Genomic DNA, 54,895 nt, shown 5'->3' with positions numbered 1-54,895 from the left:
CGAACGCAGCCGGCTGGCGCGGGAGATGCACGACACCGTCTCCCACAAGATCAGCCTGATCAGCCTGCAGGCCGGCGCGCTCCAGGTCGCCCCGCCGGAATCCGTGAACGTCCACGAAAGTGCCCAGCAGATCCAGCGGCTGGCCGCACGGACCGTCACCGAACTCCACGACCTGCTCCACGTCCTTCGGACCGGCGAGGTCGCAGGAGCCGAGTCACCGTCGGTGCCCGGTTTCGGGGGCCTCGGCGAGCTGGTGCAGGACAGCGGGCTGTCCGTCCGCCTCGACCTCCCCGGCGCCTGGCCGCACACGACGCGCGAGGTCGAAGGCGCCGTCTACCGCACGGTCCAGGAAGCCCTGACCAACATCCGCAAACACGCCCCCGGATCCCCCGTGGAGGTGGCCGTCACGGCCGACGACCACAGCCTGCGCGTAAGGGTCCGCAACGGACCTCCTGCTGAGGACGCGACCCCGCTTCGCATCCCTGGAAGCTGCCGGGGGCTCACCGGGCTGGCGGAACGCGCCCGCCTCCTCGGCGGCACGCTCACCGCCGGCCCCGCGCCCGACGGCAGCTACACCGTCACCGCGGTCTTCCCCCACGCACACAAGGCACCCGCGCGGTAGCCGGAAGGGAGCTGCGGGAGGCCGGTCGCGCAGGGGACGGCGTCCCTGGCGGCACGGCCAGGGACAGGCCCCGGCACCCCGCCGGTCGGCGGGGTGGGAACCGTCCCGCGGGGGGTACAGCGCGGGCCCGGCCGGTTCGATGCTGGTGCGGACCGACGGCGCCGCGGTCGGGAGCGACTCCCGAGCCGGCGCCCTGACGAACTCGTGTTGAGGAAATCCGTGTACAGAGCATCACTTCGCAGCGCGGCCGTGGCCGGCCTCATATCCGTTTCCCTGGTCGGCGGCATGTCCTCCGCCGCCCTGGCCGACTCGAGCCCGACGGGAGCGGAGCGCACCGGGCAGGCGGTCGAGAAAGCCACCGGCACAGCCGGGCTGCTGGCTGCCGCGGTCCCGGGGAACAGCCTTCCGGCCAGCTCGGCGGGCGAGGTCTTCGTGGCGACGGGGACCGGTGAACGCGTCTCGATCGGTCTGCCCGAGACGAAGGACAGCGCCGGTGTCAGCACCGGCAGGGGCACCACGGTCTACCCCGACGCCGCTCCCGGCGCCGACCTCGCCGTGCAGGCCACCGCCGACGGCGCACGGGCCCTGGTCGTCATCAAGGACAAGAGCGCGCCCAAGGAGTACGGCTTCGACCTCGGGCTGCCTTCCGGTGCCGAGGTGAAGCAGCTGGCCGACGGCTCCCTCCTCGTGGTCAAGGACCGCATGCCGCTGGGCCTCCTGGACGCCCCGTGGGCCAAGGACGCCAACGGCCACCCGGTCGCCACCTCCTACCGGGTGGAAGGCAACCGCATCGTCCAGACGGTCGCCTTCGACGACAGCACCGCCTTCCCCGTGGTCGCCGACCCCAACTGGAAGGCGATCGCATCCGCCTTCCAGAAGATCGGCGGGTTCGCCAAGGCCGTCGGCGGCAAGTACGCCGACTTCCAGCAGTGGTTCAACAGCAAGCCCGCATGGGTCCGCTACCCGATCAAGGCGGTCATGCCCGGCCTGTCCTTGTATGACATCTGGTGGCACTTCAACCACTGACCCGTCTCCGGCCCATCCGGCCGTCCCGGCGGACGATGACCGAACACCATGAAACAGGGATCGGAAGTACATGAGCGAAGAGGCCGTCGACAACGTGGCGACGGAGGGCACATGGGCCATTCCCATGCTGGTGCTGTTCCCCTCCGGACTCATCGTGATCATCACCGACCTGGACGTGCCATGGCTCATCGGAGCCTGGATCTGCATTGGCCTGGCAGGACTCCTGATCACCACCGGATGGATCCAGGCCGTCCGCAACGGCATCCGCCGGGCAACAGGCTGGGCGACCTGCGCTGCGGTCCACCTCGTCCTCGCCTGGCAGGTGGCCCGGCTCCTGGATTGACCACAACGGCGAAGAGGCAGCGCGGTTGCGCGGTGGTCGCAGGGGGTGTCGCTGCGACCACCGCTGGCGGGGCCTGCTCGCGCCATGAGCAGGCCCTCGGCACCGCTCGTCGCCATCAGCCGGCTGGGTGCCGGGCCAGGAGCCCGGCGCGCAGCCGGAGGTGCTCAAAACAGTCCGGGCGGCAGGTCGGATGGGCCGTGAGACGAAGTGCACACGGCCGGACATGTTCTGTGGTGGGTCTTGGCCGGCGCGGCAGCGTGTTTGCTGCTCGCCTTCGCTCGCGGCGATACGCCGCCTTCGTGACGCAACTCCCGTCGAGGAGCCGGCAGGGGCGATGGAGCGGAGCTGATCAGCGCGAACCAGGTCTTCCTCGCCGTGTTGGCGGGCGGAGCTTGGTCGCGGTCCACTCCGCGCCGTACCGGCACAGGGCCTCCGCCGACGGCGGCAACCACTCCGCGGGGTCACGGTCGGCCTTCGTCCTGTTCGACCGCGCCGTCACCGCCACCAGCGAGGCCGGCCGCCCCTGGTCGTTCGCGTACGCCTCCCGCCGCGCCGCAGTCCGGCCAGAGGCCCCAGTCGGTGGGGAGCGTCATTCGAACCGTGCGGTACTCCCGACTCATGAACGTTGACAAACCCAGGCGGTAATGTCAGCGGCCGTCGCGACGCCACTCGTAGCGCCACACCGCGTCGCGGTAATCCTCCTCGTCCGGGTAGCCTGGCTGTGGCGGGCCAAGGCGACGTGCCGCTTCCGTGCACCGCTCATCGTCGTGGAGGGCGAGCCCATATACGGCGAGGACCTGGACCTGACGGTCCGTGTCGTCCAGCAGCGCGGCCGTGGCTTCGGCAAGGACGGGATCGAGGTCTCTGCCCTGCCCGGCCGAGCGACAGGCTGCCCGCCGTACCGCCGCGTCCACATCCGTCATCAGCACCAGCAGTGCCTCACGAGCATCCTCGGACAGGTCCGTGGAGTCCTGACGCGCGCCCAGGCCGCCGGCCACGGCTCGCCGGACGCCGGCGTCGTGGTGGGCAATGTGCGCCAGGAGGGCCGCTTCGGCACGCGATCCGGCGTACGAACCAAGTCCATGCAGCACCTCTGTGAGGACGGCGTTGTCCGTCTCCTGACCCGACCAGTCGGTGAGGGCGTCCACGGCGAGGACGCAGAACTCTTCCTCGTGGCTGTCAGCGAAGAGCTCGATCAGCCGCATCAGCTCGGCACCGAACAACCGGCGGGACGGGTCCGCATCAGCGCGCAAGGTCTCGGCGAACGTCCAGGTCTCCTGATCACGTCGGTGAGACAGCAGGATCGCGGCCCGTCCCCACGCTGTGTGGTCCGGGTCGCGGTCCAACGCGCGTGTGATGAGTTCCTCGCACGAGGCACGGGTGCCAAGCTGTTCCTCCAGGTCTGTGAGGATCGCCCCGTGCCCGTCCCGCACGGTGATTCCGCCGAGCGTGAGCTCGCCGACGGTGCAGTACTCATCGTCCTGGACCCGTGTACGGACGACATCGTCTTGGGAGCCGGTGCGGCGCCGCAGTTCGGCTTCGGTCCCCGCCTCGTGCCACCTGCGCGCGATATCCCGCATCTCCATCAGCTCGGACGCCGGGTACCTGTCCCGGATGCTGTGATCCAGAAGGGCCCCGACCAGCGCGGGCGAACCCGAATCAACCGCCTCGCGCAGGGGCAGCAGTTCCTCCGGCGCGCACTGGCTGGCATCGGCCCCACCCATGAGCAGCAGATCGGCGATGTGCCCGTGGAACGCCTGGACAGCCACAGCGAACGCGGCGGTCCGCTCGTCGTAGTCCCCGTAGTCCCCGTCCTCCTCCAGAAGCTGCTTCACACGGAGCGTGTCCCCAGCCCGAGCAGCGGCGACCAGAGGAGGCTCCACCACATCGCCCACGCGCCCACCCACATCCATCACTTCACTCCCCCTCCGCGTTTCCGCAGCTCAGTCTAGGTCTGTCCACGATCTGCGGTGGGACTGTAAATCGTTCGACTCTTCCAAGATTTTCGTAGGCGTTGATCGTTGCGGGGGGCCGTCAGTTCAACAGGATGATCTGGCGAAGGAGGCGATGACCTGCGCGGCCATACATCGAGCGCTTGACGAGTTTGATCTTGATGTTGACTCCTTCCGTACGGCCGTTGTGGTGCGGCAGGGTCACGGCGGCGTCGACGGCAGCGCGGTCGCGTTCGAGGCCGTTCGCGAAGGAGCGCAGGAAGGGCAGGTCGGCTTCGCGGGTTCGGCTGATCCAGCTGGTCAGGGCCTCCGCGTTGTCCGCGGCCGGGATCAGCAGGTCGGCGAAGGTTCGGAGTTGGCCCGCCAGCGCGGTCATCTGCGGACAGGAGCCGGCGAGCTGGTCGCGCAAGGTGCGCTGATCAGCATCGAGGCGGTCCGGGCGGGTGGTCATCAGGCGGGTGACGCGGCGCGGAGAGAGGGTGGCGTGGTCGGCTTCGACGCGGCCTTGGTTGATGTAGCGGACCAGGAGGTTTGCGCTGCCGGTGCAGCCCATCTCCCTGATCTCGGCAAGCAGGTGGGTGGTGGGGACGGCCGGGTCCTCCGCACGGCGTTCTCGCAGGTGGTTGCGGTAGGGGTCGACCAGGCCGGGCCGGTAGGTGGGGGTGCGGACAAGGCGGTCGGGCAACACTTCGATCCGCTCGCCGGTGTCCGCATCGATGAGGACAGTGGCGTAACGGTGGCCCTTGAGCAGGGCGAACTCATCGATCCCCGCCACCCGCGGCACTGGCCGGTCCGGCAGAGTGATCCGCATCAGGCAGTTCAGCACCGTCGCTCCGGACAATGCGTGGTGCAGGACCCTGGGCAGCCGGGCGCCGGCCGAGCCGGCCAGAGCCACCGAGACCGCCTCGACCACCCGCCGCAGCGCCGGGGTACGTCGTTGCTATCGCTCCGTCAGACCGTCGACCTGCTCGACGAAGGTCAGCTTCAGGCAGTCTGGATTCTCGCAGTACAACCGCCGCACGGACAGGTCGATCACCAGCGGACGCCCTCCTACCGCCTCGTCCGCGACACGACGCACGTACCGCGAGTGCGTCCACCGCGACACCTGCCCGCATCCCGGACAAGTTCGGGGTATGTCGTCCCTGGTCACGGCGGTGACCCGAACCGCCTCCGGGCTGGTCCTCCACCCGCTCGATCCGTAACCCGGCCGGCTGCGGCAACAGTTCCTCGATAGCGACGACACACGCCACAAGCCTGGCAGCGACATCCCTGCCCCCAGGCCGGATCGCCAAGACGATCAACGCCTACGAAAATCTTGGAAGAGCCGAACGATTTACGGTCCCTCTGGAAGCGGCGGAGTGCTTGCTTCGGAACCATGGTTGTGCTCCGTACGACGAGGGGGCCCAGGTGCGGCTCGCAAAGGACGGACGAGTTGCCGTGCGACGTCGCGATGCGGTTGAGTCTGCAGGTCAAGTGTTCGAGAAACCAGTGGGGGTTGACGGTGTTCAGGACAGTACGGGGGCTCGCGGGTGGAGCAGCGCTGATAGTGGCGCTGACGGCGTGCGGAAGTGATGGTGACGACGGGGCGAGTGCTGTCGGCGGCGCCGGGGCCGCGGGTGGCAAGGGGAATGCTCCGGTGGTGACCGAGGACATGATCCGCACGGCCCTCATCAGCAAGACCGCAGCGCCGCAGGGATGGCGGGCGGTGGGCGGCGTCCAGACCTACGAGGGCGGCGACAGTCTGCGGGCGTGCGAGGAGCATACAAGCACGAGCTGCGGCGGCTTCGTCTCGGTCGGGTCGACTACGCTCTCCCTCGAAGAGAGCACGGCGCTTGGCGGTTCGACCATCCGGTTCTCCATCGTGTCGTTCAGGTCGGTGGACGATGCGAAGGCCGGGCTGAAGGGCATGTCAGCCGAAGCGCGGCGGAAGGCGGGGCCTGAGGCGAAGCCGCTGAAGATCTCTGCCGGTGCCGACGAGACCGACGCCTTCACGGGTCCGCACACCGAGGTCATGATGCGCGTCGGAAGCACCCTGATCCGGCTGGAGAGCGGGAACCTGAAGGAGAACCAACCCCAGCCCTACGGCGACTTCGCCAAGCTCCAGATTGACCGCCTCAACAAGACGACCGAGGGGAAGAACCCCGACGCCTGAGGCCGGCGCCCTTGTAGCGGCCGGGATGCAAGGGGCTGTCCCGGCCGCTCCACTGAGCGGTGATCCGATCACCGTCCCAACGCGGGCTTGGTGAACGTGCCACTACCCGGATCAAGCCGTTACGGGACGAAGCCGCAGCGGGGTGGGCGGTTGGGCGGTCCAACGCTTCTACTTCTGACCGACATTGCCGAGCCTCACATGCCGGAACCGCTGCCAACACTCGTCGACATTCGTTCTCGTATCCCGGTTCTGGCGCAACTCCTATGGTCCGTGACTGTGGGTAACCGATTAGATCTCGAAGAGAACTTCCTCTTGTGGCGGGATCGGAGGGTCAAGGACGTCGCGGAGGCGGGTGATCTCCTGACGCCACTGCGACCAGTTCGCAGCTTCGGCCCACAGCTCGGCGAGTTCAGACCGGTCGGAGACCACTTGGGCCAGGGCGTCGACTGCGAGCGCTCGAAGGTCTGCGGGCAACTCCGGTAGCGGCTCTGATGGGCCATAGTTCAAACACGCCGGCTCGCCGTAAGGATGCCGGGCAACGACCAGGGCAGCTGCGGCCACAGCCCGCTCGCCGTCGTAGACGCCGAGGAAGTCCACGTGGCTGGCGGCGCGTACGAGCACGCTGCGGATCATGGGTTCACGTTCTTCCCGCGCTGCCTCGTCCAGATCACCCCCGAAGTCGGCGGCGGTGTCGTTGTCGAAGGGGCCGGTATCCCAGGTGCCCATATCTCTCCTCGCATGGCCGTCTGGGCGATCGTCGCACTGGCCACCGACAACGAGGTCACGAGGCAAGCAGCACCCGCTTGCGCAGGAGCTTGAAGCCGGCGCGTCCGTACATCTGCCGCTTGATCATTTTGATGCGGTTGACGTGACCTTCCACGACACCCGAGCTCCAGGGCAGGGTCAGGCCGACGGTTACAGCCGCGAGGTCACGTTCGAGGCCACTGATGAAGGTGGGCATGCTGGGCAGGTCGTCGGCCCGGAGCGCCGCGATCCACTCGGGGAGGCGTTCTCCCTGGAGCTGGGTGAGCATCTGCCCGAAGGAACGGATGTGGCCGGCGAACACGTCCAGCTCGGGGCAGTGAGCCAGAACGGACTTCAGCTTCAGCCGATCCTTCTCCGCAAGGGCGTCCGGGTGGGTCAAGATCCATCCGGCGACTGTCCTGGGCGACGGCGGCCGACCCTCCGGCACAGGGTCCCGGAGTAGGATGCGCGAGCCCCTTGGGGTGCTCGCGCATCCTTACAGAGTTTTAACGTCCCGCTGGAACGAACTGGATCACATATTCTTCCAGCCCTTGAATGGGACATTCGGTGCCGACCATCTCGTCATATCTCGCCCGTGCGGTTTCGCCACCCTTTCGCCAGACGCTGAGAGCGTATTCGGCCTCTGGCTCCAGGGTGAACCGAAGTGTCGGCCCGTCGATATTCGCAAGGATCGCGCGACCGCTCAGACTCCGATATGCACCCTCGAAGATGGACGCGAACTCCTCGTCGGGGCAGAGCGACACGGTCCGGATGTCGGAGCAATTGTCAAAAGTTGTGGATTGACTGTTGCTGATGGCGGTGTCGGGCCAGATGCGCGAGCAGTAGTTCGGTGAGGCGTTCGGGTGCGCGTAGCGGTAGGTAGTGGTCGGCTCCGGATACCAGGTCGCCGCCGGCGTCGGGGATGTCGGCGACGAGCCTGTCGGCGATCACCGCGATCTCGGAATGGTCGCGGTCGCCGTGGATGACGAGCGTCGGCACGGCGATCTGGTCGAGGCAGGCGGCGGCGTTCCGGCCCAGATCCGCGAAGTGTTGTTCGCTGACGATGCGCCGCTGCGCGTTGTCCTCGATCATCAACTTGATCAGCTCTCCGCCCGGGGCGGTGACGCCGAGGGGCGCCCAGATCGACAGTTCCAGTTCGGCCAGCCGTGCGGCGTCCCGCTCGCGACGGGCTGCGGCGTAGGCCGACGATTCAGGGTCCTGCGGCCATGTGTGGCCGCTGACAGAGGCCCCGACCAGGACCAGAGCGCTGACTCGCGCGGGGTGGACGAGGGAGAAATCCAGTGCCGTCTCCCCACCCATGCTCAGCCCGACCAGCGCAGCCTGATCCAGTCCGAAGTAGTCCAGGACGGCGAGCAGATCTTCCACGTCGTCAAACGGATCCTCCGGCGGCGTGGAGCGGCCCAGGCCGCGGGCGTCGAAGCGAACCACGCTGTGGTGACGGGCCAACGCGGGGACGACGAGGTCCCACAGGCGGGCGTCCATGCCGGCGCCGTGCAGCAGTGCCACCGGGCTTCCCGTTCCGCGGTGTTCGGCCCACAGCCACCCGCCACCGGAGACCGGCACGCGATGGGTTTCTGGGTCCTGTGCGAGGTCGTGTTCATCGGTGCTCTGCCTCATGACGCGATCATCTCAGAGCGTTCGACGTGGATTCCGCGCTCGAAGCGGGCTCCGGCCCGCACGAGGGCAACCAGGTGGGGTGCGTTCACGGCGCGCCGGCGGGTCCGGGCCGACTCGATGAGTTCGAAGGCCATCGCGAGCGCGGCGGCGCGGGAGCCGGCACCGCGGGTGCCCTTGGTCCGCAAACGGACCGTGCTGAAGGTTGATTCGATGGGGTTCGTGGTGCGCAGGTGGATCCAGTGCTCGGCCGGGTAGTCGTAGAACCCCAGGAGTACGTCCTCATCATCGACGGCCTTCGCCACGGCCTTGTGGAACTCCGCGCCGTACTGTCTGGCGAACGCCCTGATCGCAGCGCCGGCGTGGTCTTCGTCCTCGGCGTTGTAGATGTCTGCGATCGCCGCCTTGACCGCGGGCTGCGCGGACTTCGGCAGGGCGTCGAGCACGTTGGCGGTCTTGTGAACCCAGCAGCGCTGTTCGCTGGTTTCGGGGAACACTTCGCGCAGCGCCTTCCAGAACCTGAGCGCGCCGTCGCCGACCGCGAGGACCGGAGCGCGCATCCCGCGCCGGGAGCGGTCGCGCATCAGGTTCGCCCACGACTCGCCGGACTCCCGGTAGCCCTCCTCCAGGGCAATCAGCTCCTTGCTTCCGTCGGCCCGGATCCCGACCATGACCGGCACGCACGCCTTGGCCTGGTCCAGGCGCACCCTCAGATGCACGCCGTCGGCCCACACGTAGACGAAGTCCGTCTTGGACAGGTCGCGCTTCTGCAACGTCTTGTGGTCTTCGGTCCAGGTCGCCGTCAGCCTGCTGATCGTGGCCGGAGACAGCCCGGCCACGGACCCGAGGAACTGCTCCAGAGCCGGGACGAAGTCGCCGGTGGACAGGCCGTGCAGGTAGAGCAGCGGCAGCACCTCGGATACCTACGGGGTCTTGCGAGTCCACGGCGGCAGGATCGCCGAGGAGAACCGCTGCCGTTCGCCGTTCATCTCATCGACGCGCTTGTCGTTGACCCGCGGGGCCTTGACCTCGACCGCGCCGGCGCTGGTCGCGATCCCCCGGGGCTGGTGGAAGCCGTTGCGCACCACCAGGCGGCGCCCGGCCTCGTCGCGGGCGTCAGCCGGCTCGGCCTGGTAGGAGTTGACCTCGGCCTCAAGCGCGGCGGCCGGCATCCGCCGCGCACCTTCCCGGACGATCTCGTCGATCAGGGAGCCTTTTTCGGTAGGACCGTCGACGTTGCCTACGGTAAGCACAGGACGTGCCCTCCCGACCGACGCGGCAACGTCGGTCTCATCGGTGACCAGGAAACGATCACTCGGGAGAGGACGCCCTCACCGAGCCGATCCACAGGTTCCGATCATTGCTCTTTCGGCTGCGCGCGGGGGCCGTCGGTCTTCTGGCGGCGGTTGGTGCGCTGCAGCCGAATCGTGCCGCAGCGCCGGATATCCGCACGCGCGGAACCGCAACGAGGGTGGCCTCATCCCCGACGGGACGCGGCCACCCACCACCACCCACACCCGCCCTGCACCTCGGCCCGGGCCCGCGCCCGGCTGGGCTTGGCCACCGCCGGTCGACCGGCGCGACCGATGCCACAACCGAAGGAGCGCAGCGGGCGTAGCAGCGAACGGGCGGCGCGGCCTGGTCGAAGGGCGGCCCGTGGGTGACGTCGGGTGTGGTTTCGGCGTTGTGCGGGCATGGACGAGGACGTGCTGGATCTGCTCGATGCCCTGCTCGACGGCGTGAACGAAACCCGTGTGAAGCTCATCAGCGCCGACGAAGCCCGTGCGCTCATGGTCTTGTTGGGCGTCCTGGACCACGAGGACCAGGACGAGGACATCCGTCGGGCCGCGAGCGAACTCCGCTTCCGCATCAGCTCCCGCCTCGCCACCCCCACCCACCCGGCACCCTACCCGTAAACCCCGCCCCCGCCCTGAAGCCGGTTCGAGAACGAACCGGGTCACCGGCCCGCCCGGCCCGCCCGGCCCGTCACCGGCACCGGCAAGCCTTCGCCGATGCCCGGGAGCCGTTACGGAGCGGGAGCGAACTCCACGGGGGTGTCCTGGCAGCCCGCCGCGATGTCCCACAGTCGGTCCCGCTCCAGCTCGTCGACGGCAAGGCCCCAGCGGAGCTTGGTCGCGGTCCACTCCACTCCTGCGCCTGCGACTCCAGCCGCTACGAGTACAGAACGTGCTGACCTCGCCGGGCGTCCGGTGTGTGGGGACCGGTCGGGGGGTAGAGGGCCGACGCGGGGTGGGGCGCCGCGTCGGGGGTGGGCGGATGTGGGTGTGGCTGTGCGTCGGCGTGTGGTGTCTGGCGACCGGATCGGTAGCGGGTCACTGGTGGGCCCGCCGCAAGGTTCGCTCGTTTCGTGCCACTCCCCCGGACCAGCCGCCCGTACTGGACGACCACGCGTACGCGTTCCTCCGTGGCCAGGCGCGCCGGACCGCTCAGACGGCGCTGACCGCTCTGTACCTGCAAGGCCGGATAACCGTCGACGGGCGCGGCATCAGCCTGACCGGCTCCGCGGGTCCGGACCCGGATCCGGACAGGCACCCGGTCCTGGCCGCCGCCCTGGCCTCCTGCCGCCCGGGCCGGCCGGTGTCCGCCCGCCGCGTCGAAATGCGCACCGAACGCAGTGCCCAGGTACGCCGGGTCGGCGACGTCCTCGCCCGGGACGGGCTGATCGTCCACCCCGCCCTGCTCGCCCGGGCGGAAGCCTGGTCCGGCATGCTCATCCTGGCCCTGAGCGCGGCGAGTTGGTTCGTGCTGGCCGGCCTGATCGCCTACCGCGGCTACGGCAGTGCCCCGGCAGGGTGGGCGGCCGCCGCCGTCCCGGCCGGGCTTCTCACCCTGCTGGTGGGAAGCAGGTCACAGGCGCCGGCCGGCGGGCCGACCCCGGCCGGTAGGGAGCTGATCGAGTCGCAGCGGCAGCCGGCCGGGGACGGACCGCACGACCGGATCCTGCGCGAGGTGGCGGCCGAAGGCACCCACGCCACCAAGATGCCCCCCGAACTCGCCCGCGCCCTGTACCGGCCCCCGCCCTCCTCGTACCAATCCGACGACCCGCCCGCGCTCGGCGGCATCGGCGGGATCGGCGGACTCTGAACGGGTACTCGGGCGCCCGCCGTCAACCCCGGCTACGCCGGTCGATCGACGGGGCCGATGAGAGCATCAGCCAACGGCATGGCTTGCCGGACTTGCCGAAGAACGCTGCGCGGCCACCGACAAGTCCGGCGCGGATGCCGGTCGGCACCGGCGCCGGGGCCCGGGTCGGTCGAACTGGCTCCAGCGGCCGTAGCGGGCCAGGAGGGTCCGGGAGTCGTCGATGTTCAACCCCAGCGAGGCGGCCACCTTGTCCGGCCCTGCCGGCCGTGTCGATCGTCTCAAGTCGGGGGATGTCGAAGGACATCGTGCCAGGCTCCGCGACCGGCTCCGCGCCAGCGGCCACTACCGCGTCGGCCGGCTCCCCGCGCTGGAGCCGGCGGGCGCGGGCACCGCGGGGATGCGCCCGCCGAAGCGGCTGTACGACGCCTGCACGCCACCGCCGGCCGAACCAGGACCCGGGCATCCGCGCCGCCTCCGCTGAGCCCGGTCCGGGCACCGCTGGTTCACATGAGCCGTCTCAGCAGGCCACGGGCAGCAACCGCGGCTTCCTCCGCGTCCAGCCCGGTCAGCATGGCGATATGCGCGGTCGCGGCCAACGCCGAATGCTCCGCAGCCTGATGCAGGTGTTCCCCGTACAAGCTGGGGCCGGCCTCCTCGAACCGGACGGCCAATGCCTGCAGGGCGGTATGGCGCCCCTGCTCGTCCTCGGGGTGCGCGGCGGCCAGGCACTCCTGCACAAGGCGCCGTGCGTGTACGTGTGCGGTATCCATGCCGCAGAAACGATCATGGCCACAGCAGGGTTACGACCCCGGCCGGTGCATGGCTCGCGGAACGGGCTCACTCGTGCGGGCTATCCGGTGTCGGCTGCGGTAGCCCGTAACGGGGGCTTGGGGGCGGTCGTTCTGTTGCTGGACGACCTCGAGGACGACCTTCGTCCCCCTTCGACAGGAGCAGCGCATGGCCACCGATCTGCAGGTCCGTAAGATCAACCGCTCTTTCCAGCACATCGATGTGGACAACAGCGGCTATGCCGCGCTCGAGGACATGCAGGGCCTGGGTGCCCGGCTGCTCACCGGTCTGGGTGTCTCGCCGGCCTCGGAACGGGGACGGGCCGTGCTGGACTCCTTCGACACGTTCTGGGACGGCCTGCTGGCCGTGGCCGACGAGAACAAGGACGGGCGGCTCTCGAGGGACGAGTTCGAGCACTCCATGATCGTGAACTTCGTGGACGGCGACCGGTTCGACGCCCTCTTCGAGCCGGCCGCGCGCGCGGTGGTCACGGCATTGGACCTGGACGGTGACGGCCAGGTCGACCAGCAGGAATTCAACGTGTTCCAGGAAGCCTTCGGCCGCTCGGAGGAACACAGTGCGACCGCGTTCGCCAAGCTCGACCGAGACGGGGACGGACAGCTCACCGTCGCCGAACTGCTGACCGCGACCCGGGAGTACTACACCTCCGCCGACCCCGACGCCGTCGGCAACTTCCTCTTCGGCGAGCCTTGCTGACCTCCCGAAGCCCCCAGGCCACGCTGGTCGCGCAGATCCCCGCACTACGCGGGAACTGCCGCCTGCACCCGGACACCGAGCGTGCCGGCCGGCTGGCGCGCGCCTGGGCACGGGAAGTGGGCCTGGCCGCCGATGACGCGGGCGAACACCGCCTGCGTGGCATCGGCGGCCACCGCCTGGCCGGCCGGATGTTCAGCGAGCTGAGCTTCGCGCGGTTGGCGCTGCTGACCCGCTGGTGCATCTGGATCGGCCTGCTCGACGACCACTGGGACGAGCGGACGCGCCCCCCACATGCCCGAGAGGTCAACGACACCTTCGACACCTTCCACCGCGTCACCGAGCACGGCAGGGATTCTGTCCGCGCCGCGCCCCTCGTGAGGGCCTTCGGCGAGCTGTGGCGGGACACAGCGCCACCGATGGGCCCAGCCTGGCGCGACCGGTTCCGCACGGGCCTGGAGAACACCCGCAAGGCCACCCTGTGGGAACTCGAAACCAGACGGGCCGGCCGTCCCGCATCCCTCGCCGAGTACCCGGCCCACCGCAGGGCCACCTTCGCCACGTTCATCTACGAGGTCGGCGAGGCTCTCCTGGGCACCGAACTTCCCCCTGCCCTGGCGACCGCGCCAGGCTGGACCGACGTCGCACACGCGGCCAACGACGCCGCCGCCTGGTGCAACGACCTCGTCTCACTGACCAGAGAACAGCAGGCAGGCAGCCTCACCAACCACGTCCTGGTCGCCGAGCACGAACTCGGACTCCCCCGCGCCGAGGCCATCGACTGGGTCATCCGCCGGACCTCCCAGCGGATGGACGACCTGCACCTGGCGGCCCGCGCCCTGTCCCCCCTGTACTCCCGGCTCGAACTGTCCCCCAGCACGGCCCGCGCCGCCAGCAAAGTCGCCTGCGCCTACCTCCTCGTCCCCCACGCCAACCTGGAATGGATGACCGAAGCCGACCGCTACCTCACAACACCACACGACACCGGAACCCCGCACGACGGACTACAACCGCGCTCCGGCGACACCTCCGGCCGACACGCCTGACAGGGGCCACATGCCCGCCAAGCATGCCCTTCACCCGGCGGCGTCGTGCCCCCTCCCCCGCGGCCCCTTCTTGTCCCTCTGTACCGGATCGTGGTGCAACGGGCCGCACGACAGAGGCAGCCGTGCTGATCCTCCTGCGTCTCCCCGCTTCGCTGACGTCGGTTCCTGCCCGGCGGAAACCGCCGGACCGGCCACACGAGTCGGTCTGGCCAACAGCCTCTGGACGAAGCGGCACACGCCGAGATACCGGGTGTGTCAGCGGCCTGCGGCATGATGCCGGGTGTGGCGGATCAACTTCCGAGTCCGTCTCTATCAGGGGGCTTCGTGGACAAGCTGGTCGCAGACGAGGTAGGGGTCACGGAGGATCCGCAGCTGCACTATGAGAGGTGGCAGTGGGGCGGACGGCTGCCCAGCGAGAGGCTGCGCGGTGTCCGCGGGAGCAACGTCTTGGGGCTGCTCACCTTCGACAGTGACCTGGTGCACACCCTCGACGTCGCGGGACCCGAGGTCCAGCGTTCAGTGGCACTGCTCTGCGCACGGCGGGCGTGCGAGGCGGCGGGCCTGACCGGTGTGGAGTGGGTCGCCCCGGCGCTCACCGCGTTGGCGCAGGGACATCCGCTGCCGCCGCCCTTCGACGACGACGACCGGATGTGGGAGACCCTGCGATCCAGCTCCCTCGTACCGGGTCCGACGGTGCTGGGGGCGACGCCCCCCGAGCGACCGCCGTACTTCCCCCCACCGCCGGCAGGGTGGGCATGGGTCCCGTCCGCCGAGCAGAGAGACGACGGGGCGACGCGCTACGAGCTCGACCGGCTACCGGGCAGCCGTGCGCCGATGACGTCCGCCTCCTTGCTCGTGTACCCCGGCACACCGGAAACCCGCGGACCGATCTCACAGCCGTACTTCGCTCTCCCCGCCGTACTCGCCGCCGCCGATCCCGATCCCCTCAAAGCGGCTCTGGACGCGGTATGGCATGCCTTGCACACGCACGGCGAGCACTACCCCGAACTACTGGAAGAAACCTGGGCAGTCTGCTCCGGACGGGCACGCGAGTAGGCGCGAAGCCCCTTCCCGGAGCGCGTTCGGCGACCTCGATCTCGTTGTCGAGGGCGCAGGCCACCGGCCTCTGATCGGAACCGCTCGATGGCCCGTACCGGCCCCGGCGCCGCCGCCGGCGGCCGGTACGGTCGGCGGCGGAGCCGATTCACGGCCGCCGACGTCGCGACACCGAACGTCAGCGCCGTCGTGCCGAAGCGGAGGGCCATGGTGAGGGCGGGCAGTACGTTCCCGGCGAGCGCGGCATCGTCACCGCGCTCGCCTCAGGTGTCAGAGCGTGCAGCCCGGGCCGGTGCGCGGCCGGGTGCAGAGGTTGAAGCCGGCGCCGCCGTCGTTGGTGTTGGTGCCGGTGCCGCCGTCCTGTACGTCGTTGCCGGCGCCGCCGAACTGCGTGTCGTTGCCGTCGCCGCCGTTGATGGCGTCGTTGCCGTTCTGGCCTTCGATGCGGTCGTTGCCGGCGGCTCCGGTGAGGGCGTCGGTGCCGTCGCCGCCGCAGATCAGGTCGTTGCCGCCACGGCCGTCGATGACGTCGTTACCGCCGAGGCCGAAGATCCTGTCGTCGCCGGGGGTGCCGATGAGGAGGTCGCCGCGCGGGGTGCCCTGGATGGTCGGGGTGGCGTTCGCGCAGGTGAGAGCGGGCGGTGCCTGGATGGTCAGGCTGAACTCGCGTGCGGCCGGGGGGACCTGGGGTTCGGGGTCGGTGGCGGTGACCGTGAACAGGTACGTCCCGGCCGCCGTGGGGTTGCCCGAGATCTGGCCCGTGGTGCTGTTGAGGGCCAGGCCGGGGGGCAGGGCGCCGTTGGTGAGGGCGAAGGTCGGGCTGCCGGTGCCGCCGCTGGTCTGGAGGGTGGTGGAGTAGGCGACGCCCTGGGTGCCGGACGGCAGCGGGCTGGTCGTGACCCAGGCCAGGTCCTCGACCTCGTAGGAGATCGTCACCCGAGCGGGGGTGGCGGCGGCCGACGAAGTTCCGCCCGCCGGAACCCGGTTCGAGCCGCCGCCTCCGGTGCCGGAGCCGTACTGGCCGGGGGCGAGCTGGTAGCAGCCGCCGCCACCGCCACCGCCGAACCAGCCGCCGCCACCACCGCCACCACCGAGGTTGACGCTGGCCCCTCCGGTGCCGCCGGCCCCCGGGGTGCCGGTGAGGCCCGGAAGGTCACCTGGCTCCAGCGGGACGCAGTTCGCGCCGGTGCCGGTGGTCCCGCCCGCGCCGCCGGCCGTCTGGGTGCCGCCGCCGCCGAAGCCCGCGCCACCGGGCTGGGTGGCGCCCGGACTGCCCGTGTCGCCGGCAGCGCCGCCCGGGGACGGGTTGGTCGTGACCGCGAAGCCGGGTGCGGAACCGCCTCCGCCGCCCGCGACGATCAGCCGTGGGTCCGTGGCGGGCACACCGGTCAGGACGCAGCCGGGCGCGCCGGAGACGCACGTCCGGACGTCGCTGGAACCGCCTCCCGCACCGCCGTTGCGCAGCGGGAACTGGCCGGTGCCTCCCGCGCCGCCGCCGGTGGCGACGTTGACGTAGAGGGTCGTGCCGGGGCTCACGGTGAGCGTGCCGGTCACCTGCGCCCCGCTTCCGGGGGTGCCGCCGTTGTTGGTCGCGGCGCCCGCCGCACCCACGGCGGTGATGTCCAGTTCGGTCACGCCGGCCGGCACCGTGAACGGCTGGTTCGCGCCCGCGTTGAAGACCCGCTGCACGGTCGCCGCCGCCGCGGGGGCGGCGACCGTGACGACCAGCCCCGTCGCGGGCATGGCCGTCGCCAGGAGCAGGAACGCCGCCTGCCGGGCAAGCGCGATGCGGGGCCTGCGAGCCCCCTTCGCTTCGCGATCCGGTGTCCGGTGCTGAACGGTGAGCGTCACGATCAAGGCTCCTTGGGGAGGATGGACCGCGGTCGGGCGGCCACGCCGGCGGCGTTCCGCCCCTGTCGGGACCGCCTCAGCATCCAGACACACCAGTCCGATCAATCCGCCCCGTGACGCGCGGCCCGAACACCGCTTTACTCCCATCGGCCGCATGGCCGACGGCGTGCGTCGACATCCGTCACTGCGCCGTCGTGCGGGACGGCGACCAGCCGGGCCGTGGGCGCGGCTCGCTCGACCGTGCGGGCCCGCACGGGGTCCGGCGAGCGCGGTTCTGATCCTCAGCTCCGCGAGTGCCGCTTTCCTCAGCTCCTCGATGTCGCCTCCGGCCGGGCGTGCGGGCATGATCGAGTCTCTGAGGATTCGATGGCGGGGGTGTGGTGTGAGGGATTGGCGGACCGATCCGGCGTTCTCCATGTGCCGGGCACTGGTGGACGGAGCGGATCCGGCCTCGTTCGCGGGAGGCGCGTTCGATGTGCGGGCGGTGGTGGCCGGCATCCAGTCCGGGGCCCACGCCGGGTTGATCCTCGACGCCGTTCCGTGGGGGAACTTCCCTCACGGGCACGATGCCCGGAAGGCCGTTCACCTGCTGCACACCGGGAAGGGCCCCGCGAGCGACGCGACGGGCGGGCTGAGGGGCCTCTGTGCCGACGACAACCGGGCCGCCGTCGCTCTCACCGTACCGTTCCTGATCCCCATCGCCACCGATGCCCACCACCCACACCGTGCCGCCGCCCTCGGCGTCCTCGCCGCCCCGGCCCGCGCCCGGCACTTCGGCGTCGCCTCCCGAGAGGAACTCCTGCTCCACCGCACCGACCCTCGGCGTCACGCCCCCGAGGACTACGACGACTACGGCGTCGAGGTGTCCGGCTACCCGGCAGGCTGGTCGGTGGCCGCAGCTCGCGCCGCGATCACCGCCGAAGCAGCGGCGCTCCTGCCCCTTCTCAACGACTCGGACCCCACCATCCGCATCGACGCCGCCTACGCTCTGGCCACCGCCGCCGACTCCGACCGCACCGTCCGAAGCGGGCTCGCTACCAGGTTCGTCACGGAGCACGACGCCATGGTCCGTGCCGCCCTGCTTCTCGCCATCGCGGAGAGCGGCCGGGCCCACTCGCATCCGCCGACCGTCCGGTGGCTCCGTGAGCGGTGGCAAGACCGGACAGAGGCCCCCGAAGTCCGCCTGGCCGCGGCGATCGGCTGGCTCTGCCTGACGGACGAACCCGCCCCCGAAGACCTCCGCCAAGCCGTCAACACCTTCACCACAGATGAACGCGCGCAGGCCATGGACGCCCTGCCGTGGATGAACGCCGCCGCCGGATCGGGCGAACCGGGACTCCGGCGCTGCGTTCGCCGCATGCTCCACCCCCAAGAGCCCGAACCGTCGGACGACCCGTGGGCCTCCTCGCTTTGAGCGCCCGACCTCGGCCCCCGTTGTGCCTCGGAGTCGTCCACCGGGGCGGGTACAGCGCTCGGTCGCAGCTCGCGGAAACCACCGGCAAGGCACACGGAACCTCGGACAGCGAGTAGGTACGCCAAAGAAGTTGGATCGGAGCCGCATGGAAACAGTGCTCCATCGCTGAGACCTCAGCGATTCGAGCGGGGGAAACCTGAAGCAGTGGAATGATCACGCGGTGGCTGGTGCGATCACGGCATCGGAGCCTTCCCAGAACGGCCTGGTCGTACGCAGGGCGTACGACCAGGCCACGCAGCGCGTCGACGACTCACTCACCGAGGCAGGCCTCGCTCTGTTGGACCCGGTCCAGGTGATGGGCGCGTGGGCGGGCCGCTACACCGAAGCCGCCCTGGCGGCCCAGGCCCGCTTCGTACGCCGGGAGGATCGCCCGGGCAGGAGCCTACCCAGAAGGATCCACCACGGGTCCACCGCGGCTCCACCACCCGGGACTCGGTCAGCGCGCCACGCCCGCAGCCGCTCTCGGACTCCGGCAACGATCGCTCCCGCGTGTGGGTTCTGGCACAGACCTTGGGGAGCGGTCCCGGAGAGTCACCGCGGTGTTCGGGGATACGGGTGTCCTCGCCCCTCCGGTCCAGGCGTCTGCCCGGCGAATCCGGTCGCCCGGTGGGCGCGGCCCGTCGTTCAGTCGTCGGAGTGTTCGCGGCGTAGGTACTCGGAGCGGGATCGGAGGAGATCGAAGGCCTCGTGGATCGAGCAGCCGAGGCGGTCTCGGAACAGCTTGACGCCCTCGTTGTCCCTGCCGCTGAGGATCTCCTCGTCGGCGAAGGAGAGCGGCCCGGCTGTCCATGGGGCGGAAGCGGGATCCCCACCGGGCCAGTCGATGTCGGTCAGGGTGCGGGCATCAGCCGCATGCCGCCCTCCCTGCAGGGGAGGGCGAAACGGCAATCAGTTGAGTTTTCGCCCTGCGGCGGCGAGCTCTCCACTCGGCCGACGGCACGGTCTCCGGTGCCGCACGAACGTGGGGATCAGCGGGCGCTTCCGTACGGCAGGAGTGCCATCTCGCGTGCGTTCTTGATCGCTGCGGCGAGTGTGCGCTGCTGCTGGGCGGTGACCCGGGTGACGCGGCGGCTGCGGATCTTGCCGCGGTCGGAGATGAACTTCCGCAGGAGGTCGGTGTCCTTGTAGTCGATGTAGGTGATCCCGGCGGTGTCGAGCGGGTTGGGGCGGGACTTCACGGGCTTGCGGGCTTCCTGGCGGCGTGCCATGGCGTCTGTCTCCTTGATGGTCGGGGGTGGGGGTCGTTCCGTCGTCAGACGGGGTCGAGGAGTGAGTCGAAGGCGGCGTGCAGGTGTTTCCAGGACTCGCGCCCGGCTGCGTATTCCTCGTCGGTGAGCAGGCAGGATTCGAGGAGGCTCTCCAGCCCGTCTCGGTCGAGGCCAGGTGAGGTGAAGACGAGGTGCTGGCAGCAGTCGCCGTGGTCGGGGTGCCAGTCCAGGGACGCGGCGGCCCTGCGCATCGGCGGGACCAGCTCCCAGGCCGCGTCGGGCAGTGAAGCCAGCCAGGGCCCGGCGTTCTCCACGCACAGCGCCCCGCCGGCGGCGTCCCATGCGAGGAGGGTGTCGGGGCGGTCGGCCAGCCAGAACCTGCCCCGGCTGCGTGCGGCGGCGCAGCACAGGTCCTCCAGCGCCTGGTACAGGCGCTCGGGGTGGAAGGGGCGCTGACGGTGCCAGACCAGCGTGGTGACACCGGCCTCGTCGGCCTCCTGCGGCAGCAGCGCGCACGCGGGGTGCTGCGCCGCCGCGGCGGCTTCGACATCGAAGTGGGCGAGGCACGCGAGGGCGGCTTCGGCGAGTTCGGCGGACTCCGCGGCCACGCGGAGGGCCGTGGGGTGGAGTTGGGCGAGGAGTGCGCGGTCCTCGTCGTCGGCCTCCTCGTTGTCGACGAGCGCGAGGACGGGCGCGTACTCCAGCTGACGGGCCCAGGTGTCGCCGACGGTCCGCTGATCGGTGGGCGCCGCCGCCAGTCCTGCTTCGGCGAGGTCGTCGCCGTTGGAGAGGTAGGGCAGGACGAGCGCGGGGTCCACGGCGGTGATCACATTGGTGAGGAGCATGCCGTCTCCGCCGTGCGCGGCGACGACCTCGGCCATGGCCTTCGGCTCGACCGAGTCCCACAGTTCGACGACGGCGAGACGGGTCAGTCCGCCGTCGGCGAGCCGCTGCAACTCCGGGACCAGGTCCTCGCGCAGGGCGCAGCAGGCACAGTCGTTGACCAGTGGTGCGCCGTCCTCCGACAGGAGGCCGGTGGAGTCGCGGATCAGGCGGCGCAGCGTGCCTTCGGCCGCGCCGGTCAGGTCGTGGTGGAGGGCGACGCTGCCGGGCACGGAGCGCAGGAGCCGGTCGACAACTTCCTTGCGGGCGTCGGCGTGGAGCCCGGCGACGATGACGACGGGCAGTCTGGCGTCCCGGTCCATCAGCGGGCCCCGTAACGGCGCTCGAAGCGTTCGACGCGGCCCGCGGTGTCCATGACGCGTGCGGTGCCGGTGTAGAAGGGGTGGCTCGCGGAGGAGATCTCGACGTCGACGACCGGGTAGGTCTGACCGTCCTCCCACTCGATCGTCTTCTGGCTGGTCATGGTGGAGCGGGTGAGGAACGCGGTGCCGCTCGCGCTGTCGCGGAAGACGACGGGGCCGTAGGCGGGGTGGATGCCGGGCTTCATGAAGGTGTCCTTCGGGGTCGGTGTGGCTGTGGGGTCAGCGTTCTTCGCGGAAGTCGACGTGCCGGCGGGCGACGGGGTCGTACTTGCGGAGGACCATGCGGTCGGGGTCGTTGCGCCGGTTCTTGCGGGTGACGTAGGTGAAGCCGGTCCCCGCGGTGGAGCGCAGTTTGATGACCGGGCGGATTTCGTTGCGTGCCATGAGGCTAGTATATGGGAATGATTTCCATCACCAATACGTGATGGCCACAGAGAGGCAGGTAACACACCCATGTCCGCCCACTGCCGGCTGACCGGCGCCAAGCCGGGCTTCGGCAACAACATCTCCCACTCCCACCGGCGCACCTCGCGCCGCTTCGACCCGAACATCCAGCACAAGCGCTACTGGCTGGCGAGTGAGGGCCGGCACGTACGCCTGCCCCTGAGCGCCAAGGCGATCAAGACGGTGGACACCATCGGCATCGAGGCCGCCGTGGCCCGGATCCGGGCCCGAGGAGGGAAGGTCTGATGGCGAAGAAGAGCAAGATCGCGCAGAACGAGAAGCGCAAGGCGACCGTCGAGCGGTACGCCGCCCGACGAGCCGAGCTGAAGGAGATCGTCCGCCGCCCCTCGTCCACCGACGAGGAACGCCGGGCTGCCGTGGCGGAGCTGCGCCGCCAACCGCGCGATGCGAGCGCCACGCGCGTCCGCAACCGCGACAACGTCGACGGCCGCCCCCGCGGCTACCTGCGCAAGTTCGGCCTCTCCCGGGTGCGCACCAGGCAGCAGGCGCACGCCGGCTTCCTTCCCGGCGTGACGAAGTCCTCCTGGTGATCCCCGCAAGGCGGCCGTGAACCCTGCCGGGCGTCCCCGGGGCAACCAGACGGACGCCCGGCAGGTAGTTGAAAACAATTGCCATAGCGACTCGGAGTGGGTCGCTGCGTGCGACGACCGGCCGGCGCCAAGGGCGGGCCCCAACGGGCGTCGCACGCCGCTCGATTGAGCGACATCCGAAGCGGCTTGCCCTGGGGAGCAGATGGGCCGGGGACGTCGAGGCCGCCGGCGCGTTCGCCGGCGCCGAGCCGGGAATGGCCGAGCCGGTGGTCGACGTCGCCGTCCCTTTCACAGCCCCGCCCGGCCCGGAGGCCGGCGACCCGCCGCGAGGAGCAGGCGCGGGCCCGACCGTGACCGAAGCCGAGTGGTCATACGCGGCGCTGGAGGACTTTTCCACGGAGCAGGGAGTGATCAGCTGTGTCTGGTGAGCAGAAGGCCGAAGCGAAGGTCGAGCAGGGCAGGGGCAAGCTCAAGGACACCGCCGGCCGCCTGACGGGCAACGAGCGGCTGACCGCCGAGGGCCGCGCCGAGCAGGCCAAGGGCGACGCCCGCCAAGCCAAGGAGAAGATCAAGGACACCTTCAAGCGCTGAGGCTCCGCGTCACGTGACGGGTCCGAGACCGCAGTAGTGGTCTCGGGCCCGTCACGCGTGTGCCCGCGCGCCGGGGCGCCGGTCAGGCGGCGGCTGTCTCGGGCCGGCGCAGCTGGGCCTGACCGAAGAGGAGGGCATAGCCGTCGGGGAGCCGGCCGAGGATGCGGGCGAGGAGGTCGGGGCCCGTCAGTCGGGTGACGACGGCGAGTACGGCGCCGGTGTCCCAGGACGAGCACACAGGCCTGCCCAACCTCACGACAGCCACCCAGCACCGCGCCGGCCACCCCACGACAGCAACTCGGCCACGCGGTGGCAACCAAGATCGGCAGCCAACCCCGGTGAGGTCAACGACGACCGAGCGGACCCGGCCGGCGCCCAACCAGCGCCACCCACCCACCCCTTCACATCCAGGAAGCACAGCCGGACACGGAGCGTCCTGGCGGACGGCGAGCACCAGGGGCCGGCATGGCTTCACTCTCGCGAAAGCGGCAGGAGGCCCTTCTTCCTTGCCTCCGCGATCCACCGACCGGCGGTGGCCTCGGATTTCGCCCACCGGGTCGCGATCGCGCGCCGTGGTGAGATGTTGCGCTCCGCCGCCCAGTGGTAGACGGCCACGACACGGTCCAGGTGTTCCTTGCCGCCGCCGTAGGGGCGGTGCTCGCCGTCCGGCGCCATCCCTGTGTCGGCGGCCAGCGCGGCGGTGCGGGTTTCGGTGGCGAGTTTGAGGAGTTTGTCCAGGGGGAGGCGGCGAAGCCATGTCGCGGAGACGGGGTGGCCGTCGGCGGCTTTGGCGAAGAAGCCGTTGGGGAGGGACTCTCCGGGGGCGAAGCCGATGAGGAACGTGTGTCCTTCGTGGCCGGGGTAGTCCTCGATCGTCACTCCGCTTCCGGCATTGGTGATTTTCATGCGGCGCAGCCCCACATCAGTTCTGATCGCATCTTTGTAAGACGCACGTGCAACATTGGTTCAAGTATGCCAACATGGCCGAGCCCCTGCCATCGCACCGCACCGCGATGCCCTGGAGCGTCCACGCTTTCCCGAAGGATCGCCCCTCCATGTCCGGATACGGATACCCGCACAACTCCCAGCCGCCGCAGCCCGCTCCGAAACAGGGCATGAGCACCGGCAAGAAGATCGCTCTCGGCTGCGGCATCCCCGCCGCCTTGGGCCTCCTCGTCCTCGGCGGCTGCACCCTCGTCGTCGGCGAGGCGGCCAAGGAGGTCGGCAAGGAGATCGACAAGAGCTACGACTCCGCGCAGGTCGGCCCGTCCGGAGCCGCCAAGTCGGGCACGCGCGACGAGCCCGACGTCGCCAAGGACGCGGTGCTGTCCGGCTGCAGGGTCAAGACCGGCGACTTCGGCAACAAGGAACTCGACCTGTCGGTCGAGTTCACCAACTCCTCCCCCGACAAGCGCTACAACTACAGCGCCGAGGGCGAGATCCTCGTCAACGGAACCAAGAAGGGCGACTTCCACGGCTTCGCCCAGAACCTCGCCCCCGGTCAGAAGTTCAAGGACGAGGCCGGCGCCCTCGGCTACACCGTGGCCAAGGAAGCCAACAGCGGCGACAGCATCGAGTGCAAGATCGTCAAGGTCACCCGATACTCCTCCTGACCCCCGAACAGCCGGACGAAGACCTCGCGCCTGCGAGGAGCCGCCCGAGCCGACCTTCAGGGACCTCGCGTCACCGCAAGGCGAGGCCCCCTGCCCGGGAAACCAGCAGAGCCGCCCAACAGGCGTCCCGCCCTCCCCCGCGTACGCCCACTGCGACACGCCCCGGGGCAGCCCCGATGGAGCACGCGCGGTGACTACCACCGGGCTGTGCGCCGCATGGAACCGCAGTGCGCGAGCCGCGCGATCGAGGGCGGTTCGCATCCCCTGTGTACCTCGAACGGAGACACCCGATGCCCACGCCACCACCGCAGCAACAACCGGCCGATCCAGCTCACGGCTCGGGCCACATGCCGCCACAACCACCCCCTGGATCGACGCCGCCCCCGACCGGCCGTCGCTTCCCCGCCGCCGCCCTGATCGCCACCGCGGCGGGCGCCGGACTCCTCGCCGGACTCGTCGGCTTCACGATAGGCCGTTCCACCGCCCCCGGGCCCGACCCGGTTGCAGCCACGTCAGGCCCGTCGCCGACCGCCGCTCCGTCCCTGACGCCCACTCCTGCGACCACGTCCATCAGCCCCGCCCCGTCCATCAGCCTCCCCGCCATCACACCTGCCGCTCCCACCCCGACGGCCGTGACGTGCACCGAGTACGCGAAGCTGTCCGACAGGGAGTTCAAACTCCTCGAGAAGAACCCGGCCGATCACCTCGGCAAGTGCTACCGGGTCCACGGGTACGTCACGCAATCCGACAGCTCGACCGGCACGAGCAGCCTGCGCGCCAACGCGTGCGGGGAGAAGCACCAGCCGCAGTACGGGTACATCGCCGACTGCGACACGAACAGCATGTTCATCGACCTCGGCACGACCGGGGCCTCCGCAAGCGGCATGAACGAGATGGTCAAGGGCGACGCATTCGAGGCCGACGTCATCGTCGGCCGCCCCTATACCTACTCCACCACCCTCGGCGGACAGCTCACCGTGCCCTCCTTCGGTGTCAAAAAGATCACCCGATACGCCTCCACCGACTGACCCACGGCAAGGACTCTCCCGATGCCCCAACCCACCGCCGAGATCACCCTCTCCGGCACCCCCCACCGCCTCACCCGCGAAGCCGTGGAGTACGCCGCCACCACACTCACCCCCGCGGACAGCACCGAAGGCCTCCCCTACGTGTGGTACGCCCTCGTCGGAAATCACCTCCACTACGTCGTGGCACTGGCCGCCGCAGCGACCAATCAACCGCTTCCCTCTCGACCGGACAAACACGTCCGCGACTCCCGCCTCGCCCTGAAGAAACTCGGCTTCCCGATCGTCTGCTGGGCGGACACCAAACTCCTCGACAGAGGACACCCCTTCCACACCGGCTGACTCCCGACAGTCGGCCCGGAACACCCCACCGCCACCCTGCAGGCCGCCCCCCAGCATGCCGATCTCGATCCCACAGCAGCGCCTCCGCGCCCAAAGCTCCCAACCTGGCGCAGCCGGGTATCGGCCGCTCCCGGGGCGAGGGGGGCGGGGCGCTGGGTGGCGCAGTGACTCCACCACCGAAGAGTTCTGCTGAGAGGACATCATCTGCGTACTCTGCTGCGACAGGCGGGTCGGTTGGTGATGGAGGTTCAGTGACAGCGCAGGATGCGCCGGTGGCACGTCTACGGGTTCGGAACAACGGTGCTGAGCTGTTGGAGTTGGTCCTGGAGTGTTACGGGAGCGACCACTGGCTGCGTCCGGGTGAGACCTTTGTCGTTTGGACGGTCGGTTCCTCCGAAGGTGATCCCTGGCCTGGGACGACACTCGGCAACGAGCCCTTCGAGGTGGACTACCGGCCAGGTTCGGTAACGGTGCATTTCAACGGCGTCCACGGATATGTCACGGATGTCGCCGGCAACGAGATCGACTGCGGCCACCGACGCCCGGCCGACGCTGAGAGTGTGTGACCCTGCCGTCCGCGGAGGGTCAAGCCGCCTTCAGTGGCCGTCCGCCCCAGCGGATGCCTCGTTCGCTGCGAATGCGGGCGCGTTCGCGTCGTTGGGCGGCCAGGACGTCGGGGTGTCGGGCGTTCTTGTTCCGCCGGCGCAGGTGGGTGTGCAGGGCCCGGGTCTGGACGGTGTGGTTCGGATGGTTCGAGTTGGCGAGGGTGAACTGCCGTAGCGGTCCGAAGTGGGCTTCGATGGGGTTGGCCCAGGACGCGTAGGTGGGTGTGAAGCACGGCTCGACCTTGTTCTTCGTCGCCCACCGGCGGATCTTCCAGTTCAGGTGGGCGGAGAGATTGTCGAGGATCACGTAGATCGGGGCATCGTCCTGTCGGGCGGCTCGGATCGACCGCAGGGCGGACCAGGTGTGGTCGATGCCCTTGTGGCGGCGGTTGACACCCCAGAGCTTGTCGTCCCCGACCGAGTAGCAGCCGTGGAAGTAGGTGATGCCATGGGTGCGGCGGTAGGTGGCCGGCTGCCGGTCGGGGCTGCCCTGCCTCTGCCAGCAGGAGCCGGCGGTGGGGCGGATGCCCAGCGGCCCGAACTCGTCGAAGGCGAACGTGCGGTCCGGCCGCTCGCTGAGCGCGTACTCGATCCGGGCGAGCTTGGCGTCGAACTCCGGATCCGGGGATTCCTTCCAGGTCTTCGTACGCTGCAAGGAGATCCCGCGGCGGGCCAGTAAGCACCGCAGTGCCTCCCGGCCGATCTGGACGGGTCGGGTGATGTTCCTGCGCAGGTGATCGGCGAGCTTGCGGATGGACCAGCGGGTGAAGGGCTTGCCCAGGACGGTCGGGCGGGTGGTGGCCGTCTGGACGACGAAGTCCTCGTCGTCACGATCGAGAAGGCGGGGACGGTCTCCCGCCCAGCGAGGGTCCAGGCATGCGAGCCCGATCTCGTTGAACTTGTGGATCACGCGGCGGACGGTGTCCTCGTCCGCCTGGACCAAGCGGGCTACGACGGGGACCGTGCTGCCGCCGGCCGAGGCCAGCAGCATCATTGCCCGCCGGAACCGCACCGAATTCGTGCTGCCTCGCCGGACGATGTGCTGGAGCTTCTGCCCCTCCTGCTCCGTCAGTCCGCGAACCGAACCCGGGCCGGTTGTGCCATCCCGCCTCCCCACGCTGGGTTGGAAGAACTCATTTCCAACCAGCGCAACGGGCAACCCGGCGAACCTTCCCGGTCACAGCACTAGTGTGATGCGCCAGAAATCCTAAGGGTTAGTTCTGCTCTGCTTTCGGGGCGGTGGTTCCGACCTTGGTGAGGTAGTCGGCGAGGCATTTGAGGATCTCGTCGGCGGTCTTGGTCCAGGTGAAGGGCCGCGGGTTCCCGTTCCAGGTGTCGATCCATGCGGTGATGTCGTCCTCCAGTGCCTTCACGGAAGTGTGGACGCCGCGGCGGATGAGCTTGTCGGTCAGCAGGCCGAACCACCGCTCCACCTGGTTCATCCAGGAGGAGCCGGTGGGGGTGAAATGGACGTGGAAGCGAGGGTGTTTGCCGAGCCACGTCCTGATCTCGGCGGTGTTGTGGGTGGCGTAGTTGTCACAGACGAGGTGCACGTCGAGCCCGGCGGGCACCGCCTTGTCGATCCGGATCAGGAACTTCTTGAACTCGATCGCCCGGTGGCGGCGGTGCAGGGCCGATATGACGGTGCCGTCGGCGATGTTGAAGGCGGCGAACAGGCTGGTGATGCCGTGCCTCAGATAGTCGTGGGTCCGGCGCTCGGGCATGCCCGGCATCATCGGCAGCACCGGCTGGGACCGGTCCAGCGCCTGGATCTGGCTCTTCTCGTCCACACAGAGCACAACCGCCTTCTCGGGCGGGTGGTGGTACAGGCCGACAACGTCGACGACCTTGGCGACGAACTGCGGATCGGTGGACAGTTTGAAGGAGTCCTGCAGGTGGGGCTTGAGGTCGAACCGCTTCCAGATCCGCCCGATCGTCGACTTCGACAGGCCGGTGCGCTGAGCCATCGAGGCCCGCGACCAGTGCGTGTCCTGGCCCGGGAGCGACTCCAGGGTGGCCACGATGACCTCCTCAACCTGGTCGAGGAGGATCGAAGGCGGCCGGCCCGAGCGTGGCTCGTCATGCAGACCATCAAGGCGTTTTGCGATGAACCGGGCCCGCCAGCGGTCCACGGTCGACCTGTCGATGCCGAGGTCGGCCGCGGCCTGCTGGTTCGTCCCGCCCTCCGCACAGCGCAGCACGATCTTCGCCCGTAACGCGAGGAACTGGGCGGTCTTCGCCTGCCGTGCCCACTGCCGCAACTGCCCGCGCTCAGCATCGTCGAGGACCAGGTCGGCCTTCGGCCGGCCAATCCAGCCCGCGTCCTCAAGCCCGGCCACCCGCTCCGCGGCGAACGCCCGGCGCCACTTGCCGACCGTCCTGGCCTGGACACCCACGAGTCGTGCGACACCCGCGTTCGACATGCCGTCAGCACACGCCAGGATGATGCGGGCCTTCTCGGCCGAGCGCCGATGCGGCATCTTCGTCCGGCGCACCAACTCGGCGCGCTCGGCCTCGGACAACGTGATCGCCACAGCAGAAGGCCCCGAACGCGACATGACAACAAGGTACTTTCTAACCCTTAGGATTTCTGGCGCATCACACTAGCCAGGGCATGTATCGGGTTGCGAGAGACCTGCGGATCTCCGGTATCTTGAACGCGTTCAAGATACCGGAGTCAGGGGTGGGTCATGCAGGCCACTACTCGAGCGGGCATTCATCCATGGCAGTTCGGCCTCGTGCTGTCTGCCGTGGTCACACCTCTGCCGGTGCTGACCGTATGGTTCGCGGGGTCCGGCGGCCTCGCCCTCGCCCTCCCGACCGCCGCGGTGGTCTCCGTGCCCTTGTTCCTTCATGCCCGGCCGTCCGGTTTCGTCTACGTCACGGGCAGCATCGCGGCACTACTGGTGCTGTGGTCGTTCGTCGGCGGCATGGCGGGAATGTTCCTCTTCTTCCCCTCGGCGCTGCAGCTCCTGCTGGCCACCGGGGCGGACCCGCGCGAACGCCCAACCGCGGCCAAAATCATGGTCGGTGCAGGACTCCTCCTGTCGGCGGTGGTCATGACACAGTCCTTGAGGAGCGGAACGCCCTATTGAGGCGTGCCCACCCAACCTTCGCCAGGTGGGCAAGTCCTTGACCACCTTCGGTTCGCCGAAGCGTAGGCCGCGTGCGGGGCCGGCCCGGTCATGGCGTGGAAGTACAGATCGCACTCGTCGGTCAGTTCGGGGTGGTCGCGTTCGGAACGGCGTTGGGCCTGGTTGAGGAAGGCGAGCCCGCCGCCTGGGGCGTAGGGGGCGTCCCGGTCGTACGCCATCAGCTCCCGGGTGCCCCACCGGTCGGCGCAGTACAGCACCTGGTCGAGGTCCTGGGTGACGAAGGCCTCCCCGTAGGGGCGCGTGTGGCCGCGGGCCGTGCCGTTCTCGTCGAGGACCGGGAAGAGACCGCCGCTGTACGGCTCGCCTACGCGCGGTCGCTGCCCTACCGGGCGAGGGGAGGCGGTTGCCCATGCCCGGGAGCCGTTACGGGGCGGGAGTGAACTCCACAGGTATTTCCTGGCAGCCGGCCGCGATGTGCAGCAGTCGCTCCAGCTCGCGATGGCAAGTCCTCAGCGGAGCTTGGTCGCAGGTGGGGGGTCAGGGGCCGTGGCGGGCTGCCATCGTTTCGTCGCGTGGGGCAGGGCGCCGGCTGCTGACGCACCCGTTGGAGGGAAGTGCACTATCCGGCCCTTCGACCCGCTGACCGTCACCCAGTTGGCCCCGCCGTACCTGTGGACGGGTACGGCGACACGATGAAGCCTCTCCTGCGAGGGTTCGGTCCTCGTCTCTCCTCGTCCGGGCTTTGGTCCACGGTCAGGGTCTTCTCGTCCTGGCCACGGGATTCCCGGTGCACGCTGTCGGTGCATCCAAGGTCAGGCATCCGGCGGGAGGTTTCCGTGAGCACGACGTCCTTTTCGAGCCACTGTCTGGTGGCCGCGGAGGAGTTCATCGCGAACGAGTACGGCCCGGTGAGGATTTCCAGCACGGCACGACGGCCGGAAACGGTCATCGTCCGCCGCAAGTTCGCCGAACTCGACGTCGACAGTCTCGCATTCCGGTATGAAATGGACTACCGGTGGGAGGGCCTGGACCGACTGTGCCTGATGCGTGTGGGAAGCGGCTTCCTCTCCATTCGCCGCGGATCGGAGGTGCACGCGTGCGGACCGGGTGGCGTGCTGATGTTGGGGCTTCCCGGCGAATCCCACGACGGCACCTGCGTCAGGAGCGGCCTGACGGCCGTCCTGCTCGATCCGAAGGCGATCAACAGGGTCACGGGAGCCGACCCGGACCGCCCCTGCCCCGTGGCCGGAGTACGACCCGTCTCCGCTGCCGCCGAGCGGCGCATGGCGGCCGGCATGTCCTACCTCCTGAAGCTGGCCGAGGCAGACGTGCTGGAGAGCCCGCTCGTGGTGCGCGGGATCACCGATTTCACGGCCGCCCTCATCCTGGCCTGTTTCCCGCACACGCTGACCGACGAGCAGGCGTCCGGTTCGACGGGGCGGATGCTGGGGACGACGTGGTCGAGGGCGGTGGCGTTCGTCGAGGAGAACGCCGGCCTACCGATCGGGCTGGGCGACATCGCAGCCGCGGCCCGGGTCTCATCGCGCGCGGTGCAGTACGCCTTCCTCCAGCACGCCGGCATCACCCCCATGGCCTACCTGCGCAAGGCCCGACTGGAACGAGCCCACGTCGAACTCGTGGTAGCCGACCCCCACTTGACGACCGTGGCGCAGATCGCCTCGAAGTGGGGATTCACCAACGCCGGCCGCTTCGCCATGCTCTACAGACAGGCCTACGGTTGCGCGCCCTCGGCCATCCTGCGCCGCGACTGAGGCCAGCGCGGACGGTCGGCGCGGGCGGGGCGCCCGTCGGAGGTCACCAGTAACGCAGGGTGGTGGAGGGGCTGACGCCGTAGGCGGCACGGTAGGCGGTGGTGAAGCGGCCGGCGTTGGAGAATCCCCAGCGGGCTGCGATCTCCTTCACCGATCCGCCGGCGCTGGGGTCGGCGGCCTTCAGCTCGGCGTGGGCGCGCTCGAGACGGACGCGCCTGAGGTAGGCGTGGGGGGTGGTGTCGCCGTGGCGGGCGAAGGCGTAGTGCAAGGAACGCGGGGTGACGCGCGCGGCCCGTGCGATGTCGCTCAGCTTCAGGTCGCGATGGGCGTTGTCCTGGATGAAGCAGACCGCGCGCCGCAAGGTGGCGGGGCCCGCATCCCGGGTGTCGATCAGAGTCGGTTCGGCCTCGACGACATCGTTGGGGAACGCGGTCAGGATCGCGTGGGCGAGGGTCTGGCAGGCCGAGGACACCATCAAAGGTGCGCGGGCCACCAGGGGGTTGGCGAGCACCCCGTCTCGGAGGTAGAGCAGCGAGGCCTTCACCAGCTCCGCGGCCGCCTTCGAGCAGGGCCTGAACGCGGTGAACCGCACGCCTCGTTCGTATTGCCGTGACCCTGCCGGTGCGGTGTCCCGAACCAGCTCGGGGTCGATGATCGCGCCGAGGGTCTGCATGCGCCGGACCGTGGCGTGGAACGGACCCGGTGACAACAATGCGAGGTCCCCGCCACACGTGAATTCCCGAACTCCACCTCTCCGATATTCAATGGATCCCGCAAGAATCACAGCGAGGAGGATTCCGTTCATTTCCTCCAAATCGGCCGAGAAATCAAAACCGAATCGAGCATCATCGAGAACCAGGTGTTCCGTGCCGATGCGGGCAATATACGTATCCTTGTCCGGCTGGGCCGACCGAACGTTTGCCTTGCCGAATCCGGTGCGCGTCAAGAACTCCGCGAGGTCGCCGTCTTCAATTGAGAATGCTTGCTTCATTCCGACCTGGCCACTCTGTTTCCGCTGCTGTGCCGACGGGGTCCGGGCTCGGCGGCTCAAGGGTGCATGAGCCGGGGAAGTTACCCGCAGGTTCCTCGCGTCGTTCACCCGATGAGGGCGGGCTACAGCGCCGACCTTGACGACGAGAGTGGCGGTTCTGGTCCCTGGAGTCGGCCTTGTCCTGGCCGACGGGGTACGCCTGCGGAGGCTGGAGGCCTGCCGAAGTGGGGTGGGGTCCCATCCCGCAGCGCTCCCGGAATTACCGTCGCGACGCACGCCCCATATCCCCGATACGAAGTGGTGACACACCCCCTTCGCATTGCGTCCCGGATTCTCCACAAAATCGTGCACAACTCGCTGGATTCCCGGAGTCCACCTCTGGGGCTTTCACCTTTATGTGACTGTTGGGCCTTCCAGTCCCTTTCGGTGAGAGTGTCTCGACATGCTGTGGCGTGTCTGAATGACCGGGCTATTCGGCTTTCTGTATAGATCTGCCTGGACCTGGCCGGTCGTCCCCCCGGGAAGCGGGGCGACCGGCCGGGTGGTCAGTCAGTCCATCCAGGATGAACCGGAGTGGTAGATGGCTCAGGACCGAAGGTCGGGCATGCGGCGGGCGCTGATGGGCGCAGCCGTGGCCCTGGTGCTCGCGACGACGGGTGCGGGGGCGGCGGTCGGTGCGACCGGGCCCGCCGGGGGGAAGCAGCAGGTGTCCGGCGCGAAGGCCCCGGGGGCGAAGGCGTCCCGTTCCAGCAAGGCGATCTGTCCGCCCGGCCCGATTTGGGGCAACACGGGTGGCAATGCGCGTCGGCTGTTCCAGTACGACTCGGACGGCAACCAGCTGTCGTCGGCGCCGCTGGCGCACGACTACGGCGACATCGCCTTCACCGGCGACGGCTCCGTCCTCTACGGCGTGGGCTTCCCCGGCAGCCTCACCGGGACGACGCTCTACACCGTCGACCCCGTGACCGGTGCGGAGACCGCGAACGTCCAGATCACCGGCCCGATCGCCGCGATCGCGACCCCGGGGTCCCCGTACAGCAACATCAACGCGCTGTCGGCGCGGCCCGACGGGACGCTGCTGGCGGGTTCGTACTCGACCTCGCAGATCTACGTGATCGACCCGACCACCGGGGTGAGCAGCAACTTCTCGGCGTCGTTCCCGGCCGGCTGGGTCTCCGCGGGTGACTTCCTCGCGCTGGACGACGGCGACATCCTCGCCTTCGGCTCGCCCGCCGGAGCTCCGTTCGGCACTCCGTCGGGTGTCTTCCGGATCCACCCGGACAACACCGTCACGCAGATCGGCACCATGCCGCAGATCTTCGGTGCGGCGCAGTCCGGGAACCTGCCCTACGGCTTCGGCTCCGGCGGTGACATCATCCAGCTCACCAGCCTGCCGACCGCCGCGTCCACGGATCCGCTGCCGGTGACGATCATCGCCTCGCCGGCGGTGGGTTTCTACGGCGGCACGTCGGCGCAGGACGCCGGTACCTGTCCGGTTCCCACCTACACGGTCGAGAAGTCCGCCTCCACCACCGGGCCGGTGAACGCCGGTGACACGATCACCTACACGGTGAAGGTCACCAACACGGGCACGGCGGTCGCCAACGGCGACTTCACCGACGACCTCTCCGGGATCCTCGACGATGCCGCCCTGGTCCCCGGCTCGGTCACCGCCACCTCCGGCACCGCGCAGGTCGTCGGCAACAACCTGAACTGGACCGGCGTTCTGCAGGGCGGGGCCGTCGCGACCATCACCTACCAGGTGCAGGTCAACAATCCCGCTGCCGGGAACCTGAGCCTGGCCAACACGGTCACCCCCACCGCCGAGGGCGGCTCCTGCACGACGGCGGGCGGTTGCACCGTGACCATCCCGGTCAACGGCACCCGGAGCATCACGATCGTCAAGTCGGCCGGTGAGGACGCCTTCACCGGGCCGGGTCAGACGGTCCACTACAGCTACCTGGTGACCAACACCGGAACCGTCCCGGTCTCGTCCCTCTCGGTCTCGGACAACGGTCCGGGTTCGCCGCAGGTCTCCTGCCCGGTGACCACGCTGGCCCCGAACGCGTCGACCACGTGCACGGCCAGCCACGTCACGACGGCCGCCGACGTCACGGCCGGGAAGGTCGTGAACACGGCGACCGGCAACGGCACCACCCCGGGCGGCGCCCCGGTCACCGCCGGCAGCAACACGGTCACCGTCCCGTACGCGGGCATGAAGGTCGTCAAGTCCGCGCTGGAGTCGAGCTTCTCGGGCGCCGGCCAGACCCTGCACTACAACTTCACCGTCACCAACACCGGCCAGACGACGCTGAACGACCTCGACGTCACCGACAACGCCCCGGGTACCCCTGACCCGCAGGTGACCTGCCCCGTCGACAGCCTGGCCCCGGGTGCCTCGACGGTCTGCACCGCCACCTACACCACCACGGCGGCCGACGTCGTGGCGGGCAAGGTCGACGACGTGGCCGCGGCTACGGCCACCACCCCCGGCGGGACTCCGGTCACCGGCACCAGCAACCCGGTCAGTGTCCCGGCCGTGGGCACTCAGCCGAAGCTGAAGGTGGAGAAGGACGTCGAGGAGACCGCCTACTCGGCGCCCGGTCAGCTCCTGCACTACACCTTCACCGTGACCAACGTCGGCACCGTCCCGGTCTCCGGGATCAGCGTCACCGACATCGGCCCGGGCAACCCGCCCGTGACCTGCCCGGCCACCACCCTGGCCCCGGGCGAGTCGACGATCTGCACCGCCACCTACACCACCACCGAGGCCGACATGGAGTCCGGCCGGATCACCGACGTCGCGAAGGTGATCGGCACCGGCCCGAACGGACAGCCCGCCAACGCCACCAGCAACACCGTCACCATCGTCTCCTGCGCCCCCTGCCAGGACCACGACCACGGCGGCTGCAAGGGTGACCACCCCCAGGGCAAGCCCCACCAGGGAGGCCACCCCCACCAGGGAGGCAAGCCCGGCAAGCCGGGTAAGCCCGGCCAGGGCTGGGACGGCAAGAAGAAGGCCCACAAGGCCTGACCTCCCCCTGTGACTCCTCCCGGCTGTTGACGGTCCGGTTCCCGCCGACAACCGGGAGGGCCGGCCCTGGACGGGTCCTGACCAGGCTCCGAGACTTCAGGAGCCGCCCGGGGCACTTCCCTCACACGGTTTCGCCGCGTCCGCCTCGTCAGGGCTGACGCGGCGAGACCGTCTCCTCGCGGACGATCCGTTGATCGTTCCCGCCCGGGCCCCGGCACCGCTCGCGCAGCGTGAACACGAGGCCTGCCGGTGCCCGGGGCCAAGTCCCGCTCCTCTGTCCCTAGGAGACAGTCAATGGTCCAGACTCCCGACAAGACGCTCGCCGGGAAGGTCGCTTTCGTCGGCGGCGCGTCCCGCAACCTCGGTGGGCTCATCAGCACCACCATCGGCGCCGAGGGCGCCAAGGTCGCCGTCCACTACAACAGCGACTCGGCCCGGGCCAAGGCCGAGGACGTCGTCGCGGAAATCAACGCCGGCCCCGGCGAGGCCTTCGCGATCCAGGCCGACCTGACCAAGGTCCCCGAGGTCGAGCGGGTCTTCGACGAGGTCGTGTCCCGCTTCGGGAAGCTCGACTACAGCGTCAACACCGCCGGCATGGTCCTCAAGAAGCCCCTCACCCAGATCACCGAGGAGGAGTACGACCGCATGTTCGCGGTCAACTCCAAGGCCGCGTTCTTCGTCATGCGCGAAGCCGCCCGCCGCATGGAGGACGGCGGCAAGATCATCACCATCGTCACCTCCCTGCTGGCCGCCTACACCGGCCTCTACGCCTCCTACGCCGGCAGCAAGGCCCCCGTCGAGCACTTCACCCGCGCCCTGTCGAAGGAACTCTTCGGCCGGAACATCTCCGTCAACAACATCGCACCCGGGCCGATGGACACCTCCTTCTTCTACCCGGCCGAGGACGACGACTCCGTCGCCTACCACAAGTCCTCCGCCATGAACGGCGACCTCACCAAGATCGAGGACATCGTCCCCTGGGTGCGCCACATGCTCACCGACGGCTGGTGGGCCAACGGCCAGACCCTCTTCCTCAACGGCGGATACACCACCCGCTGACCCACCCGGTCCGGTGCGGGGCACCTCCACGGTGCCCCGCACCGGACCGTCGCGCACCCCCCGCTCCCGCTTCCCCACTCGGAGACCGTCATGCCCGCGCACATCGATGATCCTGCCGTCGCCTCCTTCGTCGCCGCCGTCAACGCCGGTGACCGCGAAGCCTTCTTCGCGACCTTGACCCCGGACGCGACCATGTCCGACGACGGCACCGACCGCGACCTGACCCAGTGGGCCGACCGCGAGATCTTCACCTCCCGAGGCCGCATGGACGTGGAGTCCACCACCCCCGACGGCCGCACCCTCACCGCCGTCTACACCAACACCACCTGGGGCGCCATGCGCACCCGCTGGTCCTTCACCGTCACCGACGGCAAGATCAGCCGCTTCGAGACCGGACAGGCCTGAGAGGCACCATGACCAGTCCGAACCTCAGGCCGGCATCCTCTTGGTACCGGCCGATGACCGCGCGCCGTAGCGACGAGCAACATCGCGTCTCCACCAACCTGGAACTCTTCTTCGACCTGTGCTTCGTCGCCGCGGTCGCCCAGGCAGCCATCGCCCTCGAACACGAGGTCGCCGCCGGCCACGTCGGCCACGGCGTTCTCGGCTACGTGTTGGTGTTCTTCGCGATCTGGTGGGCGTGGATGAACTTCACCTGGTTCGCCTCCGCGTACGACACCGACGACGTCCCCTACCGCCTGCTGACCCTGATCCAGATCACCGGCGCACTCGTCATGGCCGCCGGCACGCAGGCGGCGGTCACGGACTACGACTTCACCGTCATCACCGTCGGCTACGTCATCATGCGCCTCGCCATGGTCACCCAGTGGGTGCGCGCCGCCCGCACCGATCCCGACCGGCGGGCAACCTGCCTGCGGTACGCGGTGGGCATCCTCGTCGTCCAGGCGGGCTGGGTGGGACGTCTGTTCCTCCCGGGGGACTGGGGCCTGGCCGGCTTCGGCGTGCTGGCCGTCGCGGAGCTGGCCGTGCCGGTGTGGGCGGAGCGGGCCGGGAACACCACCTGGCACCCCCACCACATCGCCGAACGCTACGGCCTGTTCACCATCATCGTCCTCGGCGAGTCCATCACCTCGGCCACCGGAGCCGTCCACGGCGCCCTCGACACCGACGCCTCCTTCGCGACCCTCGCCGCGCTCTCCGCCGGCGGGATCCTCACCGTCTTCGCCCTGTGGTGGCTCTACTTCGCCGACTCCGCACCCCACCGGCTACGCTCCCTGCCCGCCGCGATGCGTTGGGGCTACGGCCACTACGCCCTCTTCGCCGCCACCGCCGCCGTGGGAGCCGGGCTCGCCCTGAACACCGCCGCGGCCACCGGCCACACCGAGGTCACGCACACCGTCACGGCCGCCGCCTACACCCTGCCCGTCGCCGTGTACCTCCTCGTCCTGCGCCTCCTGCAACGCGGTGCCACCCCGGACCCGCTCCTCGACGCCCTCTGGGTCACCGCCGCGATCGCCGTCGGCCTGGTCACCTTCACCACCGGCGCCCTCCCCGTCCTGCTCACCGGCCTGATCGCGACCGCCCTGGCCGCGCTCACGACGTTCCTGCCCGACCGCAAGGGCGCGACCGCCCCGGGTACGCCACCGGCCTGACACCTCTCGGCCTGCCTGAACAACCCTGCCATGACGCAAGGAGCGCCCATGTCTTCCCTCACGGTCCTGGTGACCGGTGCCGGCACCGGAGTCGGCCGGCAGACCGTCGAAGCACTCGCCGATGCCGGCCACACCGTCTACGCGACCCTCCGCGACATCGACGGCCGCAACGCCGAGCGCGCCGAAAGCCTGCGCGAGCGCGCCCGCACCACCGGCACCGACATCCGCGTCATCGAACTCGACGTCGCCGGCCAGGACTCCGCGAACACGGCCGTCGCCGCCGTGCTGGCCGAGCAGCCGTCCCTCGATGTCGTCGTGCACAACGCCGCCCACCTGGGAGCCGGGGTGAACGAGGCCTTCACCGACACCCAGCTCGCGGCCGTCCTCGACACCAACACCATCGGGCCGCACCGCGTCAATCGCGCGGTCCTGCCCCACATGCGCGCCCGACGCCAAGGACTCCTGCTCTACATCGGCTCCACCACCGCCCGCATGATCTACCCCTTCCAGGGCCCGTACGAGGCGAGCAAGGCGGCGATGGCCTCCCTCGCAGAGGTCACCCGCTACGAGGTCGCCCCGTACGGCATCGACGTCGTCATGGTCGTCCCCGGTGCCATCGTCAGCGGCACCGCCCACTTCAGCGAGGCCACCCGCCCCGCCGACACCGCCACAGCGGCCGCCTACACCGAACTCGACGGCATCGAGCAGCACATCATGGACCGCCTCGCCGAACTCAGCCCACCCGGTTCCACGCCCCAAGCCACCGCCGAGGCCGTCGTCCGCCTCGTCGGACTGCCTTTGGGGCAAAGGCCGTTCCGCACCCCGGTCGACGCCCTCCACGACGGGGCGCAGCAGCTCGACGACCTCGCCAGCGAACTGCAGTCCGCGCTCATGGGCCGCCTCGGCATCGACCGGCTGCTCCAGCCCGCCCTGCCGCCCGCCGCCGGGTAGCCGCCCCGGCGAAGAGGAGCAGCACCAGCAGGTGGGCGTGGGCATCGCAGCCCGTGCCCCGGCCTTCGCTGCCTGAAAACCACGGATATGACGTCACCGGCCCCGCGAGACGAAAGCCGCACATTCAAGGCAGGAGAACCCCTCCGAAACCCGCACGCCGGTCACCTCCACGAATTCCGCGGTACAGGCCCGGTCCTGGACAAGTCGTCTGGCGGCCTTGCGGAGAAGGCCACTTGGCGAACACCGGACGTCCCGGCTTCGCTCTCAGTACAGCCGCAGACGGTGCGATGCGGTCCAAGCGGCTGAGCTTTCGCCGTACCGGGCGTGGCGCAGGAGCGGATCCAGCGGCCGAATCGATGATCGCCCCGCAAGTATCGCTTGTACTGAATCCGCGTTTCTGCGCAGGAAGAGGAGCTATGTCACGAAGACATCTTCACGCCGTGATGGTTGTCGCGCTCACCACCGGGACGATGATCGCGCCCTTGGCCCCTGCCTTCGCGGACGCCGCCACCATGCGCTTCGACCAGCCGTACGTGCCGCTCATCCAGCCGGGCCAGTCAGCCCAGGTCACCGTCATCGGGACCAACGGAGCGGGCGCCGCCCTCATCTCCGCGTTCCGTATCACGGCCCCCGACCAGACGACGTTCACCCAGAACCAGTACTTCGTCAACGGCGTCGCCGGCACCATGCCGTGCACGCTGTCCAACGCGAACCGGCTGCTGACCTGCACCGCCACGCCCGGGAATGAACCCTCCTTCCCGGCCAACGACCGAACCCGGCTGTCAGTCGCCGTGACTGTCGACGCGGGTGCGCCCGACGGTGTCACCCTGCAGAACGGCGAATGGGACATCGACTCGGGATACCCGGACGCACCCGTGTCCTTCGCGGTGGCCACGCCGGTGCCCGGCCCGCCCGGACCCGCGGGCAGCGACGGATCGCCAGGCACGGACGGTCTCCCCGGAAGCCCGGGCGTGAACGGTACGGACGGTACGCCTGGCCAGCCGGGACCGACCGGCCCCGCCGGCCCCACCGGCCCCACCGGCTCACGCGGCCCCTCCGGCGCTCCCGGTCCCGTCGGTCCGCCCGGTGCGGACGGCGCGCCCGGTCCTGGCGGCAAGGACGGTCTCCCCGGAACGCCGGGCGTGAACGGTGCGGACGGTACGCCTGGCCAGCCGGGACCGACCGGCCCTCCCGGCCCCACCGGCCCCACCGGCTCGCCCGGCACGGACGGCGCCCCGGGACCCTCCGGTACGGACGGCGCCCCGGGCGAGAAGGGCGACCCCGGAACTCCCGGCACCCCGGGCGTGGACGGTACGAACGGCTCGCCGGGCGCGGACGGTGCCCCTGGTCCCGTCGGTCCGCCCGGTGCGGACGGAGCGCCCGGTCCTGGCGGCAAGGACGGGCTCCCCGGAACCCCGGGCGTGAACGGTACGGACGGTACGGACGGTACGCCTGGCCAGCCGGGACCGACCGGCCCTCGCGGTACGGACGGCGCGCCGGGACCCTCCGGTACGGACGGCGCCCCGGGCGTGGACGGTACGAACGGCTCGCCGGGCGCGGACGGTGCCCCTGGTCCCGTCGGTCCGCCCGGTCCCGTCGGTCCGCCCGGTGCGGACGGAGCGCCCGGTCCTGGCGGCAAGGACGGGCTCCCCGGAACCCCGGGGAGCCCGGGGGCGGTCGGCCCGGCCGGGCCTGCGGGTCCCGCCGGACCCAAGGGCGACCCGGGCACCTGCAACTGCTCGCACGACTCCCACAAGGGAAAGGGCAAGGTGATCTCCAAGGAGCCTCTGGTCGTACGATCCGGGCCGGGTACCTCGTACCGGGCGCTTGGCAAGCTCCAGCCGAGCACCACGGTCGCCGTCCAGTGCAAGGTGAACGGCGAGAAGGTCGGCGACAACAAGCTCTGGTACCGGCTCACCGGTGACCGCGGCTGGGTCCCGGCCAGGTATGTCGTGGACAAGTCGCCCATCCCCTACTGCTCTTCCTGACCCGATCCGCCGGGCGGGCGGGACACCCCGTGCAGGGAGTGTCCCGCCCTCCGCCCGCCCACAGGTACGAGGTGAACCCCATGACGACGCAGACAGCGGACACCGCCGTCACCGTTACGCAGACCGCCGACGCGGCCACGCCGACCCGCCGCGGTTCCGCGGTGCACAAGGACGCCGTATGGAGGCTGCCCACCACGGTCTGCCGCGTCACCGACCTGCTCGGCGCCCGGGCCTCCGGCGCGCTCCTGGAACGCGCCATCGAGACCGCCGCGGGTTCCATGAAGGTCTCCACCATCCGGGACGGAGAGGTGGTGCCGTCCTTCCGGAGCTCACGCTCCGACGGCAGCTTCCCCGCACCCGAACTCATCACCGCCATCGAAGAGATCCTCCCCTCGGTCGAACAGGCCCTCGGTGTGTCCTGCCCGGACAGCGAGATCACCTACGGCCTGAACGTCCACAACGACGGAGACTTCTACCGCGCCCACCAGGACGTCGGCAGCCAGGACTTCGCCTCCAGGCGGCGCCTCACGTTCGTCTACTACCTGCACCGCACCCCCCGCCCCTTCGAAGGCGGCGCACTGCGCGTGTACGACGGCGCGACCTCGCTGCACCCGGGCGGAAGGCCCCTGGAGTGGGAGGACCGCGCCTGGCAGGACTGGGGACCGGACCACGACAGCATCGTGTTCTTCCTGCCCGACAAATGGCACGAAGTACGTACCGTCCACTGCCCGAGCAAGCAGCACCAGGACAGCCGCTTCGCCGTCAACGGCTGGCTCTGCACCCCGGCCCCGGCACCCACCCCCCTCCCGGCCCAGGCCTGACCGATTCCCCGCGCCCCACGGGGCGACGGACCGAGGACAGTGAGCGAGACCTTGCCCAGTTCCATCACCGAGCCGACCCCGGTGTCCCGAACCACGAAGCCTGAACCGGCGACCCCGACGGCGGCCGTCCGCTCCGCGCTCTGCCCGGACGCCATTTGGCGCCTGCCCGTCCCGGTCTTCCACGTGCACGGGCTACTCGGGGAGCGAGTGTCCGCACGCCTGCTCGAACGCGCCGTCACCGCCGCCGCCGGCACCCTCCTACCAGCCACCGTGGGGGACGCCGCAGAGGTGAATGCGGCGGTGCGCCGCTCCCACGAGGACTTCCACTTCGACCTGCCCGAGCTCACCGCAGCGATCGACGAGTTGCTCCCCGGGATCGAGCGGACGCTCGGTGTGTCCTGCCACGACACCGAGCCCCTCTACAGCCTCAACGTCTACAACGACGGCGACTTCTTCGTTCCGCATCAGGACTCCTGGGACACATTCCGCCCCAACCGTGTAGTGACCTTCATCTACTATCTGCACCGCACTCCCCGCCCCTTCGAAGGCGGCGCACTGCGCGTGTACGACGGCGGGACCTCACTGCGCCCCGGCGGACGACCGCCGGCCTGGGAGGATCGGACGTGGCGGGACTACGAGCCCGATCACGACAGCCTCCTGATCTTCCGCCCCTCCACCTGGCACGAGGCACGCGTCGTCCACTGCGCGGGCAAACAGCCTCAGGACAGCCGCTTCGCCGTCAACGGCTGGCTGACCCGACGCACCCCGGCCACCGCCTGAGAGCTCGTCCGAAGATCGCGTCAAGCCGACCTGGCCCTGGGTACAGGGACCCGCCGACGGTCATGGGTGAGGGAGAGTCGTCCCGGGCCGCCGTGCTCGCCTCGGCGCCGCTGCCGGGTGGGGTCAGCCGTGTTCGGAGGGACCCCAATCCCTCCGAACACCGGCCTTGCCGACGAAGCCTGAGGCCGCCACACGAATCACGGCCCCTCCCCTCCAACCCCGTCAAGCGCACACTCCATCAACCGACTCAGCGTGCTGGACGCAGGTGGTCGAACCTGCGCCTCCCCCGGCGTCTGGCTCGCTGGACGCAACGGGGTAAACGATCGTTCGTCAGGGCAGCGACCGTCAAGCGAACGACCACCATTGTGACACGTGTCATCACGGTCCGATCCGTCACGTGACCTGGATGGATCGGGGTGATTTCGTGGCGGAATCCGCCTGGACCCGTAGATTGTGAGCAGGGTGGTTCGCTGGTGCACCAGATGGTGATCCCCAGCGGACGGGGGCAGTGGGCCGCGATGGGTGAGAACGACGGCACCGACCGGCGGGATCCGGCCGGGCGACTCGACTTTCTGATGACGACACCTGTCCATGCTTGGCCTGGGACTGCTTCCGTCGAGGTGTCTGGTTGGATTCGGAACGTGAACAACGGTAGCCACGAGGAGTCAGGTCTCTCCAAGAGCGTCTGGAGCGACGCCGATTTCGAAGAGATGGGGTGGCACGACGCGACGATCTGTGGCCTGTGCGTCCAGCCACCAGACGACGTTCTTCCGCGCCTTCTCCTCGACCTCGATTACATCGTTCGTTGGGTCCACCCGGTTCCGCCTGCGACACACTTCTCTTTCTGGGTCTCTCCGGCGACACTCGTCTTCGATGATGTCTTCGACCTCGAGGGCGACCTCGCCTTCACAGGCATTGACCTGAAACTGCAAATCGACCGGGTACACCGGCTGGTGGTGGATGACGGCCGCCCGAACTTCGCGCACTGTCCGCTCTGGCACATCGAGGGCAACGCGTTCGACTTGAAGTTCCGGGCCTCGGGCTTCCGTCAGTACCTCCGACAGCCTCCGAAGCTCATGTCCCGGCAGGCATTGCCCCATGCCGAACGTGGAGGGTACGGCTTCACCGAACTCGGCTTCAGCTGACCGGTGACCGGTGGCCGGTGACCTGCCCAGGCACCCGCCGACAGCGAGCACGGCAATGAGATTCTCGGCCGGCAGGAACGGCTGACACCCGATCGGGACGGGGCGGTTTGTTCCGGAGCGGCCGCGGCGGCGAGCATTCGGCTCGCGACGGACCACTTCCCGACTGGGACGCGGGCGGGGACGAGATCGACCGGCGAGACCACCAGCCGGCCGCGATCTCGCGCCCTGTCACATCCGAGAGGCCGCTGCCCTGGCGCCAACTGCTGCGGGACCGACGGGTGTTACGGCGTCGCCCGTACTCTTGTACACCTGATCGAGACGGCTCCCGGCCCGGTACCGCGACTGATGGACCCCGCGCCGGAGGCCGGTGACCGGGGTCGGGTTCCGCGGGCACGGTGGGCGGCGAACTCCCTGCGGCGTGACGGCGCACGACATGAGGTGTCCTGCTTCCAGGCGGGTTGACCAGGCCACTCGTAGGATCCTGCCACTTGGGGGTTCAGGGAAGGGCAACCGAGGTGTCCTTGGTGCGCGTCAGCCGGGCTCTGAGGTTGTTCCGGCAGGACCGGACCGCGGTGGCCCGCCCCGCCGCAGAGGGTCCCTCATCGCACGCACGCCAGGCTTGCGTGACGCCACACCGGCCCGGAGCAGACAGCTGCCTCGACCAGACCGGCCGATCGATCGATCAGGACGTCTACGAGAGCGCAGCGTGGACGAGCTCGTCGGCGGCCGGCACGGTGGCCTGGCTCCCCGGGCCCGATCGTGGGGTCCTGGGGTTCGATCGCCGGCGCAGGAGGGTTCGGACGGTGCGTAGGGCGGTGTTGGTGTTGGTGTGGACGGGCAGGGAGGGCTGATTGGCGTTCAGGAGGTAGCGGACGGCGGGGACGCGGCTGGCTGCCGCGAAGGGGATGCCGGTGGCGAGGTGGTGGCGGTGGATGTGCAGGATCACCGAGATCACGGCCGGGGTGCCGGCAGCCGGGCCGAGGGCGATGACGAGTGCGTCGGGCCGGTGTTCGCGGGCGCGGAGGCCGATCTCGTGAGCCAGCAGGGACCGCTGGGCGGTGGTGGCCGGAGTGTGGACGGTGATGAGGAGGATGTTGTCCTCCGCCAGAAGGCGGCTTTGCAGTTCCACGATTTCTCTCTGCATGGAGGGCCCACAGGATAAAAGGGACCGAGAACCGGAAAACGCCGCGGGAGGCCGAGGGGTCACGGGCCCACTGTAATTCTTCCCGCCCGGCGACTTGTGGTGCCGGCGCGGATCGCATTGCGCCATGCGGCAGGGATGCGAAGAAGCCACGACGGGCCTCACGAACCCTCAGGAATCCGGTGGTGATTCAGTAGATCTGCGAATTCGAGGTTTCCGTCGTCGAGAATCACGCCCCTGTGGAGCGCGCCAGGAGTTCCGGAAGCTTGTCCACCGGTGAGGCGGAGCGCTCCTGACGGAGTGGCCCGGTCTGGGCCGTGCCGCGGAGAGCCGGACGCTTCCTGCCTCGACCTGCACGGTAGCCGCCGGTAGCCGCCCCGGACCGCCACCCGGCGGGATCGCCCCGGCGTCAGAACCCGAGAAGCTCGATCCGAGCCGGAGCGGGGTCGATCCCGCGCGATCTGGAGCGATGGAGCCCCGTGTGATCCTGACGTGGCAGATTTTTATTGCGCCGCCTGTGAGTACTCTCATTCGGGAAGCGAATCAACGAGGGGATTCGTTTCGCATTACGTACGAAATTTTCCACAACGGCCGTTCAATGAAATCTATTTCGGCTACGATGTGGCCGCGCCTCATGACCTCATCGAGGCGGCTTCTTTTGATCCGTTGGCTGCTATTCCGTCCGATTCCCTGGGCGTGTTGATGAGCGGATGATCCGACCACCTGTATAGATCTGCCTGGGCCTGCGCCGGTCTTCCTTCTCGGGAGCCGGGCGCGGCTCGGGGGGTCGGCACACCACCTCACGAACCAAGTGGAGTAGTAGATGGTGCAGGATCGAAGGTCGGGCATGCGGCGGGCGCTGATCGGCGCGGCTGTGGCGTTGGCGCTCGCGACGACAGGTGCGGGAACGGCGTTCGCAGCGGCCGCTCCCGTCGCCAAGCAGCAGGTGTCCGGGGCGAAGGCCCCGGCGACGAGCGTGTCCCGGTCGGCGAAGGCGGTCTGTCCGCCCGGCCCGATCTGGGCGAACTCCGGAGGGGACGCGCGGCGGCTGTTCCAGTACGACCCGGCGGGCAACCAGCTGTCGTCGGCGCCGCTGGCACACGACTACGGCGACATCGCCTTCACCGGGGACGGCTCGACCCTGTACGGGGTGGGCTTCCCCGGCAGCCTCACCGAGACGACCCTCTACACGGTGAATCCGGAGACGGGTGCGGAGACCGCGAGTGTCCCGATCACCGGTCCGATCGCGTCGATCGCGACCCCGGGGTACCCGTACAGCAACATCAACGCGCTGTCGGCGCGTGCGGACGGGACGCTGCTGGCGGGTTCGTACTCGACCTCGCAGATCTACGTGATCGACCCGGCCACCGGGGTGAGCAGCAACTTCTCGGCGTCGTTCCCCGCCGGCTGGGTCTCCGCCGGTGACTTCCTCGCCCTGGACGACGGCGACATCCTCGCCTTCGGCTCACCCGCCGGAGCTCCGTTCGGCACTCCGTCGGGGGTCTTCCGGATCCACCCGGACAACACCGTCACCCAGATCGGCACCGTGCCGCAGGTCTTCGGCGCGGCCCAGTCCGGGAACACGGCCTACGGGTTCGGTTCGGCGGGGGCGATCTACCAGCTGACCAGCCTGCCCACCGCGCCGTCCACCGACCCGCTGCCGGTCACCACCGTCTCGTCCCCCACGAACGGCTTCTACGGCGGCACCTCCGGGCAGGACGCCGGCACCTGCCCGGACCCCGCCTACACGGTCGCCAAGTCCGCTTCCACCGCGGGCCCGGTCAACCCGGGTGACACCATCACCTACACGGTGCAGGTGACCAACACCGGCACGGCGGTCGCGAACGGAGACTTCACCGACGACCTCTCCGACGTCCTCGACGACGCCACCCTCGTCCCGAACTCGGTCACCGCCACGACCGGTACCGCCCAGGTCACGGGCACCGACCTGAACTGGACCGGCGTTCTCGTCGGCGGGGCCACCGCGACCATCACCTACCAGGTGACCGTCAACAACCCGCCCACCGGCGACCAGAGCCTGGCCAACACCGTCACCCCGACCGCCGACGGCGGCACCTGCGCCACCGCGGGCGGCTGCACCGTCACCATCCCGGTCGACGACTGCGACAAGGACCACCACGGCGGCAAGCCCGGCAAGCCCGGCAAGCCGGGGAAGCCCGGGAAGCCCGGCCACGGCGGCGACGACAAGCGGGCACCGCACAAGGCCTGACCACCGGCCCTTTCCTCTCCTTGTGGTTCTCGACGGTCCCGTTTGCCGTCGAGAACCACAAGGAGGGCACGTCGGGTCGGTTCGTCGCTCGGCTCGTCGGCCCTGGCGAACCTCCCTTACGCAGTCTGACGGCGCGAAGTGGCTGATCTCGACGGTTGGAAGGGATGGCGTTTGACGTCACGAGCGCCCAAGGGCCGGTCGCCTGGCGAAGTGGCCATACGGCCGCCACACCGTGGCAACAAGGGGCGGCGAGAATCGGGCCCGTGTAGGGGCCGCACCCTCTCACCCTTCCCGTTGCACCCTGGAGCATTCCGTGACGTTGTTGACGACCTGGCCGGAGAGCGGTCCCGGGACCGTCGTGCGCCGTACTTCCGAGCCCGCCGAGATCGCCGCCGCGCTGGCGCCGATCGGAGTCCGTTACGAGCGGTGGCCGGTGCGCGACGACCTTCCGGTCGACGCCGACGGCGACGCGGTGTTCGCCGCCTACCGGGCCGAGATCGAGCGGTTGACCGCGGAGGAGGGATTCGCGACCGTCGACGTGGCCGCACTGCACCCCGGTGGCGACGAAGCCGGTTTCGCGGAGAAGGCGAAGGTCGCGCGGGCGAAGTTCCTGGAGGAGCACACCCACGATGACGACGACGAGGTGCGCTTCTTCGTCGCGGGCTCCGGCATCTTCTACCTTCACGTGGGCGGTGAGGTCCACGCGGTGCTGTGCGAGCGGGGCGACCTCCTGGGTGTGCCGAGGGGCACCACGCACTGGTTCGACATGGGCACCCGGCCGGCGTTCACCGCGATCCGGTTCTTCCACGAGGAGGACGGCTGGATCGGGACCTTCACCGGCAGCGGGATCTCGCGGCGCTTCCCGGACTTCGACACGATCACGGCGGAGTACGCGGCGTGACCTCCGAGGTGGAGGCCGTCGTACTGGACATCGAGGGCACGACGAGTGCCACCGGCTTCGTCGTCGACGTGCTGTATCCGTACGCGCGCGAGCGGTTCGGCGCCCTGATCGCCGAACGGTCGCATGAGCCCGAAGTCGCCCATGCCCTCGACCTGGTACGGGCGGAGCTGGGCGAATCGGAGGCGGGTCCGGCGCGGATCGAGCGGGCGCTGAACGACTGGCTCGACGAGGACCGCAAGGTGACCCCGCTGAAGACCCTTCAGGGCGTGCTGTGGGCGGATGGGTTCGCCCGCGGCGAGCTCGTCTCACACTTCTACGGTGATGTGGTGCCCGCACTGCGGCGCTGGCACGCTGCGGGGCTGCGGCTGTACGTCTACTCGTCCGGGTCGGTCGCCGCGCAGCGGGCGTGGTTCGAACACAGCCCCGAGGGGGATCTGCGGGGCCTCGTCGCGGGCTGGTACGACACGCGGAACGCGGGTCCGAAACTGGAGGCCGGCTCCTTCGAGGCGATCGCGAAGGACACGGGGATCGCTCCGGCCCGGCTGCTGTTCCTCTCCGACCGGCCCGGCGAGCTCGACGCGGCACGGGCGGCGCGATGGCGGACGGTGGGCGTACGCAGACCTGGAGAGCCTTACTCCGAGCAAGGTTTCGAAGGGTACGCGCAGGCCGCGACCTTCGAGGACGTCGATCCGGTGGGGAGCGGAGCATGACGACGGTGGGCGAACTGGAGCAGGCGGGCGCGGAACTGGCGGCCGAGGCGGCGCGCTTCGCCTCCTTCGGCTGGATGCGCGGCACCTCCGGCAACCTTTCGGTGGTCCTCTCGCGCGAACCGTTTCGACTGGCCGTCACCGCGAGCGGTCACGACAAGGGCGAACTCAGGCCTCAGGACGTGGTGTTGGTGGACGAGAACGGCGCGGCGGTGAGCGGCGGCAGGCCGTCCGCCGAGGCGGAGCTGCACGCGCGCGTGGCCCGCCTGACGGGCGCCGACGCGGTGGTGCACGTGCATACGATCGCCTCCGTGCTCATGGGGCGCAGGCAGCCGGGCGGCATAGTCCTCAAGGACCTGGAGATGCTCAAGGGCGTCGGACATCCGGCGGAGGGCCAGGCGGTCACCCTCCCGGTGATCGCCAACAGCCAGGACATGCGGGTGCTCGGAGACCGGCTGGAGGCCGCCCGGGATCCGCGGATGCCGGCGGTGGTCGTGGCGGGGCACGGGTTGTACGCGTGGGGCGATTCGCCGCGACAGGCACGCCACCACACCGAGGTCGTCGAATGGCTCCTCGAACTGGAGCTGGCAACGAGGACGTGACAAGGGCGCGCCCGCCGTGCCGAAGGCAGGCCCCGGCTCAGGCCAGGTGATCAACGGGGTATTCGCCCGCCGATATCTCCAGCACGCCGCGTTCGGTCACCAGTGCGGTCACCAGGCTGCCCGGTGTCACGTCGAAGGCCGGGTTGTGGCCGCGCGAGCCGGCGGGCGCGACGCGGACACCGGCCCATTCCAACACCTCTTCCTCACCGCGCAGTTCGATGGTGATGTCCTCGCCACTCGCGGTCGCCAGGTCCACCGTTGTGGTGGGCGCGGCCACGATGAACGGGATGCCCGCGTGTGCACACGCCAGGGCGATGGCGACCGTGCCGACCTTGTTCGCGGTGTCCCCGTTCGCGGCGATCCGGTCGGCGCCCACCACCGCGGCGTCGACCTCCCTCCGCAGGATGGTTCCCGCTGCCGCGCCGTCGGCCTGGACGTAGTGCGCGATGCCCTCCTCGGCCAGTTCCCAGGCGGTCAGTCGGGATCCCTGCAGCAGCGGTCGTGTCTCGTCGGCGTACACCGCTTCGAGCCGCCCACGAGAGTGCAGTTCTCGGATCACCCCGAGCGCCGTTCCCCACCCGGCGGTGGCGAGCGCGCCGGTGTTGCAGTGCGTCAGGATCCGCAACGGCCGATCCCCGCCGCTCGCCTTCAGCAGCCAGTCCGCGCCGTGCCGGCCCAGCGCGTGGTTGGCCTCGACGTCCTCGCGCTGTACGGCGGTGGCCTCGGCCAGCACCGCCGCCACTCCCTCGTCCAGCCTCTCCAGCACCCGGTCCACGGACACCGCCAGGTTGACGGCGGTCGGCCGCGCCGCCCGGATCCGTGCGACCTCCTCGCGTACCCGCGCACGGTCCCAGCCCTCGCGCTCGCCCTGCAACAGCGCGATCGCCACGCCGTACGCTCCGGCCGCGCCGATCGCCGGGGCGCCGCGCACCACGAGCCGGCGGACCGCGTCCACCAGGCCGTCGACGTCCTGGACGCGCAGCACCTCCTTGCGATGGGGCAGAGCGGTCTGGTCGATCAGCGCGAGGGCGTCTCCGGTCCACTCGACGGCACGCAGTTCCCTGGTCATGACAGTGCACTCCAAAGGCTCAAGGGTGGCGGGGGGAGGGGTGCGCGTCACCGTACAGCAGTCGTGGCAACCACAGTTCGAGACGGCAGGGTCGCTCAACCGCACCCCGGTGTTACTCTCTGGCCTCAACAATCTGTTGCACCGTAGCCCGAGGGGAGAGCGCACATGCTGCTGACGCTGCGCCGCTACCTCGACCACGGCCGGTGCTCCAGCGACGCCTGTCGCGGCTGAGCGCCCGTTCGCCCGGCTCTCGACGAGCCCGTTCACAACCCGGCTGATTTCACGTGGATTTCACGTACCCGGTGCGCCGCCCGTCCACAAGCGGTCGCCTACCCGTCCCACGCACCGCTGTACCGCTGTACCGCCGTACCTCGGCACACCCGCGCCGTCGTACACCCGAACCGTTTCGGAAGGTCACCTCCATGTCCCGGAGATCCCGTAACCGCGCCCTTCGACTCGCCGCCACCGCGGCCGGCGCGGCCCTGCTCGCCACCGGCTGCAACGCCGCCGCCGCGAAGAAGGACGAGGTCGGCAAGAGCACCGGCCCCACCTTCACGCTCGTCACCCCGGACGCGGTGGGGCAGAACGAGTTCCTCAGGCTCTCCGTCGAGGGGGTGAGGGCGGCCGCCAAGGCGCGCTCCGGCGGCTCCAAGGTGTACGAGTCCACCGACGCGGCCTCCCGGCAGCAGAACGTCCAGGCAGCGGTCGACGCGAAGCCACAGGTGATCGTCCTGGTCGGCTTCGAGTTCGCCGACCTCGTCGGCCGGCACGCCGAAGCCCGCCCGGACCAGAAGTTCCTGATCGTCGACGCCTGCACCCAGAAGACGTACCCCAACGTGAGCTGCGCCGTCTTCCGCGAACACGAAGGGGTCTTCCTCGCCGGCGCGGAGGCCGGGCTGCTCACCAAGAGCGGCAAGGTCGGGGCGGTGGACGTGCTCGACACGCCCCAGTTCCGCCGGTACAGCGACCCGTTCGCGGCCGGCGCGAAGAAGACCGCGCCCGCCGGCGAGGCGACCACCCGGTTCGTCGGTGGCCAGTCGCCCTTCAACGACTCCGCCCGCGCCAAGGAGCAGGCGAGCTCCCTGATCGCGGCCGGCACCGATCAGCTGATGGCGGCCGCCGCGGCGGGCAACTACGGCGTATTCGAGGCGGCGAAGGAAAAGGGCGTCCTGGTGTACGGCGTCGACGCCAACCAGTGCGTCTCCGCACCCGGAACCGTCGTCGACAACGTGATCAAGAAGACGGACGTCGCCGTGGAGAAGGGCATCGAGCAGGCGCTCGGCGACCAGGTCGGCCAGGTCGTCTCGTACGGGCTCAAGGAGGGCGGCATCAGCCTGACCGGCCTGGAGCCCGGCCTCGCCGAGTCCCAGTGCGTCATCGCCCGGCACGCCCCGGTCCTGGATCGGGTGAAGCAGCTGCGCGACCAAATCGTCTCCGGAGAGCTGAAGGTCGATGATCCCGCAGCCAAGTAGCCCGGCCGCCGCGGTCGTCGAACTTCGCGGCATCACCAAGCGCTACCCGGGCACGCTCGCGAACGACGCGGTCGACCTCACCGTGCGGCGCGGCCAGATCCACGCGCTGATGGGGGAGAACGGCGCCGGCAAGTCCACGCTGATGGCGATCCTCTACGGGACGGAACGTCCGGACGCGGGCACGATCCGCGTCGACGGACGCGAGAGGGCCTTCGCCTCCCCGACCGACGCGATCACCGCCGGGCTCGGCATGGTCCACCAGGGCTTCCGCCTCTTCGACTCACTGACCGTCGCCGAGAACGTCGTCTACCGCGCGGAGCCGCGCCGCCACGGCCTCGTCGACCGGGCCGCCGCACGCCGCCGCGTGCGTGAACTCGCCGAGGAACACGGGCTGCCGGTCGACCCCGACGCCCGCGTCGGCAGCCTGCCCGTCGGAGTACGCCAGCGCGTGGAGATCCTCAAACTGCTCCACCGGGGCGCCCGCGTCCTGATCCTCGACGAGCCCACTGCCGTCCTCACGCCCGACGAGGCCGGCCGGCTGTTCGCCGTCCTCAAGAACCTCACCGCACAAGGACGTTCCGTGATCCTCGTCACCCACAAGCTGCACGAAGTGCTGGAGGGCAGCGACGACGTCACGGTGCTGCGGGACGGCCGGGTCACCGCCCGGCTGCGCACCCGCGACACCACGGCGGCCGAACTGGCCGAGGCGATGACCGGCCGCCGGGTGGAACTGGACCGCGTCCATCCCCCCGGCACCCCCGGCCGGGTGGTGCTGTCCGTGACGGGAGTGCGCGGAGCGGACTTGACGGTACGGGCCGGCGAGATCGTCGGGATCGCCGGCGTCGCGGGCAACGGGCAGAGCGAGCTGATCGAGGCGCTCGCGGGACTGCGCCCCGTCGACTCGGGCCGTGTGGAACTCGCCGGGCACGACATCACCCACGCCTCGCCGGCCGCACGCCGCACGGCGGGCCTCGCCTACGTACCGGAGGACCGCGCGGTGGTGGGTACCGCGCCCGCCGCCTCGGTCGCCGAGAACCTGGTGATGGGACACCACCGGCGCCCCCTCGCCACCCGGCACGGACTGCTGCACCCCACGGCCGTACGCGAGCACGCCCACGCCCTGATCGAACGGTTCGGCATCAAGACGTCCTCGCCCGCGACCACGGCCGGAGCCCTCTCCGGCGGCAACCTCCAGAAGCTGCTGGTCGGCCGCGAGCTCGCCCACGACGCACCCCTGCTGCTGGTCGAACAACCCACGCGCGGCGTGGACATCGGCGCCATCCAGCAGATCCACGATCACCTGATCGCCTACCGCGACCAGGGCCGCGCCGTCCTGCTGGTCTCGGCCGAACTCAGCGAGATCCGCGCCCTGTCGGACCGGATCCTCGTGATGTTCGAGGGCCGTATATCGGCCTCCTACTCCCGCGGCGAAGCCGACGAACACCGCCTGGGCCTGGCCCTGGCCGGAGCGGAAGCCTGACATGACCACCACCCCTACCCCCAGCGCCCTCACGTCGCCGCTCCGCTCCCCCGCCCTGTTCTCCGTCACCGCAGCCCTCCTCATCGGCTCCCTCCTGCTGACCGCCACCGGCGCGAACCCGTTCACCGCGTACGGGGCGGTCCTGAGCGGCTCCCTCGGCCCCGACGGGCTCGCCGCCACCCTGACCGCCGGCACCAGCGTCCTCGGCATGGCCCTCGCCTTGGCCGTACCGCTCCGCGCGGGCCTCGTGAACCTCGGCGGCGACGGGCAACTCGTCCTCGGAGGCCTCGCCGCCACCGTCACCGGACTCCACGCCCCGCTGCCCGCCCCGCTCGCCGTCGTCGCCGCCCTCCTCGCCGGAATGGCGGCCGGGGCCGCGTACGCCGTACTCGCCGCCGTGTGCGAGACACGCCTGGGGGTACCGCTGCTCGTGAGCAGCCTGCTGCTGTCCTACCCGGCCGTCTCCTTCGCCTCCTACCTGGCCCGGTATCCGCTGAAGGAACCCGGCTCGAGCCTGCCGCAGACCCGCCGACTGCCCGAAGGCGTGGCGCTGCCGGTGCTCGGGTCGACCACGGTCACCGTCGGTCTGCTCCTGGTGGTCGCGGCGGCCGCGGTCCACTTCTTCGTCGACACGCGCACCAGCGCGGGCTACGAGGTACGGATGACCGGCCTGGGCCCGCGCTTCGCGGCCTACGCCGGCGTGGACCGAGCGAGACTGACCCTGCGCCTGATGGGCGCCTCCGGGGCGATCGCCGGCCTGGTCGGAGCCATCGGGGTGCTGAGCTTCCCGCACCGCTTCCTCGACGGCGCGCTCACCGCACCCGGATACACCTGGACCGGGCTCACTGCCGCGCTGCTCGCGAACGCCGCCCCGGCCGGCACCGTCCTCGCCGCGCTCGTCTTCACGATCCTCCAGGTCGGCGGCCTGAGCATGGAGCGGGCCACCGAGGTACCGCGCGAGCTGACACAGGTGCTCCAGGCGCTGGTCATCGTCCTGCTCGCCTCCCGCCCGCGGCTTCCACGGCGCGCGGGCCGACGACGTACGGACGCGAAGGAACCCGCGCCCGGACCCGCCACCGCACCCGATACGCAACCCGAGAAGGAGAAGGTCGCCTGATGGCCCTCGAAACCGACCTCGTCCTCTCGGTCCTGCGCGCCCTCACCCCGATCCTCCTCGCAGCGCTCGGCGGCGCGATCTGCGAGCGGGCCGGCGTCTTCAACATCGGCCTGGAGGGCATGATGCTGGTCGGCTGCTTCAGCGCCGTCGCCACCGCCTGGTTCACCGGCAGCCCGTGGCTCGGAGTACTCGCCGCGGCGGTCGCCGCCGCCGCGTACTCGGTAATCCTCGCCGTGGGCACGGTGACCCTGCGCGGGGACGCCGTGGTGCTGGGCGTGGCCATGAACCTCCTCGCCGTCGGCCTCACCGGTTTCCTGCTCCGCACGGTCTTCGGAGTACGGGGCACCTTCGACGACCCCCTCCTGACCGGACTCCCGCTGATCGGCGGCCAGTCACCGCTCACCTACCTCGCCTGGGCCGCCGCCCTCCTCGCAGCCTTCAGCCTCGCCCGCCACGTATGGGGGCTGAGGCTGCGCGGGGTCGGTGAGGCACCCGACGCGGCGGCGGCGCTGGGTGTGAACCCCGCGAAGTACCGCTACGGCGCGATCCTTGCCTCCGGGGTGCTGTGCGGTCTGGCCGGCGCCCAACTGTCCCTCGGAAACGTCACCTTGTTCTCCGAGAACATGACCGCCGGTCGCGGATGGATCGCGGTCGTCGCCGTCATGCTCGGCCGGGCGGCGCCCCTGGGCGTCGTGCTCGCCGCCCTGCTGTTCGCCGTCGCCGAAGCGATCGGCTTCCGGCTGCAAGGCCTCGGCCTGCCCCAACAGGCCACGG

58 protein-coding genes and 4 pseudogenes (2 of these 62 only partly in view) are annotated in these 54,895 nt (G+C 69.9%); 38 read left to right on the top strand and 24 right to left on the bottom strand.

Annotated features, from left to right (window positions below; genetic code table 11):
- The 3 genes from ACZ6ZI_RS21875 to ACZ6ZI_RS21865 form a co-directional block, all read left to right on the top strand.
- Window positions 1-622 carry the 3' portion of a sensor histidine kinase gene (locus tag ACZ6ZI_RS21875; RefSeq protein WP_469523456.1) on the top strand. It extends 602 nt beyond the left edge of the window, so the window shows 622 of its 1,224 coding nt (coding positions 603-1,224); the start codon falls outside the window, past its left edge; it ends in the stop codon at window positions 620-622.
- Between the two features lie 219 nt (window positions 623-841).
- On the top strand, window positions 842-1,648 hold the full coding sequence (locus tag ACZ6ZI_RS21870) for a hypothetical protein (protein WP_469523416.1): 807 nt from the start codon (window positions 842-844) through the stop codon (window positions 1,646-1,648).
- Window positions 1,649-1,718: 70 nt separating this feature from the next.
- Window positions 1,719-1,991 carry a hypothetical protein gene (locus ACZ6ZI_RS21865; protein WP_469523415.1) on the top strand — a complete coding sequence of 91 codons (273 nt, stop codon included), beginning with the start codon at window positions 1,719-1,721 and terminating at the stop codon, window positions 1,989-1,991.
- 385 nt (window positions 1,992-2,376) lie between these two features.
- On the opposite strand, the pseudogene ACZ6ZI_RS21860 reads toward ACZ6ZI_RS21865, so the two are convergent.
- From ACZ6ZI_RS21860 to ACZ6ZI_RS21845, 4 genes and pseudogenes are all read right to left on the bottom strand, one after another.
- Window positions 2,377-2,568 (bottom strand): annotated as a pseudogene (locus ACZ6ZI_RS21860) (HNH endonuclease); the annotation flags it as partial.
- A gap of 70 nt (window positions 2,569-2,638) precedes the next feature.
- Window positions 2,639-3,826, bottom strand: coding sequence for a HEAT repeat domain-containing protein (locus ACZ6ZI_RS21855; RefSeq protein WP_469523411.1), 1,188 nt, complete (start codon window positions 3,824-3,826; stop codon window positions 2,639-2,641).
- Between the two features lie 199 nt (window positions 3,827-4,025).
- Entirely contained in the window at window positions 4,026-4,496 is a 471-nt protein-coding gene (locus tag ACZ6ZI_RS21850) for a transposase (RefSeq protein ID WP_469523454.1), read from the bottom strand.
- Window positions 4,497-4,883: 387 nt separating this feature from the next.
- The gene (locus ACZ6ZI_RS21845) at window positions 4,884-5,210 is read right to left on the bottom strand and encodes a transposase family protein (RefSeq protein WP_469523409.1); all 327 of its coding nucleotides are present in this window, start codon (window positions 5,208-5,210) and stop codon (window positions 4,884-4,886) included.
- A 372-nt stretch (window positions 5,211-5,582) separates the two neighbouring features.
- Here ACZ6ZI_RS21845 and ACZ6ZI_RS21840 point away from each other — a divergent pair, with 372 nt between their 5' ends.
- The gene (locus ACZ6ZI_RS21840) at window positions 5,583-6,095 is read left to right on the top strand and encodes a hypothetical protein (RefSeq protein ID WP_469523406.1); all 513 of its coding nucleotides are present in this window, start codon (window positions 5,583-5,585) and stop codon (window positions 6,093-6,095) included.
- A 288-nt stretch (window positions 6,096-6,383) separates the two neighbouring features.
- Here ACZ6ZI_RS21840 and ACZ6ZI_RS21835 read toward each other — a convergent pair whose 3' ends face one another.
- The 4 genes and pseudogenes from ACZ6ZI_RS21835 to ACZ6ZI_RS21820 all read right to left on the bottom strand — a co-directional run bounded on the left by ACZ6ZI_RS21835 (window position 6,384) and on the right by ACZ6ZI_RS21820 (window position 9,727).
- Entirely contained in the window at window positions 6,384-6,821 is a 438-nt protein-coding gene (locus ACZ6ZI_RS21835) for a DUF4259 domain-containing protein (protein ID WP_469523403.1), read from the bottom strand.
- Window positions 6,822-6,876: 55 nt separating this feature from the next.
- Window positions 6,877-7,275 (bottom strand): annotated as a pseudogene (locus tag ACZ6ZI_RS21830) (ISL3 family transposase); the annotation flags it as partial.
- Window positions 7,276-7,625: 350 nt separating this feature from the next.
- Window positions 7,626-8,477 carry an alpha/beta fold hydrolase gene (locus ACZ6ZI_RS21825; RefSeq protein WP_469523400.1) on the bottom strand — a complete coding sequence of 284 codons (852 nt, stop codon included), beginning with the start codon at window positions 8,475-8,477 and terminating at the stop codon, window positions 7,626-7,628.
- Window positions 8,474-9,727: pseudogene (locus tag ACZ6ZI_RS21820) on the bottom strand (IS256 family transposase). Before ACZ6ZI_RS21820 ends, ACZ6ZI_RS21825 begins: the two are co-directional and overlap by 4 nt.
- Window positions 9,728-10,168: 441 nt before the next feature.
- Between ACZ6ZI_RS21820 and ACZ6ZI_RS21815 the strand changes: the two are divergent.
- Window positions 10,169-10,390: a hypothetical protein gene (locus ACZ6ZI_RS21815; protein ID WP_469523397.1), complete on the top strand. Its 222-nt coding sequence runs from the start codon at window positions 10,169-10,171 to the stop codon at window positions 10,388-10,390.
- A 110-nt stretch (window positions 10,391-10,500) separates the two neighbouring features.
- Here the strand turns inward: ACZ6ZI_RS21815 and ACZ6ZI_RS21810 are convergent, their stop codons facing one another.
- Complete coding sequence (locus ACZ6ZI_RS21810; RefSeq protein WP_469523395.1) at window positions 10,501-10,623, bottom strand: hypothetical protein; 123 nt, start codon at window positions 10,621-10,623, stop codon at window positions 10,501-10,503.
- A 128-nt stretch (window positions 10,624-10,751) separates the two neighbouring features.
- On the opposite strand from ACZ6ZI_RS21810, the gene ACZ6ZI_RS21805 reads away from it, so the two are divergent.
- On the top strand, window positions 10,752-11,579 hold the full coding sequence (locus tag ACZ6ZI_RS21805; RefSeq protein WP_469523393.1) for a TIGR04222 domain-containing membrane protein: 828 nt from the start codon (window positions 10,752-10,754) through the stop codon (window positions 11,577-11,579).
- Window positions 11,580-12,082: 503 nt separating this feature from the next.
- Here ACZ6ZI_RS21805 and ACZ6ZI_RS21800 read toward each other — a convergent pair.
- Window positions 12,083-12,349 (bottom strand): hypothetical protein, encoded by a 267-nt coding sequence (locus tag ACZ6ZI_RS21800; protein WP_469523391.1) that lies wholly within the window; start codon window positions 12,347-12,349, stop codon window positions 12,083-12,085.
- Window positions 12,350-12,536: 187 nt separating this feature from the next.
- On the opposite strand from ACZ6ZI_RS21800, the gene ACZ6ZI_RS21795 reads away from it, so the two are divergent.
- The 3 genes from ACZ6ZI_RS21795 (at window position 12,537) to ACZ6ZI_RS21785 (ending at window position 15,184) form a co-directional block, all read left to right on the top strand.
- Window positions 12,537-13,085 carry an EF-hand domain-containing protein gene (locus ACZ6ZI_RS21795; protein ID WP_469523389.1) on the top strand — a complete coding sequence of 183 codons (549 nt, stop codon included), beginning with the start codon at window positions 12,537-12,539 and terminating at the stop codon, window positions 13,083-13,085.
- Window positions 13,079-14,128 (top strand): terpene synthase family protein, encoded by a 1,050-nt coding sequence (locus ACZ6ZI_RS21790; RefSeq protein ID WP_469523387.1) that lies wholly within the window; start codon window positions 13,079-13,081, stop codon window positions 14,126-14,128. The genes ACZ6ZI_RS21795 and ACZ6ZI_RS21790 overlap by 7 nt, the downstream gene beginning before the upstream one ends.
- 324 nt (window positions 14,129-14,452) lie before the next feature.
- Complete coding sequence (locus tag ACZ6ZI_RS21785) at window positions 14,453-15,184, top strand: hypothetical protein (RefSeq protein WP_469523384.1); 732 nt, start codon at window positions 14,453-14,455, stop codon at window positions 15,182-15,184.
- A gap of 270 nt (window positions 15,185-15,454) precedes the next feature.
- On the opposite strand, the gene ACZ6ZI_RS21780 is transcribed toward ACZ6ZI_RS21785, so the two are convergent.
- Window positions 15,455-17,035, bottom strand: a complete 1,581-nt coding sequence (locus ACZ6ZI_RS21780; protein WP_469523382.1) for a calcium-binding protein — start codon at window positions 17,033-17,035, stop codon at window positions 15,455-15,457.
- Between the two features lie 382 nt (window positions 17,036-17,417).
- Between ACZ6ZI_RS21780 and ACZ6ZI_RS21775 the strand changes: the two genes are divergently transcribed.
- Together ACZ6ZI_RS21775 and ACZ6ZI_RS21770 are read left to right on the top strand one after the other, a co-directional pair.
- Window positions 17,418-18,449: a hypothetical protein gene (locus ACZ6ZI_RS21775; protein WP_469523380.1), complete on the top strand. Its 1,032-nt coding sequence runs from the start codon at window positions 17,418-17,420 to the stop codon at window positions 18,447-18,449.
- Between the two features lie 220 nt (window positions 18,450-18,669).
- A pseudogene (locus ACZ6ZI_RS21770) lies at window positions 18,670-18,825 on the top strand (winged helix-turn-helix transcriptional regulator); the annotation flags it as partial.
- Between the two features lie 308 nt (window positions 18,826-19,133).
- Here ACZ6ZI_RS21770 and ACZ6ZI_RS21765 read toward each other — a convergent pair.
- From ACZ6ZI_RS21765 to rpmG, 5 genes are all read right to left on the bottom strand, one after another.
- Window positions 19,134-19,397: a hypothetical protein gene (locus ACZ6ZI_RS21765; RefSeq protein WP_469523457.1), complete on the bottom strand. Its 264-nt coding sequence runs from the start codon at window positions 19,395-19,397 to the stop codon at window positions 19,134-19,136.
- 80 nt (window positions 19,398-19,477) lie between these two features.
- Window positions 19,478-19,717 (bottom strand): 30S ribosomal protein S18, encoded by a 240-nt coding sequence (rpsR, locus tag ACZ6ZI_RS21760; protein WP_469523378.1) that lies wholly within the window; start codon window positions 19,715-19,717, stop codon window positions 19,478-19,480.
- A gap of 44 nt (window positions 19,718-19,761) precedes the next feature.
- Window positions 19,762-20,922: a GTP-binding protein gene (locus tag ACZ6ZI_RS21755; protein ID WP_469523377.1), complete on the bottom strand. Its 1,161-nt coding sequence runs from the start codon at window positions 20,920-20,922 to the stop codon at window positions 19,762-19,764.
- Window positions 20,922-21,167, bottom strand: coding sequence for a type B 50S ribosomal protein L31 (locus ACZ6ZI_RS21750; protein ID WP_469523374.1), 246 nt, complete (start codon window positions 21,165-21,167; stop codon window positions 20,922-20,924). Before ACZ6ZI_RS21750 ends, ACZ6ZI_RS21755 begins: the two co-directional genes overlap by 1 nt.
- A 34-nt stretch (window positions 21,168-21,201) precedes the next feature.
- A complete protein-coding gene (gene rpmG, locus ACZ6ZI_RS21745) occupies window positions 21,202-21,366 on the bottom strand; it encodes a 50S ribosomal protein L33 (protein ID WP_030493469.1) in 165 nt (54 codons plus the stop codon).
- A 69-nt stretch (window positions 21,367-21,435) separates the two neighbouring features.
- Here rpmG and rpmB point away from each other — a divergent pair, with 69 nt between their 5' ends.
- The 3 genes from rpmB to ACZ6ZI_RS21730 all read left to right on the top strand — a co-directional run bounded on the left by rpmB (window position 21,436) and on the right by ACZ6ZI_RS21730 (window position 22,568).
- Entirely contained in the window at window positions 21,436-21,672 is a 237-nt protein-coding gene (gene rpmB, locus ACZ6ZI_RS21740) for a 50S ribosomal protein L28 (protein WP_469523372.1), read from the top strand.
- Window positions 21,672-21,977, top strand: a complete 306-nt coding sequence (rpsN, locus tag ACZ6ZI_RS21735; RefSeq protein ID WP_469523370.1) for a 30S ribosomal protein S14 — start codon at window positions 21,672-21,674, stop codon at window positions 21,975-21,977. The genes rpmB and rpsN overlap by 1 nt, the downstream gene beginning before the upstream one ends.
- Window positions 21,978-22,394: 417 nt before the next feature.
- Window positions 22,395-22,568: a CsbD family protein gene (locus ACZ6ZI_RS21730; protein WP_469523368.1), complete on the top strand. Its 174-nt coding sequence runs from the start codon at window positions 22,395-22,397 to the stop codon at window positions 22,566-22,568.
- An 82-nt stretch (window positions 22,569-22,650) separates the two neighbouring features.
- Here the strand turns inward: ACZ6ZI_RS21730 and ACZ6ZI_RS21725 are convergent, their stop codons facing one another.
- Both ACZ6ZI_RS21725 and ACZ6ZI_RS21720 read right to left on the bottom strand, forming a co-directional pair.
- A complete protein-coding gene (locus tag ACZ6ZI_RS21725) occupies window positions 22,651-22,806 on the bottom strand; it encodes a hypothetical protein (protein WP_469523365.1) in 156 nt (51 codons plus the stop codon).
- 233 nt (window positions 22,807-23,039) lie between these two features.
- Window positions 23,040-23,474, bottom strand: a complete 435-nt coding sequence (locus ACZ6ZI_RS21720; RefSeq protein WP_469523363.1) for a hypothetical protein — start codon at window positions 23,472-23,474, stop codon at window positions 23,040-23,042.
- Window positions 23,475-23,623: 149 nt separating this feature from the next.
- On the opposite strand from ACZ6ZI_RS21720, the gene ACZ6ZI_RS21715 reads away from it, so the two are divergent.
- The 4 genes from ACZ6ZI_RS21715 (at window position 23,624) to ACZ6ZI_RS21700 (ending at window position 26,114) form a co-directional block, all read left to right on the top strand.
- Window positions 23,624-24,181 carry a hypothetical protein gene (locus ACZ6ZI_RS21715; RefSeq protein WP_469523359.1) on the top strand — a complete coding sequence of 186 codons (558 nt, stop codon included), beginning with the start codon at window positions 23,624-23,626 and terminating at the stop codon, window positions 24,179-24,181.
- Between the two features lie 632 nt (window positions 24,182-24,813).
- A complete protein-coding gene (locus ACZ6ZI_RS21710) occupies window positions 24,814-25,209 on the top strand; it encodes a hypothetical protein (protein ID WP_469523356.1) in 396 nt (131 codons plus the stop codon).
- 21 nt (window positions 25,210-25,230) lie between these two features.
- A complete protein-coding gene (locus ACZ6ZI_RS21705) occupies window positions 25,231-25,548 on the top strand; it encodes a hypothetical protein (protein ID WP_469523354.1) in 318 nt (105 codons plus the stop codon).
- Window positions 25,549-25,799: 251 nt separating this feature from the next.
- On the top strand, window positions 25,800-26,114 hold the full coding sequence (locus ACZ6ZI_RS21700; protein ID WP_469523350.1) for a hypothetical protein: 315 nt from the start codon (window positions 25,800-25,802) through the stop codon (window positions 26,112-26,114).
- Between the two features lie 19 nt (window positions 26,115-26,133).
- Here the strand turns inward: ACZ6ZI_RS21700 and ACZ6ZI_RS21695 are convergent, their stop codons facing one another.
- Window positions 26,134-27,270 carry an IS630 family transposase gene (locus ACZ6ZI_RS21695; protein ID WP_469523347.1) on the bottom strand — a complete coding sequence of 379 codons (1,137 nt, stop codon included), beginning with the start codon at window positions 27,268-27,270 and terminating at the stop codon, window positions 26,134-26,136.
- 97 nt (window positions 27,271-27,367) lie between these two features.
- A complete protein-coding gene (locus ACZ6ZI_RS21690; RefSeq protein ID WP_469523345.1) occupies window positions 27,368-28,711 on the bottom strand; it encodes an IS630 family transposase in 1,344 nt (447 codons plus the stop codon).
- A gap of 132 nt (window positions 28,712-28,843) precedes the next feature.
- Here ACZ6ZI_RS21690 and ACZ6ZI_RS21685 point away from each other — a divergent pair, with 132 nt between their 5' ends.
- Together ACZ6ZI_RS21685 and ACZ6ZI_RS21680 are read left to right on the top strand one after the other, a co-directional pair.
- Window positions 28,844-29,248: a hypothetical protein gene (locus ACZ6ZI_RS21685; RefSeq protein ID WP_469523343.1), complete on the top strand. Its 405-nt coding sequence runs from the start codon at window positions 28,844-28,846 to the stop codon at window positions 29,246-29,248.
- Between the two features lie 869 nt (window positions 29,249-30,117).
- On the top strand, window positions 30,118-31,020 hold the full coding sequence (locus ACZ6ZI_RS21680) for a helix-turn-helix transcriptional regulator (RefSeq protein WP_469523340.1): 903 nt from the start codon (window positions 30,118-30,120) through the stop codon (window positions 31,018-31,020).
- 43 nt (window positions 31,021-31,063) lie between these two features.
- On the opposite strand, the gene ACZ6ZI_RS21675 is transcribed toward ACZ6ZI_RS21680, so the two are convergent.
- Complete coding sequence (locus ACZ6ZI_RS21675) at window positions 31,064-32,011, bottom strand: AraC family transcriptional regulator (RefSeq protein ID WP_469523337.1); 948 nt, start codon at window positions 32,009-32,011, stop codon at window positions 31,064-31,066.
- A gap of 580 nt (window positions 32,012-32,591) precedes the next feature.
- Between ACZ6ZI_RS21675 and ACZ6ZI_RS21670 the strand changes: the two genes are divergently transcribed.
- From ACZ6ZI_RS21670 to ACZ6ZI_RS21650, 5 genes are all read left to right on the top strand, one after another.
- On the top strand, window positions 32,592-35,045 hold the full coding sequence (locus ACZ6ZI_RS21670; RefSeq protein WP_469523335.1) for a DUF7507 domain-containing protein: 2,454 nt from the start codon (window positions 32,592-32,594) through the stop codon (window positions 35,043-35,045).
- A gap of 294 nt (window positions 35,046-35,339) precedes the next feature.
- Window positions 35,340-36,104, top strand: a complete 765-nt coding sequence (locus ACZ6ZI_RS21665) for an SDR family oxidoreductase (protein WP_469523331.1) — start codon at window positions 35,340-35,342, stop codon at window positions 36,102-36,104.
- Between the two features lie 90 nt (window positions 36,105-36,194).
- A complete protein-coding gene (locus tag ACZ6ZI_RS21660) occupies window positions 36,195-36,509 on the top strand; it encodes a nuclear transport factor 2-like protein (protein ID WP_469523328.1) in 315 nt (104 codons plus the stop codon).
- An 8-nt stretch (window positions 36,510-36,517) separates the two neighbouring features.
- Window positions 36,518-37,717 carry a low temperature requirement protein A gene (locus tag ACZ6ZI_RS21655; protein WP_469523325.1) on the top strand — a complete coding sequence of 400 codons (1,200 nt, stop codon included), beginning with the start codon at window positions 36,518-36,520 and terminating at the stop codon, window positions 37,715-37,717.
- Between the two features lie 48 nt (window positions 37,718-37,765).
- Window positions 37,766-38,668: an SDR family NAD(P)-dependent oxidoreductase gene (locus tag ACZ6ZI_RS21650; protein ID WP_469523321.1), complete on the top strand. Its 903-nt coding sequence runs from the start codon at window positions 37,766-37,768 to the stop codon at window positions 38,666-38,668.
- Window positions 38,669-39,101: 433 nt separating this feature from the next.
- On the opposite strand, the gene ACZ6ZI_RS21645 is transcribed toward ACZ6ZI_RS21650, so the two are convergent.
- Window positions 39,102-39,404 carry a hypothetical protein gene (locus ACZ6ZI_RS21645; protein ID WP_469523318.1) on the bottom strand — a complete coding sequence of 101 codons (303 nt, stop codon included), beginning with the start codon at window positions 39,402-39,404 and terminating at the stop codon, window positions 39,102-39,104.
- Window positions 39,405-40,437: 1,033 nt separating this feature from the next.
- Here ACZ6ZI_RS21645 and ACZ6ZI_RS21640 point away from each other — a divergent pair.
- From ACZ6ZI_RS21640 to ACZ6ZI_RS21625, 4 genes are all read left to right on the top strand, one after another.
- Window positions 40,438-40,656 (top strand): SH3 domain-containing protein, encoded by a 219-nt coding sequence (locus tag ACZ6ZI_RS21640; RefSeq protein WP_469523316.1) that lies wholly within the window; start codon window positions 40,438-40,440, stop codon window positions 40,654-40,656.
- 80 nt (window positions 40,657-40,736) lie between these two features.
- Window positions 40,737-41,477, top strand: coding sequence for a 2OG-Fe(II) oxygenase (locus tag ACZ6ZI_RS21635; RefSeq protein ID WP_469523312.1), 741 nt, complete (start codon window positions 40,737-40,739; stop codon window positions 41,475-41,477).
- Window positions 41,478-41,684: 207 nt separating this feature from the next.
- The gene (locus ACZ6ZI_RS21630) at window positions 41,685-42,257 is read left to right on the top strand and encodes a 2OG-Fe(II) oxygenase (RefSeq protein WP_469523309.1); all 573 of its coding nucleotides are present in this window, start codon (window positions 41,685-41,687) and stop codon (window positions 42,255-42,257) included.
- A 473-nt stretch (window positions 42,258-42,730) separates the two neighbouring features.
- Complete coding sequence (locus tag ACZ6ZI_RS21625; RefSeq protein ID WP_469523307.1) at window positions 42,731-43,402, top strand: hypothetical protein; 672 nt, start codon at window positions 42,731-42,733, stop codon at window positions 43,400-43,402.
- 691 nt (window positions 43,403-44,093) lie between these two features.
- Here ACZ6ZI_RS21625 and ACZ6ZI_RS21620 read toward each other — a convergent pair.
- Window positions 44,094-44,546, bottom strand: coding sequence for a hypothetical protein (locus tag ACZ6ZI_RS21620; RefSeq protein WP_469523304.1), 453 nt, complete (start codon window positions 44,544-44,546; stop codon window positions 44,094-44,096).
- A gap of 489 nt (window positions 44,547-45,035) precedes the next feature.
- Between ACZ6ZI_RS21620 and ACZ6ZI_RS21615 the strand changes: the two genes are divergently transcribed.
- The 5 genes from ACZ6ZI_RS21615 (at window position 45,036) to mtnB (ending at window position 48,983) form a co-directional block, all read left to right on the top strand.
- Complete coding sequence (locus tag ACZ6ZI_RS21615; RefSeq protein ID WP_469523301.1) at window positions 45,036-45,257, top strand: hypothetical protein; 222 nt, start codon at window positions 45,036-45,038, stop codon at window positions 45,255-45,257.
- Window positions 45,258-45,366: 109 nt separating this feature from the next.
- Window positions 45,367-46,773, top strand: coding sequence for a DUF7927 domain-containing protein (locus ACZ6ZI_RS21610; protein ID WP_469523298.1), 1,407 nt, complete (start codon window positions 45,367-45,369; stop codon window positions 46,771-46,773).
- Between the two features lie 313 nt (window positions 46,774-47,086).
- On the top strand, window positions 47,087-47,674 hold the full coding sequence (locus ACZ6ZI_RS21605; protein WP_469523295.1) for a 1,2-dihydroxy-3-keto-5-methylthiopentene dioxygenase: 588 nt from the start codon (window positions 47,087-47,089) through the stop codon (window positions 47,672-47,674).
- The gene (gene mtnC / locus ACZ6ZI_RS21600) at window positions 47,671-48,384 is read left to right on the top strand and encodes an acireductone synthase (RefSeq protein WP_469523292.1); all 714 of its coding nucleotides are present in this window, start codon (window positions 47,671-47,673) and stop codon (window positions 48,382-48,384) included. The genes ACZ6ZI_RS21605 and mtnC overlap by 4 nt, the downstream gene beginning before the upstream one ends.
- Window positions 48,381-48,983 (top strand): methylthioribulose 1-phosphate dehydratase, encoded by a 603-nt coding sequence (mtnB, locus tag ACZ6ZI_RS21595; protein WP_469523289.1) that lies wholly within the window; start codon window positions 48,381-48,383, stop codon window positions 48,981-48,983. The genes mtnC and mtnB overlap by 4 nt, the downstream gene beginning before the upstream one ends.
- Window positions 48,984-49,020: 37 nt before the next feature.
- Here the strand turns inward: mtnB and mtnA are convergent, their stop codons facing one another.
- Window positions 49,021-50,052, bottom strand: coding sequence for an S-methyl-5-thioribose-1-phosphate isomerase (gene mtnA / locus ACZ6ZI_RS21590; RefSeq protein ID WP_469523286.1), 1,032 nt, complete (start codon window positions 50,050-50,052; stop codon window positions 49,021-49,023).
- Window positions 50,053-50,474: 422 nt separating this feature from the next.
- On the opposite strand from mtnA, the gene ACZ6ZI_RS21585 reads away from it, so the two are divergent.
- The 4 genes in view from ACZ6ZI_RS21585 to ACZ6ZI_RS21570 are tightly spaced (at most 1 nt apart) and all read left to right on the top strand, a layout consistent with a single transcriptional unit that may run on beyond the window.
- A complete protein-coding gene (locus ACZ6ZI_RS21585; protein ID WP_469523283.1) occupies window positions 50,475-51,524 on the top strand; it encodes a BMP family ABC transporter substrate-binding protein in 1,050 nt (349 codons plus the stop codon).
- Window positions 51,505-53,004 carry an ABC transporter ATP-binding protein gene (locus ACZ6ZI_RS21580; RefSeq protein ID WP_469523280.1) on the top strand — a complete coding sequence of 500 codons (1,500 nt, stop codon included), beginning with the start codon at window positions 51,505-51,507 and terminating at the stop codon, window positions 53,002-53,004. Before ACZ6ZI_RS21585 ends, ACZ6ZI_RS21580 begins: the two co-directional genes overlap by 20 nt.
- A 1-nt stretch (window position 53,005) precedes the next feature.
- Window positions 53,006-54,121 carry an ABC transporter permease gene (locus tag ACZ6ZI_RS21575; protein WP_469523277.1) on the top strand — a complete coding sequence of 372 codons (1,116 nt, stop codon included), beginning with the start codon at window positions 53,006-53,008 and terminating at the stop codon, window positions 54,119-54,121.
- A protein-coding gene (locus ACZ6ZI_RS21570; protein ID WP_469523274.1) for an ABC transporter permease crosses the window boundary here: on the top strand, window positions 54,121-54,895 show its 5' portion. Its footprint extends 95 nt past the window's final position; only the first 775 of its 870 coding nucleotides appear in the window; its start codon is at window positions 54,121-54,123; its stop codon lies off the right edge, out of view. Before ACZ6ZI_RS21575 ends, ACZ6ZI_RS21570 begins: the two co-directional genes overlap by 1 nt.

It is taken from the genome of Streptomyces sp. NPDC103540, from assembly GCF_055584445.1.
This window is presented reverse-complemented; position numbering and strand designations above follow the sequence as displayed.

Bases quoted from the DNA above. Each gene is read 5' to 3' on its own strand.
- ACZ6ZI_RS21865 (WP_469523415.1), top strand. From the start codon at position 1,719: ATGAGCGAAGAGGCCGTCGACAACGTGGCGACGGAGGGCACATGGGCC.
- ACZ6ZI_RS21850 (WP_469523454.1), bottom strand. From the start codon at position 4,496: ATGGGCTGCACCGGCAGCGCAAACCTCCTGGTCCGCTACATCAACCAA.
- ACZ6ZI_RS21845 (WP_469523409.1), bottom strand. From the start codon at position 5,210: ATGTCGCTGCCAGGCTTGTGGCGTGTGTCGTCGCTATCGAGGAACTGT.
- ACZ6ZI_RS21835 (WP_469523403.1), bottom strand. From the start codon at position 6,821: ATGGGCACCTGGGATACCGGCCCCTTCGACAACGACACCGCCGCCGAC.
- ACZ6ZI_RS21825 (WP_469523400.1), bottom strand. From the start codon at position 8,477: ATGAGGCAGAGCACCGATGAACACGACCTCGCACAGGACCCAGAAACC.
- ACZ6ZI_RS21815 (WP_469523397.1), top strand. From the start codon at position 10,169: ATGGACGAGGACGTGCTGGATCTGCTCGATGCCCTGCTCGACGGCGTG.
- ACZ6ZI_RS21805 (WP_469523393.1), top strand. From the start codon at position 10,752: ATGTGGGTGTGGCTGTGCGTCGGCGTGTGGTGTCTGGCGACCGGATCG.
- ACZ6ZI_RS21800 (WP_469523391.1), bottom strand. From the start codon at position 12,349: ATGGATACCGCACACGTACACGCACGGCGCCTTGTGCAGGAGTGCCTG.
- ACZ6ZI_RS21795 (WP_469523389.1), top strand. From the start codon at position 12,537: ATGGCCACCGATCTGCAGGTCCGTAAGATCAACCGCTCTTTCCAGCAC.
- rpsR (WP_469523378.1), bottom strand. From the start codon at position 19,717: ATGGCACGCCGCCAGGAAGCCCGCAAGCCCGTGAAGTCCCGCCCCAAC.
- ACZ6ZI_RS21755 (WP_469523377.1), bottom strand. From the start codon at position 20,922: ATGGACCGGGACGCCAGACTGCCCGTCGTCATCGTCGCCGGGCTCCAC.
- ACZ6ZI_RS21750 (WP_469523374.1), bottom strand. From the start codon at position 21,167: ATGAAGCCCGGCATCCACCCCGCCTACGGCCCCGTCGTCTTCCGCGAC.
- rpmG (WP_030493469.1), bottom strand. From the start codon at position 21,366: ATGGCACGCAACGAAATCCGCCCGGTCATCAAACTGCGCTCCACCGCG.
- rpmB (WP_469523372.1), top strand. From the start codon at position 21,436: ATGTCCGCCCACTGCCGGCTGACCGGCGCCAAGCCGGGCTTCGGCAAC.
- rpsN (WP_469523370.1), top strand. From the start codon at position 21,672: ATGGCGAAGAAGAGCAAGATCGCGCAGAACGAGAAGCGCAAGGCGACC.
- ACZ6ZI_RS21720 (WP_469523363.1), bottom strand. From the start codon at position 23,474: ATGAAAATCACCAATGCCGGAAGCGGAGTGACGATCGAGGACTACCCC.
- ACZ6ZI_RS21715 (WP_469523359.1), top strand. From the start codon at position 23,624: ATGTCCGGATACGGATACCCGCACAACTCCCAGCCGCCGCAGCCCGCT.
- ACZ6ZI_RS21705 (WP_469523354.1), top strand. From the start codon at position 25,231: ATGCCCCAACCCACCGCCGAGATCACCCTCTCCGGCACCCCCCACCGC.
- ACZ6ZI_RS21690 (WP_469523345.1), bottom strand. From the start codon at position 28,711: ATGTCGCGTTCGGGGCCTTCTGCTGTGGCGATCACGTTGTCCGAGGCC.
- ACZ6ZI_RS21685 (WP_469523343.1), top strand. From the start codon at position 28,844: ATGCAGGCCACTACTCGAGCGGGCATTCATCCATGGCAGTTCGGCCTC.
- ACZ6ZI_RS21675 (WP_469523337.1), bottom strand. From the start codon at position 32,011: ATGAAGCAAGCATTCTCAATTGAAGACGGCGACCTCGCGGAGTTCTTG.
- ACZ6ZI_RS21670 (WP_469523335.1), top strand. From the start codon at position 32,592: ATGGCTCAGGACCGAAGGTCGGGCATGCGGCGGGCGCTGATGGGCGCA.
- ACZ6ZI_RS21665 (WP_469523331.1), top strand. From the start codon at position 35,340: ATGGTCCAGACTCCCGACAAGACGCTCGCCGGGAAGGTCGCTTTCGTC.
- ACZ6ZI_RS21660 (WP_469523328.1), top strand. From the start codon at position 36,195: ATGCCCGCGCACATCGATGATCCTGCCGTCGCCTCCTTCGTCGCCGCC.
- ACZ6ZI_RS21655 (WP_469523325.1), top strand. From the start codon at position 36,518: ATGACCAGTCCGAACCTCAGGCCGGCATCCTCTTGGTACCGGCCGATG.
- ACZ6ZI_RS21650 (WP_469523321.1), top strand. From the start codon at position 37,766: ATGTCTTCCCTCACGGTCCTGGTGACCGGTGCCGGCACCGGAGTCGGC.
- ACZ6ZI_RS21635 (WP_469523312.1), top strand. From the start codon at position 40,737: ATGACGACGCAGACAGCGGACACCGCCGTCACCGTTACGCAGACCGCC.
- ACZ6ZI_RS21620 (WP_469523304.1), bottom strand. From the start codon at position 44,546: ATGCAGAGAGAAATCGTGGAACTGCAAAGCCGCCTTCTGGCGGAGGAC.
- ACZ6ZI_RS21610 (WP_469523298.1), top strand. From the start codon at position 45,367: ATGGTGCAGGATCGAAGGTCGGGCATGCGGCGGGCGCTGATCGGCGCG.
- mtnB (WP_469523289.1), top strand. From the start codon at position 48,381: ATGACGACGGTGGGCGAACTGGAGCAGGCGGGCGCGGAACTGGCGGCC.
- mtnA (WP_469523286.1), bottom strand. From the start codon at position 50,052: ATGACCAGGGAACTGCGTGCCGTCGAGTGGACCGGAGACGCCCTCGCG.
- ACZ6ZI_RS21585 (WP_469523283.1), top strand. From the start codon at position 50,475: ATGTCCCGGAGATCCCGTAACCGCGCCCTTCGACTCGCCGCCACCGCG.
- ACZ6ZI_RS21580 (WP_469523280.1), top strand. From the start codon at position 51,505: ATGATCCCGCAGCCAAGTAGCCCGGCCGCCGCGGTCGTCGAACTTCGC.
- ACZ6ZI_RS21575 (WP_469523277.1), top strand. From the start codon at position 53,006: ATGACCACCACCCCTACCCCCAGCGCCCTCACGTCGCCGCTCCGCTCC.